General features: G+C 60.7%; 46 protein-coding genes and 1 pseudogene (1 of these 47 cut by a window edge). 14 read left to right on the top strand and 33 right to left on the bottom strand.

The annotated features are described in order from the left end of the window. Both KGA88_RS31720 and KGA88_RS05675 read right to left on the bottom strand, forming a co-directional pair. Positions 1-108 (bottom strand): annotated as a pseudogene (locus KGA88_RS31720) (IS481 family transposase); the annotation flags it as partial. 261 nt (positions 109-369) lie between these two features. After that, positions 370-1425 (bottom strand): haloacid dehalogenase-like hydrolase, encoded by a 1056-nt coding sequence (locus tag KGA88_RS05675; RefSeq protein WP_110660891.1) that lies wholly within the window; start codon positions 1423-1425, stop codon positions 370-372. 241 nt (positions 1426-1666) lie between these two features. On the opposite strand from KGA88_RS05675, the gene KGA88_RS05670 reads away from it, so the two are divergent. Further along, positions 1667-3058, top strand: a complete 1392-nt coding sequence (locus KGA88_RS05670) for an L-cystine transporter (protein WP_223589511.1) — start codon at positions 1667-1669, stop codon at positions 3056-3058. A 104-nt stretch (positions 3059-3162) separates the two neighbouring features. On the opposite strand, the gene KGA88_RS05665 is transcribed toward KGA88_RS05670, so the two are convergent. Next, positions 3163-3675 (bottom strand): dihydrofolate reductase, encoded by a 513-nt coding sequence (locus tag KGA88_RS05665; protein WP_110660889.1) that lies wholly within the window; start codon positions 3673-3675, stop codon positions 3163-3165. A gap of 85 nt (positions 3676-3760) precedes the next feature. On the opposite strand from KGA88_RS05665, the gene KGA88_RS05660 reads away from it, so the two are divergent. Beyond that, positions 3761-5131 carry a DUF2868 domain-containing protein gene (locus tag KGA88_RS05660; protein WP_223589509.1) on the top strand — a complete coding sequence of 457 codons (1371 nt, stop codon included), beginning with the start codon at positions 3761-3763 and terminating at the stop codon, positions 5129-5131. Then, on the top strand, positions 5124-6500 hold the full coding sequence (locus KGA88_RS05655) for a GTPase/DUF3482 domain-containing protein (protein WP_223589507.1): 1377 nt from the start codon (positions 5124-5126) through the stop codon (positions 6498-6500). Before KGA88_RS05660 ends, KGA88_RS05655 begins: the two co-directional genes overlap by 8 nt. Before the next feature lie 129 nt (positions 6501-6629). Here KGA88_RS05655 and KGA88_RS05650 read toward each other — a convergent pair whose 3' ends face one another. From KGA88_RS05650 to KGA88_RS05620, 7 genes are all read right to left on the bottom strand, one after another. Continuing rightward, complete coding sequence (locus KGA88_RS05650; RefSeq protein WP_223589505.1) at positions 6630-7187, bottom strand: phosphonate degradation HD-domain oxygenase; 558 nt, start codon at positions 7185-7187, stop codon at positions 6630-6632. Then, positions 7187-8320 carry a TIGR03364 family FAD-dependent oxidoreductase gene (locus KGA88_RS05645; protein WP_223589503.1) on the bottom strand — a complete coding sequence of 378 codons (1134 nt, stop codon included), beginning with the start codon at positions 8318-8320 and terminating at the stop codon, positions 7187-7189. The genes KGA88_RS05650 and KGA88_RS05645 overlap by 1 nt, the downstream gene beginning before the upstream one ends. 117 nt (positions 8321-8437) lie before the next feature. Then, positions 8438-9463: a putative 2-aminoethylphosphonate ABC transporter substrate-binding protein gene (locus tag KGA88_RS05640; RefSeq protein WP_223589501.1), complete on the bottom strand. Its 1026-nt coding sequence runs from the start codon at positions 9461-9463 to the stop codon at positions 8438-8440. 39 nt (positions 9464-9502) lie between these two features. Then, on the bottom strand, positions 9503-11227 hold the full coding sequence (locus KGA88_RS05635) for a putative 2-aminoethylphosphonate ABC transporter permease subunit (protein WP_223589499.1): 1725 nt from the start codon (positions 11225-11227) through the stop codon (positions 9503-9505). Beyond that, positions 11227-12303 carry a putative 2-aminoethylphosphonate ABC transporter ATP-binding protein gene (locus KGA88_RS05630; protein WP_223589497.1) on the bottom strand — a complete coding sequence of 359 codons (1077 nt, stop codon included), beginning with the start codon at positions 12301-12303 and terminating at the stop codon, positions 11227-11229. The genes KGA88_RS05635 and KGA88_RS05630 overlap by 1 nt, the downstream gene beginning before the upstream one ends. A 226-nt stretch (positions 12304-12529) precedes the next feature. Beyond that, positions 12530-13393: a LysR family transcriptional regulator gene (locus KGA88_RS05625; protein WP_223589494.1), complete on the bottom strand. Its 864-nt coding sequence runs from the start codon at positions 13391-13393 to the stop codon at positions 12530-12532. A 16-nt stretch (positions 13394-13409) separates the two neighbouring features. Continuing rightward, positions 13410-15677 carry a heavy metal translocating P-type ATPase gene (locus KGA88_RS05620; protein WP_223589492.1) on the bottom strand — a complete coding sequence of 756 codons (2268 nt, stop codon included), beginning with the start codon at positions 15675-15677 and terminating at the stop codon, positions 13410-13412. A gap of 93 nt (positions 15678-15770) precedes the next feature. Here KGA88_RS05620 and cadR point away from each other — a divergent pair, with 93 nt between their 5' ends. Then, positions 15771-16220, top strand: coding sequence for a Cd(II)/Pb(II)-responsive transcriptional regulator (cadR, locus tag KGA88_RS05615; protein ID WP_110660215.1), 450 nt, complete (start codon positions 15771-15773; stop codon positions 16218-16220). A 135-nt stretch (positions 16221-16355) separates the two neighbouring features. Here cadR and KGA88_RS05610 read toward each other — a convergent pair whose 3' ends face one another. The 3 genes from KGA88_RS05610 to KGA88_RS05600 all read right to left on the bottom strand — a co-directional run bounded on the left by KGA88_RS05610 (position 16356) and on the right by KGA88_RS05600 (position 19069). Further along, the gene (locus KGA88_RS05610; protein ID WP_223589490.1) at positions 16356-17327 is read right to left on the bottom strand and encodes a thymidylate synthase; all 972 of its coding nucleotides are present in this window, start codon (positions 17325-17327) and stop codon (positions 16356-16358) included. 49 nt (positions 17328-17376) lie between these two features. After that, positions 17377-18189, bottom strand: coding sequence for a prolipoprotein diacylglyceryl transferase (gene lgt / locus KGA88_RS05605; protein WP_110660213.1), 813 nt, complete (start codon positions 18187-18189; stop codon positions 17377-17379). 97 nt (positions 18190-18286) lie between these two features. Then, entirely contained in the window at positions 18287-19069 is a 783-nt protein-coding gene (locus KGA88_RS05600) for a sulfite exporter TauE/SafE family protein (protein WP_110660212.1), read from the bottom strand. Between the two features lie 134 nt (positions 19070-19203). On the opposite strand from KGA88_RS05600, the gene KGA88_RS05595 reads away from it, so the two are divergent. Beyond that, positions 19204-19950 (top strand): NRDE family protein, encoded by a 747-nt coding sequence (locus KGA88_RS05595; protein WP_223589487.1) that lies wholly within the window; start codon positions 19204-19206, stop codon positions 19948-19950. Positions 19951-20054: 104 nt separating this feature from the next. Here the strand turns inward: KGA88_RS05595 and ptsP are convergent, their stop codons facing one another. Together ptsP and KGA88_RS05585 are read right to left on the bottom strand one after the other, a co-directional pair. Further along, positions 20055-22334 carry a phosphoenolpyruvate--protein phosphotransferase gene (ptsP, locus tag KGA88_RS05590; RefSeq protein WP_110661640.1) on the bottom strand — a complete coding sequence of 760 codons (2280 nt, stop codon included), beginning with the start codon at positions 22332-22334 and terminating at the stop codon, positions 20055-20057. 22 nt (positions 22335-22356) lie between these two features. Then, positions 22357-22836 carry an RNA pyrophosphohydrolase gene (locus KGA88_RS05585; RefSeq protein ID WP_003229203.1) on the bottom strand — a complete coding sequence of 160 codons (480 nt, stop codon included), beginning with the start codon at positions 22834-22836 and terminating at the stop codon, positions 22357-22359. A gap of 143 nt (positions 22837-22979) precedes the next feature. On the opposite strand from KGA88_RS05585, the gene KGA88_RS05580 reads away from it, so the two are divergent. Further along, positions 22980-23636, top strand: coding sequence for an HAD family hydrolase (locus KGA88_RS05580; protein ID WP_223589484.1), 657 nt, complete (start codon positions 22980-22982; stop codon positions 23634-23636). Positions 23637-23740: 104 nt separating this feature from the next. Here the strand turns inward: KGA88_RS05580 and KGA88_RS05570 are convergent, their stop codons facing one another. Continuing rightward, positions 23741-24166 carry a DUF2269 domain-containing protein gene (locus tag KGA88_RS05570; protein WP_110661645.1) on the bottom strand — a complete coding sequence of 142 codons (426 nt, stop codon included), beginning with the start codon at positions 24164-24166 and terminating at the stop codon, positions 23741-23743. A 39-nt stretch (positions 24167-24205) separates the two neighbouring features. After that, positions 24206-25720 (bottom strand): threonine ammonia-lyase, biosynthetic, encoded by a 1515-nt coding sequence (ilvA, locus tag KGA88_RS05565; protein WP_007976404.1) that lies wholly within the window; start codon positions 25718-25720, stop codon positions 24206-24208. A 354-nt stretch (positions 25721-26074) separates the two neighbouring features. On the opposite strand from ilvA, the gene rpiA reads away from it, so the two are divergent. Next, a complete protein-coding gene (gene rpiA, locus KGA88_RS05560; RefSeq protein ID WP_223589481.1) occupies positions 26075-26749 on the top strand; it encodes a ribose-5-phosphate isomerase RpiA in 675 nt (224 codons plus the stop codon). 146 nt (positions 26750-26895) lie between these two features. On the opposite strand, the gene KGA88_RS05555 is transcribed toward rpiA, so the two are convergent. The 4 genes from KGA88_RS05555 to KGA88_RS05540 form a co-directional block, all read right to left on the bottom strand. Then, complete coding sequence (locus tag KGA88_RS05555) at positions 26896-27819, bottom strand: SdiA-regulated domain-containing protein (protein ID WP_110659341.1); 924 nt, start codon at positions 27817-27819, stop codon at positions 26896-26898. Positions 27820-27937: 118 nt separating this feature from the next. Next, a complete protein-coding gene (locus tag KGA88_RS05550) occupies positions 27938-28864 on the bottom strand; it encodes an SdiA-regulated domain-containing protein (RefSeq protein WP_110659340.1) in 927 nt (308 codons plus the stop codon). Positions 28865-29098: 234 nt separating this feature from the next. Next, the gene (locus KGA88_RS05545) at positions 29099-29764 is read right to left on the bottom strand and encodes a fumarylacetoacetate hydrolase family protein (protein WP_020797317.1); all 666 of its coding nucleotides are present in this window, start codon (positions 29762-29764) and stop codon (positions 29099-29101) included. A gap of 38 nt (positions 29765-29802) precedes the next feature. Then, positions 29803-31197, bottom strand: coding sequence for an FAD-binding oxidoreductase (locus tag KGA88_RS05540; protein WP_095057342.1), 1395 nt, complete (start codon positions 31195-31197; stop codon positions 29803-29805). Between the two features lie 206 nt (positions 31198-31403). Between KGA88_RS05540 and serA the strand changes: the two genes are divergently transcribed. Continuing rightward, positions 31404-32633 (top strand): phosphoglycerate dehydrogenase, encoded by a 1230-nt coding sequence (gene serA, locus KGA88_RS05535; RefSeq protein ID WP_110659339.1) that lies wholly within the window; start codon positions 31404-31406, stop codon positions 32631-32633. 61 nt (positions 32634-32694) lie between these two features. Here serA and KGA88_RS05530 read toward each other — a convergent pair whose 3' ends face one another. Beyond that, positions 32695-33120, bottom strand: a complete 426-nt coding sequence (locus KGA88_RS05530) for a DUF4399 domain-containing protein (protein WP_110659338.1) — start codon at positions 33118-33120, stop codon at positions 32695-32697. A gap of 135 nt (positions 33121-33255) precedes the next feature. Between KGA88_RS05530 and KGA88_RS05525 the strand changes: the two genes are divergently transcribed. Continuing rightward, positions 33256-33831 (top strand): transporter substrate-binding domain-containing protein, encoded by a 576-nt coding sequence (locus tag KGA88_RS05525; RefSeq protein ID WP_110659337.1) that lies wholly within the window; start codon positions 33256-33258, stop codon positions 33829-33831. Between the two features lie 118 nt (positions 33832-33949). On the opposite strand, the gene KGA88_RS05520 is transcribed toward KGA88_RS05525, so the two are convergent. Together KGA88_RS05520 and KGA88_RS05515 are read right to left on the bottom strand one after the other, a co-directional pair. Next, positions 33950-34435 (bottom strand): DUF523 domain-containing protein, encoded by a 486-nt coding sequence (locus KGA88_RS05520; RefSeq protein WP_110659336.1) that lies wholly within the window; start codon positions 34433-34435, stop codon positions 33950-33952. 2 nt (positions 34436-34437) lie between these two features. Then, the gene (locus KGA88_RS05515) at positions 34438-35070 is read right to left on the bottom strand and encodes a 2OG-Fe(II) oxygenase (protein ID WP_223589479.1); all 633 of its coding nucleotides are present in this window, start codon (positions 35068-35070) and stop codon (positions 34438-34440) included. A 108-nt stretch (positions 35071-35178) separates the two neighbouring features. Here KGA88_RS05515 and KGA88_RS05510 point away from each other — a divergent pair, with 108 nt between their 5' ends. After that, positions 35179-35931: a DUF2059 domain-containing protein gene (locus KGA88_RS05510; protein ID WP_110659334.1), complete on the top strand. Its 753-nt coding sequence runs from the start codon at positions 35179-35181 to the stop codon at positions 35929-35931. Between the two features lie 111 nt (positions 35932-36042). On the opposite strand, the gene KGA88_RS05505 is transcribed toward KGA88_RS05510, so the two are convergent. Beyond that, positions 36043-36990 carry an alpha/beta hydrolase gene (locus KGA88_RS05505; RefSeq protein WP_110659333.1) on the bottom strand — a complete coding sequence of 316 codons (948 nt, stop codon included), beginning with the start codon at positions 36988-36990 and terminating at the stop codon, positions 36043-36045. Between the two features lie 96 nt (positions 36991-37086). Here KGA88_RS05505 and KGA88_RS05500 point away from each other — a divergent pair, with 96 nt between their 5' ends. Next, positions 37087-37668 carry a DUF6436 domain-containing protein gene (locus tag KGA88_RS05500; protein WP_110659332.1) on the top strand — a complete coding sequence of 194 codons (582 nt, stop codon included), beginning with the start codon at positions 37087-37089 and terminating at the stop codon, positions 37666-37668. 103 nt (positions 37669-37771) lie between these two features. After that, positions 37772-40171, top strand: coding sequence for a penicillin acylase family protein (locus tag KGA88_RS05495; RefSeq protein ID WP_223589477.1), 2400 nt, complete (start codon positions 37772-37774; stop codon positions 40169-40171). Between the two features lie 116 nt (positions 40172-40287). On the opposite strand, the gene KGA88_RS05490 is transcribed toward KGA88_RS05495, so the two are convergent. Continuing rightward, positions 40288-41253, bottom strand: coding sequence for a GlxA family transcriptional regulator (locus tag KGA88_RS05490; protein WP_223589475.1), 966 nt, complete (start codon positions 41251-41253; stop codon positions 40288-40290). Between the two features lie 306 nt (positions 41254-41559). Between KGA88_RS05490 and KGA88_RS05485 the strand changes: the two genes are divergently transcribed. Beyond that, positions 41560-42201 carry an HD domain-containing protein gene (locus KGA88_RS05485; protein WP_223589473.1) on the top strand — a complete coding sequence of 214 codons (642 nt, stop codon included), beginning with the start codon at positions 41560-41562 and terminating at the stop codon, positions 42199-42201. A gap of 135 nt (positions 42202-42336) precedes the next feature. On the opposite strand, the gene KGA88_RS05480 is transcribed toward KGA88_RS05485, so the two are convergent. The 7 genes from KGA88_RS05480 to KGA88_RS05450 form a co-directional block, all read right to left on the bottom strand. Then, positions 42337-43227 (bottom strand): ABC transporter permease subunit, encoded by an 891-nt coding sequence (locus KGA88_RS05480; protein ID WP_007993121.1) that lies wholly within the window; start codon positions 43225-43227, stop codon positions 42337-42339. Continuing rightward, positions 43224-44105 (bottom strand): ABC transporter permease subunit, encoded by an 882-nt coding sequence (locus tag KGA88_RS05475; protein WP_240635715.1) that lies wholly within the window; start codon positions 44103-44105, stop codon positions 43224-43226. Before KGA88_RS05475 ends, KGA88_RS05480 begins: the two co-directional genes overlap by 4 nt. 35 nt (positions 44106-44140) lie before the next feature. Continuing rightward, a complete protein-coding gene (locus tag KGA88_RS05470) occupies positions 44141-45283 on the bottom strand; it encodes an ABC transporter ATP-binding protein (protein ID WP_110662159.1) in 1143 nt (380 codons plus the stop codon). 71 nt (positions 45284-45354) lie between these two features. Then, positions 45355-46452, bottom strand: a complete 1098-nt coding sequence (locus KGA88_RS05465; RefSeq protein WP_110662160.1) for a polyamine ABC transporter substrate-binding protein — start codon at positions 46450-46452, stop codon at positions 45355-45357. A gap of 243 nt (positions 46453-46695) precedes the next feature. Next, positions 46696-47808, bottom strand: coding sequence for a polyamine ABC transporter substrate-binding protein (locus tag KGA88_RS05460; RefSeq protein ID WP_103395837.1), 1113 nt, complete (start codon positions 47806-47808; stop codon positions 46696-46698). 187 nt (positions 47809-47995) lie between these two features. After that, positions 47996-49360 (bottom strand): aspartate aminotransferase family protein, encoded by a 1365-nt coding sequence (locus KGA88_RS05455; RefSeq protein WP_223589470.1) that lies wholly within the window; start codon positions 49358-49360, stop codon positions 47996-47998. A 59-nt stretch (positions 49361-49419) separates the two neighbouring features. Next, positions 49420-50778: a glutamine synthetase family protein gene (locus KGA88_RS05450; RefSeq protein WP_110660024.1), complete on the bottom strand. Its 1359-nt coding sequence runs from the start codon at positions 50776-50778 to the stop codon at positions 49420-49422. 667 nt (positions 50779-51445) lie between these two features. Between KGA88_RS05450 and KGA88_RS05445 the strand changes: the two genes are divergently transcribed. After that, on the top strand, positions 51446-52753 hold the 5' portion of the coding sequence (locus KGA88_RS05445; protein ID WP_053163627.1) for a glutamine synthetase family protein. It continues 69 nt past the right edge of the window; the window shows 1308 of its 1377 coding nt (coding positions 1-1308); the start codon lies at positions 51446-51448; the stop codon falls past the right edge of the window.

The following is a 52753-nucleotide window of genomic DNA, read 5'->3' as shown; positions in this document are numbered from 1 at the left end:
GCTGAGCCCGTAGTGACGGGCCAGCTCGCTTTTGGAGGAGCTGCCTTGCAGCCAGTCGCCTATGAGTTTGATTCGTTGATCCATTGGGGACTCTCGATTCCAGGGCATGGTCAGGCACCTCCTGACCATATTTCATACCTGTAAACGATGTCTCCGGTTTAAAACGTAAAGGATGTCTCCGGTTTCTACCCGCGCAAGCCCGCTCCCACAGGGGATCTTCGGTGTTCACACGGTCTGTGTTTCACCCGAGAACTTTGTAGGAGCGAGCTTGCTCGCGATGAACGCAAAGACACCGCGCTAAATCAGAAAGCACGCGCCATCGTTAACGACCATCGCGAGCAAGCTCGCTCCTACAGTAGCTACCCGGTCTTACTGGATTTCTTCAGGCTTGACGATCACCCAGTTCTTGTCGGCAGTCACGGTGAGCCCTTCCTTGGCCTGGGCTGCGGCGTTCTTGGCCATCATGCCCTGGATCTGGGTCATGTACTTGTCCTTGCGGTTGACCCACAGGTGGATGCCGCCCTTGGCCACGTCAACACTGTGGAACAGCATGTAGCCGTCACTGGTCGGGGTATCGCCGCCGACCAGTACCGGTTTTTTCCACTCGTCGATGTAGGTCAGGATCGCCGCTTGTTTGCCGGCCATCCAGGTCGCCGGGGTCCACAGGTACGGGGTCAGTTCCAGGCCGAGGTTGGCCTTCTCGTCATATTTGCCGGCGGTGATCTGCTTGCGCGCGGTGGTCAATTCGCCGGTTTTTTGATCCTTGAGCAGCAGCGACACGCCGATCACGTTCTGCGGTTTGACGTTGTAGCCGTACTTCGGATCGGCCGCGACCATGCGCACCAGTTCTTCGGAGGCGGCGGTCATCACGTAGACCTCGATGCCGTTCTCCATCAGTTTGTTGTACAGCTCTTGCTGGCCGGTGAAGATTTTCGGCGGGTTGACGTCGAGTTTCTTGACCACATCGCCTTCGTAATAAGTGGCCGGTACCGGTTTGCCGGACGCCATCATTTCGTCAACATAGCCCTTGAGTTCCTTGAGCGTAAAGCCAGAGAACACCTGGGCGACCCATGGGTAGCAGACCATGTCGTCGACTTCGCAGAGGCGGTAGTAGTAGCTGAACAGGCTTTCCTTGTGATCGGCAGTGTCTTTGAACGGCATCAGCTTCAGGGAGGGATCGAGCTTGTCGCGGGTGATCAGGCCTTTGTTCTCCATGAACGGCAGCAACGACTCTTCGAGGTCGTAACGATAACTGGTGTTGTCCATGTCGAACACCGCGTAGTTGCCCTTGTTGGCGTTGGCGGCGATCATCGCGTCCAGCGCCTTGGCCTGATCGGCCGGCCAGTGTTTCAGATCCGTTGCGAGAACCTGGCCGGCAAGGCCGAGGCAAATTGCTGCAGCCAGAAATTTCGGTGCGAACTTCATGTGCATATCTCCCTGAATGAAAGACATCGACGCTAACAAATAAGTGTGACAGTCCTCGTCTGTCAGCGACCGCCCACGTCCCTTTCGCGTCAGTTGCATTTCTGACAGCGACACCCGCTTATTCCAAAAACGACAGTCACCATACGTTTTTGATATTAATTCATTAGTTTTCAAGCTGTTAGGCTTGCCGGTTCGCAGCTGCCCCGGAAGGTGGCTGGCACAAGTCTCACTCGGAGTTCTCATGAATCTGCCGCTGATCCTCAATCTGCTGGTGTTCCTCGCCCTGCTCTTCGGCTTGGCGCAAACCCGCCACACCACATGGAGCCTGGCGAAAAAAGTCCTGCTCGCTCTGGTGCTGGGCGTGGCGTTCGGTGTGGCGTTGCACACTGTCTATGGTGCCGGCAACCCGGTATTGAAAGCCTCGATCGGCTGGTTCGATCTGGTGGGCAACGGTTATGTGCAACTGCTGCAAATGATCGTGATCCCGCTGGTATTTGCCTCGATCCTCAGCGCCGTGGCGCGCCTGCATAACGCCTCGTCCTTGGGTAAGATCAGCTTCCTGACCATTGGCACGCTGCTATTCACCACGGCCATCGCGGCGCTGATCGGCATCGGCCTGACCAACCTGTTCGGCCTGACCGCCGAAGGCCTGGTGGCCGGCACCCAGGAAATGGCGCGCCTGCAAACCATCCAGACCGACTACGCCGGCAAGGTCGCCGACCTGAATGTGCCGCAGTTGTTGCTGTCGTTCATTCCGCAAAACCCGTTCGCCGACCTGGCGCGAGCCAAGCCGACGTCGATCATCAGCGTGGTGATTTTCGCCGCGTTCCTGGGTGTCGCCGCGCTGCAACTGCTCAAGGATGATGCCGAGAAAGGTCAGAAAGTGATCAACGCCATCGACACCCTGCAAGCCTGGGTGATGCGTCTGGTACGCCTGGTGATGAAGCTGACCCCGTACGGCGTGCTGGCGCTGATGACCAAAGTGGTTGCCGGTTCGAACCTGCAAGACATCATCAAGCTCGGCAGTTTCGTGGTGGTGTCGTACATCGGCCTCGGTCTGATGTTCGTGGTGCATGGCGTGCTGGTGTCGGCCGCCGGGATCAACCCACTGCGCTTCTTCCGCAAGATCTGGCCGGTGTTGACGTTTGCCTTCACCAGCCGCTCCAGCGCCGCGACGATTCCGTTGAGCATCGAAGCGCAGACCAGTCGCCTGGGCATCCCGCAGTCCATCGCCAGTTTCGCCGCTTCGTTCGGTGCGACCATCGGCCAGAATGGCTGTGCCGGTCTGTACCCGGCGATGCTGGCGGTGATGGTGGCGCCGACCGTGGGCATCAACCCGCTGGACCCGCTGTGGATTGCGACGCTGGTGGCGATTGTCACGCTGAGTTCGGCCGGTGTGGCCGGGGTCGGTGGCGGCGCGACCTTTGCCGCGCTGATCGTGCTGCCGGCGATGGGTTTGCCGGTGTCACTGGTGGCGTTGCTGATTTCGGTCGAGCCGCTGATTGATATGGGGCGTACGGCGTTGAACGTCAGTGGTTCGATGACGGCGGGGGCGATTACCAGTCAGGTGATGCAGCAGACTGATAAGGCGCTGCTGGATTCGGATGAGCATTCGGAGTTGGCTCACGCTTAAGTCTTTCAGCGACTGAGCCGGCCTCTTCGCGAGCAAGCCCGCTCCCACAGGGGATTTGTGTCGATCACAGATCCAATGTGGGAGCGGGCTTGCTCGCGAAGCTTTTAAGCTTTTTCCCAGACTTCGAAGCTGTATGCCGGCTTATCGCCTTCCGCCGGATTCGGAACATTCGAAACCAGTTTCCACTGGTTCAAATCAAACTCCGGAAACCACGCATCCCCTTCCGGGCTCAGCGCCACGCGGGTCAGGTACAAGCGATCGGCCTGCGCCATTCCTTGCGCATACAACTGCGCACCGCCAATCAGCATCAGCTCATCGACGCCCTGTTCCTTCGCCCATTCTTCAGCGCGAATAACGGCAGCTTCCAGCGATGGATAAACCTCCGCGCCTTCGAGCAGCAGATCTGCCTGACGGCTGACCACGATGTTCAAGCGGCCCGGCAACGGCCGACCGAGGGAATCCCAGGTCTTGCGCCCCATGATGATCGGCTTGCCGAGGGTGGTGGCCTTGAAGTATTTGAAGTCCCCCGGCAGGTGCCAGGGCATGCTGTTGTCGACGCCGATCACGCGGTTTTCACCGAGGGCTGCGATCAGGCTGAGGGGGAGTGATTTAGTCATGCCGGCGAGGATAGCAGAGCCGGGCTTTCGCCGATAAGCGCCACAGCGGTTATGCTCACAGCTCAATTAAGCGACGGGATGCCGCGTGACTGAACTCAATACCCTCTGGCTGACAGAAACCATTCGACTGCGCGAAGAACACGCAGGTCCCCTGGAAGACCTTGAAGCCAACCGACTGGCCCGCAGCGCGGGCGGCGATTTGCCGTCGCGCATTCAACGCCGGGCCTTGTGGCTGGCTGAACGCGATGGCCTGGCTGCGGCCCTCAAGCACTGGCTGCAAGGCGCACGCCTGGCACTGATCGTTATGGCGGTGCTGGCCGTGATCAGCGGCGCCGGCCTGGCCTTCGCGGCAATGGGCGATGGCCTGCACCCGGTGAACGTGTTCTGGGCCTTGGGCAGCCTGCTCGGGCTCAATCTGATCCTGCTGCTGAGCTGGGCACTGGGCCTGATGTTTGCCGGTGAACATGGCGCCAGCCTCGGGCGCCTGTGGCTATGGCTCAGTGAAAAGCTCGCCCGGGACGCCAAAGCCGCGCAACTGGCCCCTGCCTTGCTCCTGTTGCTGCAACGCCAGAAACTCAATCGCTGGGCCATCGGCGTGCTGGTCAACGGCTTGTGGTTGCTGGCGATGCTCAGTGCCTTGGTGATTCTGCTGACACTGATGGCGACCCGACGCTACGGCTTCGTCTGGGAAACCACGATCCTCAGTGCCGACACCTTTATTGCCGTCACCCAGGCCCTTGGCGCGCTACCGGCTCTGCTCGGCTTCAGCGTGCCGACCGAGGAGATGATCCGCGCCAGTGGTGATGCTGCACTGAACATTGAAAGCGCCCGGCAGGCCTGGGCCGCGTGGCTGGTGGGGGTGCTGCTGGTCTACGGCGTATTGCCGCGCCTGCTGCTCGCACTGTTTTGCCTGTGGCGCTGGAAAGCGGGGCAAATCGCCCTGCGCCTGGACTTGAACCTGCCCGGTTACGCGCAATTGCGCGAGCGCTTGATGCCTACCAGTGAGCGCCTCGGCGTCAGCGATGCGGCACCGGCGCAATTGCATCGCGTGGAAAGCGGTGTCAGTGAACAGCAAAGCGACGGCGCGCTGTTGGTTGCCATCGAGCTGGATGACCAGCGCCCGTGGCCGCCGCAATTGCCGAAAAACGTCAGCAACGCCGGCATCCTCGACAGTCGCGAATCGCGGCACAAACTCCTCGAACAACTGAGCCGCTTTCCCCCGGCGCGCCTGGCCATCGCCTGCGATCCACAGCGCTCGCCGGATCGCGGCAGCCTGGCCCTGATTGCCGAACTGGCCCGCAGCGCCAGCGCCACCCGCGTGTGGTTGTTGCAGGCACCGCCCGGTGAAGCACTGGACGCCGAGCGCCTGGGCGACTGGCATGTGGCGCTGCAACAGCTTGAGCTACCGTTTGCCGATTGCGCACCGATGAACTGGCTGGAGACGGGCCATGACTGACACCCGCAAGCAGCCTCTGAAACTCGCCGTGGTCGGCCACACCAATGTCGGCAAGACCTCGTTGCTGCGCACCCTGACCCGCGACGTCGGCTTCGGTGAAGTGTCCCATCGCCCCAGCACCACACGGCATGTCGAGGGCGCACGGTTGTCGGTGGACGGCGAGCCGCTGCTCGATCTCTACGACACCCCGGGCCTGGAAGACGCCATCGCCCTGCTCGATTATCTCGAACGTCTGGAACGGCCCGGCGAGCGCCTCGACGGCCCGGCACGGCTGGCGCGTTTCCTCGATGGCAGCGAAGCCCGGCAACGCTTCGAACAGGAGGCCAAGGTGCTGCGCCAGTTGCTGGCATCGGATGCCGGTCTCTATGTGATCGACGCCCGTGAGCCGGTGCTGGCCAAGTATCGCGACGAACTGGAAGTGTTGGCCAGTTGCGGCAAACCCTTGCTGCCAGTGCTGAATTTCGTCAGCAGCGCCAACCACCGCGAACCGGCCTGGCGTGAAGCGCTGGCACGGCTGGGCCTGCATGCCCTGGTGCGCTTCGATAGCGTCGCGCCGCCAGAGGATGGCGAACGCCGACTGTATGAAAGTCTCGCCCTGCTACTGGAAACCGCGCGGCCGCAACTGGAGCGCCTGATCGCCGATCAGCAAGCCCAGCGTCTGGCTCGTCAACAAAGCGCAGAGCGATTGATTGCCGAATTGCTGATCGATTGCGCGGCCTGCCGGCGCAGCGTGGTCAGTGAAGCCGATCAGGAACAACAGTCGATCAGTGAACTGCGCAAAGCCGTGCGCCAGCGTGAGCAGCGTTGCGTCGAGGCCCTGCTCAAGCTCTACGCCTTCCGCCCACAGGATGCCGCGGCCAGTGATTTGCCGCTGCTCGACGGTCGTTGGGGCGATGACCTGTTCAACCCGGAAACCCTCAAGCAACTGGGCGTGCGCGTCGGTGGCGGAATCGCTGCCGGCGCGGCGGCCGGGGCCGGGGTCGATTTGCTGGTGGGTGGCATTACCCTCGGCGCCGCCGCACTGGCCGGCGCCATCGCTGGCGGCGCCCTGCAAACCGCACGCAGTTATGGCAGCCGTTTGCTGGGCAAGATCAGGGGCCAGCGCGAACTGACGGTGGATGACAATGTGCTGCGCCTGTTGGCGCTGCGCCAACGGCAATTGCTGCAAGCGCTCAATGCCCGTGGGCACGCGGCGATGGACAGCATTCAGGTGGCCACGCCCCAGGACAAGAGCTGGCGCGAAGGCAAACTTCCCGAGGCTTTGCACAAGGCTCGGGCGCATCCGCAATGGTCGTCGCTCAATCCTCATCCAAAGTTGAATCAGGCGGAGCGGCAGGAGCAGGTTGAGGTGTTGGCGCAGCAGCTTTAGTCCTTGGCAATGGTGTTGAGGCGACCGGCCTCTTCGCGAGAAAGCCCGCTCCCACAGGGGATTTGTGTCAATCACAGATCCAATGTGGGAGCGGGCTTGCTCGCGAAGGCAGCGCCTCGGTTCAAAGGTTTACGCAGCCAACAGGCGCCACGCCTTGTCCTTCAACACCGCCAGATCAATCACCGGCACATGCATCTCTTTCGCCAGTTCATCCCACTGACGCATGCGCAGACTCACGGCACACAAAGGATCCTGCTCGAACGCCTCAGCCTCTTCAGCCGTCATCACCCCACCCTGATACTCCAGGGTTCGGCGACTGGCTTCACTCAAGCGCTCGTAGTACCCCGGCTCTTTCAGCGTCAGATAACGCTTGGCCTGCACGTGGTATTCAACCAGCCGCGCCATGCGCTCGCTGAAGCCGGCGCGACGCAGGTAGTCGGCGCCGAGGCGTTCATGGCTGACCACGCCGAAGCCGCCCATGTTCTCCGCGCTTTCGGCGCAAATATGCCCGATGTCGTGGAAAAACGCCGCAAGCACCACTTCATCGTCGAAGCCTTCGGCCATGGCCAATTGCGCCGCCTGGGACATGTGCTCGATCTGCGACACCGGCTCGCCGATGTAGTCGCTATCGCCAAAGCGCTCGTACAAACCGAACACCTCGGCAATCACTTGCTCTTCACGCTGCATCAGATTTCCTCCAATACGGTGGCAACGTTGCGCTCAGCCATCGCCGGCCCGACGCTCATGCCGACACCGGTGTGCATCAACGCCACGCTCAGGCCTTCTGCCGGGCGCAGGAACGAGAACGGTCCCGGCCCCCGTGAACCATAGACGCCCTGCCAGCGTTCGACCACTTGCACCTTGCAGCCCAAGGTCTGCTCGGCCAGCTCGATCATCCAGTCGTCGACCTGCTCGGCATTGAAGGGCGAAGGATCGCTGCCGTAGTGGTGGGAATCGCCAATGATCAACTCGCCATGGGGCGTCGGGCTGATCAGCAAGTGGATGCCGTTTTCATGCAGGTGTGGCGCGTCCCGCAGAATCTCGGCCTGTACCGCTGCAGCTTCCGGCAAATCAGCGAAGGCGCCGTAGTGCACGCAACTCAATCCGGTGAGCAAGGCATGTTGCAGGTTCAGATTGATCTGCGGTCGCGCACGGAGCATTTGCAGGCGGCAGATTTGCGGATCGAGTTCGGCGATCTGCTCGGCCAGCAAGGTCTGATAATCGTGGCCGGAACAGACGATGATCTGCTCGGCATTGAAGCTGCCGGCGGTGCTGTGCAGGCGGCCCGGCTCGATATCGCGGACCAGGGTAGAGAAGTGAAACTTGACGCCCAGGTCGCGGCGCAGGAAGTCGATCAACGCCGGAATCGCTTCGCGCGAATACAGCTGCTGGTCGTCCATGCCGTGCAATGCCGCGCGGTGATGGCGGAACTGCCCGCCGTACAAATCGCGCAAGGCGGCACCGCGCAACAGGTCGACGCGATAACCGTGCTCCACCGCGCGGCCGTCGCAGAAAGCTTCGAGCAGGTGCTCTTGCGCTTCGGTGCGGGCGAACAGGTACGAGCCATTGCGCTTGAGTTGCAGGCCGGCAAGCTGCGCCCAATCGCCCCAGATTCCGCGACTGGCACGGGCCAGTTCCAGCATCGGTCCCGGTGGTTGGCCGGTGACCAGTGCCTGGCCGAAGTTGCGCACCGAAGCGCCGACAGGTGTTGCGCTGCGCTCGAAAACCGTGACCTTGAGACCGCGTTTGGCGGCTGCATACGCGTGGGACAGGCCCAGGATGCCGGCGCCGACGATCAGCATGTCGTTGTGTTGTGTCATGGAGTCTTGTCCTGAATGTGGAACTGCCTTCGCGAGCAAGCCCGCTCCCACAGGGGAATGCGTTCCAATGTGGGAGCGGGCTTGCTCGCGAAGAGGCCCTCTCAGTCGATATAGATTTTACTTGGCGACGACTTTCTCGGACTTGCCGTCATAGCGCTTGCGCCATTCGGTCAGGATCTCGTCGCGGTTCTTCGAAGCCCAGGCGAAGTCGTTCTTGATCAGGCGCTGTTCGTAGTCGGCCGGCAATTCGGTTTGCGGCTTGGCGATGCCAGGCTGGGCGAGTACGGCGAAGTTTTCTTTGTACAGTTCCATCGCCTCAGGGCTGGCGGAGAAATCAGCCAGTTTCTTCGCCGCTTCTTCGTGGGCAGTGCCCTTGATCACGGCGGTCGCTTCGATCTCCCAACCCAGGCCTTCCTTCGGCAGGATGATGTCCAGCGGTGCGCCCTGGCGTTTCAGCTGAACGGCCGGGTATTCGAAGGAAATACCGATCGGGAATTCGCCAGCCGCCGCCAGTTTGCAAGGCTTGGAGCCGGAGTGAACGTACTGGCCGATGTTCTGGTGCAGGCCGTCCATGTACGCCCAGCCCTGCTTCTCGCCGAAGGTCTGCAACCAGGCGCTGACGTCGAGGAAACCGGTGCCGGACGAGGCCGGGTTGGGCATGACGATCTTGCCTTTGTACTCAGGCTTGGTCAGGTCTTGCCAACTCACCGGCTTGGTCAGGCCCTGCTTCTCGGCTTCGACGGTGTTGAAGCAGATGGTCGCGGCCCAGACGTCCATGCCGACCCAGGCTGGCGGGTTGGCGGCGTCGCGGTAGTTACCGCCGATCTTGCCCAGGTCCTTCGGCGCGTAGCTTTGCAGCATGCCTTGCTGATCGAGGATCGCCAGGCTGGAAGCCGCCAGGCCCCACACGGCATCAGCCTGCGGGCGTTCTTTTTCGGCCAGCAGTTTGGCGGTGATGATGCCGGTGGAATCGCGTACCCACTTGATTTCGACGTCCGGGTTGGCCTTCTCGAAAGCCTCTTTGTAGGTCTTCAGTTGCTCGGCTTCGAGGGCGGTGTACACCGTCAACTCGGTTTTCGCCGCAAAGGCGTTCAGGCTGAAAGCGGTGAGGACAGCAGCGGCCAGGGCCATAGGCTTGAACATGATCTTTTCCTGTTTTTTGAGTTGAGGGGTTGTGCAGATTCAATGACCGGGCGCGGTCTGCCGCCAGGCTTGTGAGCGGCGCAGCAAACCGCGCGAAGCCCAGGCCAGCAGCAGGGAAACGCCCGCCGAGGTAATCAGGATCAGGGTCGACATCGCTGCCGCACCGCCGACGTTGCCGGCGTCGTCCATGTTCAGCACCGCCACCGCCGCGAGGATGGTGTCGGGGCTGTAGAGGAAGATCGCCGCCGAGACGGTGGTCATGGCCGAGACGAACAGGTAGCGCACGATGTCCAGCAGCGCCGGCAGGCAGATCGGCACGGTGACGCGCAGGTAATGGCGGTACAGCGGCGCCTTGAGCGACAGCGCGGCGGCTTCGAACTCGGCATCGAGTTGGCGCAGCGCGGTGGTGGCGGTCATTTGCGCGGTGGTCAGATAGTGCGCAATGGTGCAGACGATCAGCAGCGTCATGGTGCCGTAGAGCACATGCAGCGGGTTGCCGGTGAGGTTGAAGAAGAAGACGTAACCCAACCCCAGCACCAGGCCCGGCACCGCCATCGGCACGAAGCTGAGCATGCGCAAGGTCAGGTTCAAGCCGCGCTGGCCTTGGGTTTTTTCCATCAGGTAGGCGCCGGTGAAGATCAGCAGGCTGCCGATCAACGCCGTGCCCAAGGCCATCTTCAGGCTGTTGCCATAGGCCAGCCAGCCACCGCCGGCGGTTTCGTTGAACTGGTAATGATTGAGCGACAGCGACAGGTTGTACGGCCAGAACTTCACCAGGGACGAGAACACCGCCATGCCGAACACCAGCAGCAACGCGGCGCTGATCAACAGAACGATGACCAGGTAGCAACCGTCGCGCAGCTTCGAGGGTGCAGGCTTGAATACCTGGGCGCGGCCGCTCATGGAGTCACCATGACGTCGACGCAACCAGGCATCGACACCGAAGCTGAACAGCGCGGGTAACAGCAACACCATGCCGATCAACGCACCGCGACCAAATTGCTGCTGACCCACCACAGCCTTGTAGGCCTCGAGCGCCAGCACTTGATAGTCGCCACCGACCACCACCGGCACACCAAAGTCGGTGATGGTCAGGGTGAACACCAGGCAGAACGCAGCGAACACCGCCTGACGGGTCGCCGGCCAGGTGATGCTGCGGAAGGCTTTCGCCGGGCTGGCGCCCATGCTGGAAGCAGCGTCGAACAGCCGCGCATCGGCCAGGGACAAGGCTGACAGCAGGATCATCAGGGCATGCGGAAAGGTGTAGATGACCTCGCCGAGCACAATGCCCCAGAAGCCGTAGATGTTGTCCGAGAGCAGGCCACGCAACATGCCCTGGTTGCCGAACAGGTAAACCAGTGCGATGCCGGGCAGCATCGACGGCGCCATCAACGGCAGTAACGAGATGCCACGCCAGATGCCTTTAGCCGGAATCAAGGTGCGCTGCAGGGCGTAGGCAAACAGATAGGCCAGCGGTACGACGATGGCCGCGACGCTGAGGGAAACCTTCAAGCTATTACCCAGCAACCAGTGAAAGTTTTCGCTGGTTACCAATTCCTTCGCGGCGAGCCAACCACCGCCCTGCCCGGCCTCGGCGCTGAAACCACGCCAGAAGATCGCCAGCAACGGCATCAACACGGCGACGCCGAGCAACACCAGCAGCAGGACCTTGCCGCCGACCACGAACAGCCGGTCACCGATCTCGGCACGGGATATCTGCCGAACCTGCTTTTGCGGCAGTGGCAGCGCGATGTTCGCGCTCATCAGGCAAACACCTGCAGGCTGCGCGGCGGCAAGGCGACCATGATCTGCTGGGCGCCAAGGCGCGGCATGGCTTCCGGCGCCAGTTCCGCCAACAGTGCGTGGCCCGGCAATTGATCGAGTTCAAAACTCATGCGGCAGCGGTTGCCGAGGAAGGTGATCTCGCGAACCTTGGCCGGGAACAGGTTTTCCTCGTGCACCAGTGGGTTGACGTTGATCGCTTCCGGACGGCAGAACAAACGGCCGGAAGCTGTCTTGGCACTTCCATCGGCCAGACGCATGTTCATCCCGCCGACCTGGGCGTGACTGTCGCTGCTGCGCTGGAACGGTAGCCAGTTACCCTGGCCGACGAACTCAGCCACGAATGGCGTGGCCGGGCGGTTGTAGATTTCCTGCGGGGTGGCGTATTGCTCGACCTTGCCGTTGTTCATCACGGCAATGCGGTCGGCCATCAGCATGGCCTCGTCCTGATTGTGGGTAACCATCAGAGTGGTGATGCCAAGGTTGCGCTGCAGTTGGCGCAACTCGGTGCACAGATGCTCGCGTACCCGGGCATCGAGGGCCGACATCGGCTCGTCGAGCAGCAACAACGAAGGCGCCGGGGCCAGGGCGCGAGCCAGGGCGACGCGCTGTTGCTGGCCGCCGGACAACTGGCCGGGGTATTTTTTCTCGCTGCCGCTCAGGCCGACCAGTTCCAGCATCTGACCGACACGTTGGCGAATCTGGTCGCGGCCATTGCCGGCGAGGCCGTAGGCAATGTTCGCTTCGACGGTGAGGTTGGGAAACAACGCGTAGGACTGGAACAGAATGCCGTAGTCCCGCGCCTGGGGCGCCAGGTGGGAAACGTTGCGATCACCGAGGTATAACTCGCCGCTGTCCTGCTTCTCCAGGCCGGCAATGCAGCGCAGCAAGGTGGTTTTGCCACAGCCCGACGGGCCGAGCAGACACACCAGCTCACCGGCAGCAACATCGAGGGAAACGTTGTCCAGCGCCGTGAAGGCGCCAAAACGCTTCTGTACGCCGCGCACCTTCATCGGTGCGCCGGGGTTGGTCAGGGCAGTTGCGATCGAGTTGTTCATGGACGGACCTCATCTAGCAGATGGGGCCATCCTAGAGTTGTAATGAGTCCGTCATGTGGCAGTAAGGCAAAAACTGCCGATAGTGGTATTCGGGATTTTTGGTTAAGCCTTCAAGCCCTGTGTTGTTTGATCTGGCGCCTTCGCGAGCAAGCCCGCTCCCACAATTGATCGCGGTCCCCTGTGGGAGCGGGCTTGCGCGAAGAGGCCAGGACAGGCACCACAAATCTCAAGCCGGGGCCATTTCCTGCGCCAACCCCAAAAACGCCGCCGGCAGTCGCGCGCCTTTGCGCTCCTTGAGGCAGTACAGGTACTCGGGAATCTGTGGCGCATTCTCGATAGTCAGTACCCGCAGCTGCGGATCATGAGGCACTTCCTGACGGGCAATGATGCTGATGCCGATGTTGCGCAGCACGGCTTCGCGGATCGATTCACGACTGCCGATCTCCAGCAGCGGTCCGAAACCCACTCCGGCGCTGGCCAGCAACTCTTCGGTCAAGCGCCGGGTGGTCGAGCCCGGTTCGCGCATCAGCAGGGTATGTCCGGCCAAGGCGTCGAGCGGCACGTGATCGCGCACCGCCAGCGGATGATTGCGATGCACCGCCAGCACCAGCGGATCGCTGCCGAGTACCCGGCGAATCAGCCGCGCGTCGTCGAGCAGTTGCGACGATGCGGCGACATCGACCCGGTAATCCTCCAGCGCTTCGAGCACCTGCTGGGAGTTGCCGATTTCCACCGAAACCTCAACCTGCGGCAGTCGCTCGCGGAAAGTCTTCACCAGGTCGAGGATGTAATACGGCGCCGTGGCGGCAATGCGCAATGTGCCCTGGACCTGGCCGCAGTTACGCAGGAAAAACTCGATGTCGGCTTCCTGTTGCATCAGCGCCTTGACCATCGGCAACAGCCGCGCGCCCTCCTCGCTGACACTGAGACGCCTGCCGCCACGGTAGAACAGCTCAACCGAATACTGACTTTCGAGGTTGCGAATCTGCGTCGTCACCGTCGGTTGGCTCAGGCCGAGCTTTTTTGCAGCCTGGGTAATACTGCCCAGGCGGGCCACCATGTAAAACGCCTTCAGCTCGGCACTCAGCACAACCGTCCCTCATCCTTTATTTGCGCAGCAGGCGCAAACCGTTGAACACCACCAGCAGACTCACGCCCATGTCGGCGAACACTGCCATCCACATGGTAGCGACCCCGGCGAAGGTTACCCCAAGAAAGATCGCCTTGATGATCAATGCCAGGGCAATGTTCTGCTTGAGGATGCTCGATGTCTGCCGCGACAGGCGAATAAATGCCGGAATCTTGCGCAGATCGTCGTCCATCAAGGCGACATCGGCGGTCTCGATGGCAGTATCGGTGCCGGCGGCGGCCATGGCGAAACCGATCTCGGAACGCGCCAGGGCCGGGGCGTCGTTGATGCCGTCACCGACCATGCCGACCCGGCGCCCTTGGGCATAAAGGGCCTCGATAGCCTGCAATTTGTCACTCGGCAACAGGTCGCCCCTGGCCTCGTCGATGCCGACCTGCTCAGCAATGGCTTGCGCGGTGTGGACGTTATCGCCGGTGAGCATCAAGGTTTTGATGCCAAGCTCATGCAGTTGCCGGATGGCTTCACGGCTGGACTCTTTTACCGTATCGGCGACGGCGAACAGCGCCAACGGGCCGGACGAATCAAGCAGCAGCACCACCGACTTGCCCTGTTTTTCCAGGGCGAACAGTTTCTCTTCCAGCGCTGGCGAGCACAGCCCCAGATCCTCCACCAGACGATGGTTACCCAGATGATAGAGCTGGCCGTTGATCTCGCCGCGCACACCACGCCCACCCAGCGCTTCAAAGTTATCCACAACCAGTGGCTCGATTTGCTTATCCACAGCCGCTTTGGCGATGGCCAGGGAAACCGGGTGATCCGAGCGCCCGGCCAGCGCGGCGGCAATGGCCGGTGCCAACTCGTCGGCGGTCGGGTCCAGCGACAGGTAATCGGTCTGCACCGGTTTGCCATGGGTGATGGTGCCGGTCTTGTCCAGGGCCAGGGCGTCAAGCTTGTAACCGCCCTCCAGATAGACGCCACCCTTGACCAGAATGCCTTTGCGCGCTGCTGCCGCGAGGCCGCTGACGATGGTCACCGGCGTGGAAATCACCAGTGCACATGGGCAGGCCACCACCAGCAGCACCAGCGCCCGGTAGATCCAGTCGAACCACAACGCGCCCATGAACAACGGTGGAATCACCGCCACGGCCAGGGCCAGGACGAACACCGCCGGGGTGTAGATTTTCGAGAAGCTGTCGACAAAACGCTGGGTCGGCGCCCGCGCTCCCTGGGCCTGCTCGACGGCGTGGATGATGCGCGCCAGGGTCGAGTTATCCGCCGCCGCAGTCACCGCGTACTCCAGTGAGCCGGCCTGATTGATGGTGCCGGCGAAGACTTTGTCGCCAACGGTTTTCTCCACCGGCAGGCTTTCACCGGTGATGGGCGCCTGATCGATGGTCGAGCGACCGGACAGCACTTCGCCGTCCAGGCCGATGCGCTCACCGGGACGGATCCGTACCCGCGCGCCGAGCCCAATGGTTTTGACATCCTGCTCAAGCCAGCTCCCGTCAGCCTGCAACACCGTTGCCGTGTCCGGGGTCATCTGCATCAGGCCGCCGATGGCATTGCGCGCGCGGTCCAGGGACCGGGCTTCGATCAACTCGGCCACGGTGAACAGGAACATCACCATGGCCGCTTCCGGCCACTGGCCGATCAGCACCGCGCCGGTCACGGCAATGCTCATCAGCGCATTGATGTTCAGGTTGCGGTTTTTAAGGGCGATCCAGCCTTTTTTGTAAGTGCCGAGACCACCGCTGAGAATCGAGACCAGCGCAATGACCGCCACCACCCAGTTCGGCGCGGAACCGGTGAAGTGGATAACTTCTGCCAGCAATGCACCAATGCCGGACACCGCCAGGGGCCACCATGGCTTTTTCCGGGGCTCCGGCTTCGACGCCGGCGTTTTCGCGCCCTGATCCAGCGGCTCGGCATGCATGCCCAAGGACTGTATGGCCTCGACGATCGGCTCGATACCGGGCAAATCGTGGGTCACGCCGAGTACCCGATTAATCAGATTGAACTCAAGCTGCTGCACACCGGTCATCTTGCTTAGCTTATTCTGGATCAGCGTCTGCTCGGTCGGGCAGTCCATCGCTTCAATGCGAAAGTTGCTCAGTCTGGCCCCGTTCGTCGGCGCTTCGCTCAGCATTACTATCGCTGGCGCCGTCGCACTGGATGAACAGCAGGAATCGCCGTGACCGCCGTGGCCATGCTTTTGCACGGGTTTGAGCTTGTGGCTGTGCTCGTGTTCAGCCCCGGGTTTGTGGGAATGCAGGGAATCGCTCATTGGTTGCGTCCATAAGAGTGCCTGTTGCCAAGTAAAGACCCTGTAGCCACTATAGGGTCAAGCACCCATTTTGGAGATTTGGAGATTGTCGTCATGAAGATTGGAGAGTTGGCGAAGCTCACGGACTGTGCCGTGGAAACGATCCGCTACTACGAGCGCGAGAACCTTCTGCCGGAACCAGCCCGCAGTGACGGCAATTACCGCGTCTACACCCAGGCCCACGCCGAGCGCCTGACCTTCATCCGCAACTGTCGCACCCTGGACATGACGCTCGAGGAAATCCGCAGCCTGCTGGCGTTTCGCGACAGTCCGCAGGACCAGTGCGAAAGCGTCAACGCACTGATCGACGAGCACATCCACCATGTAAAGGCGCGGATCGACGGCTTGCTGGCCTTGCAGGCACAACTGCTCGACCTGCGCCAACGCTGTGGCGAAGGGCCGGGAGTCGATCAATGCGGGATTTTGCAGCGGTTGGAAGTGAGTGGCGGGGTTGTGGCGCCGGAGGTGGAGCATTCACATGTGGGCCGTAGTCACGGCCACTAAAAACACCACCGACCCTCTGTAGGAGCGAGCTTGCTCGCGATGAACTCAAGGACGATGCATTTTTTCAGACTATACGCGTCATCGTTCACGTCCATCGCGAGCAAGCTCGCTCCTACAGGGGGGCAGCGTGAGGCTTCAGACCGCCATCGGCGCGGTCATCGGTGCGTGGTGCTCGTAGCCTTCCAGGGAGAAATCGCCCGGCTCCACCAGCTCCAGCCATTCCGGCTGATACACGCCAGTCTTGGCAAACTCCGGCACACGCTCGGAAATCACCAGTTTCGGCATCGGGAACGGCTCGCGCTTGAGCTGTTCGTTGAGCATGTCCAGGTGGTTTTCGTAGACGTGGGCATCACCGATGAAATAGGTGAACCAGCGCGGCGTGTAGCCGGTCAGGCGTCCGATCAGGCTCAGCAGCGCCGCGCCTTCGGTGAGGTTGAACGGCGTGCCCAGGCCCAGGTCGTTGGAGCGGATGTAGAGGGTCAGAGAGATCTCCTTGGTCTCGACATTCGGGTGGAACTGGTACAGCAGGTGGCACGGCGGCAGGGCCATTTCATCGAGCTGGGCGCAGTTCCAGCCGTGGAACAGGATGCGCCGGCTGCCCGGGTCCTTGATGATGGTATCGACGCACTGGCGGACCTGGTCGATGGCCTTGTACAGCACCACGTAGGCCTGACCATCCTCCTCGCCTTCGGCGATCTGGCGATAGCCTTGCTTCAGGGTCTGCTCGATAGCAGCCGGGTTGCTCAGCGGGATCTGCTTGTACGCCGGCCATTTGCGCCATTGCACGCCGTAGATTTCGCCGAGGTCGTCTTCGCCCTGGCGGAACGGGTTGGCCAGCCACTGGGCGTTTTCGTTGGCGTTCTGGTCCCAGACCTTGCAGCCCAGGGCGCGGAATTCGGCAGCGTTGTTCACGCCACGCAGGAATCCGCACATTTCGCCGATGGCCGACTTGAACGCCATCTTGCGCGTGGTGATCGCCGGGAAACCTTCCTTCAGGTCATAACGCAGCATCGCACCGGGAAAGCTGATGGTGTTCACGCCGGTACGGTTGGCCTGTTTGGTGCCGTTCTTGATGACGTGGGCGACCAGTTCGAGATATTGCTTCATGAATTACCTGTGTCCTTGAACCCGCAGCCATCGCTGCGGGGTTCGAATTTTATACAGCTGCCGCTGGAGCCGCCGGAGCGCGGTGATACGCCAGCCAGATCAGGAACAGACCGCCGAGGATCATCGGCACGCACAGCACCTGGCCCATGGTCAGCCAGTTCCAGGCCAGATAGCCCAGTTGCGCGTCCGGTACGCGGACGAATTCCACGATGAAACGGAAGATGCCGTAGAACAGCGCGAACATCCCCGAGACCGCCATGGTCGGCCGCGGCTTGCGCGAGAACAGCCAGAGGATCAGGAACAGCGCCACGCCTTCGAGGGCGAACTGGTAGAGCTGCGACGGGTGACGCGGCAACTGCGCCGGGTCGCTGAACGGCGGGAAGATCATCGCCCACGGTACGTCGGTCGGCTTGCCCCACAGCTCGGCGTTGATGAAGTTGCCGATACGCCCGGCACCCAGGCCAATCGGCACCATCGGCGCAACGAAGTCCATCAGCTGGAAGAACGACTTGTTGTTCTTTTTACCGAACCACAACGCCGCCAGCATCACGCCGATGAAACCACCGTGGAACGACATGCCGCCCTTCCACACTTCGAAAATCAGCGTCGGGTTGGCCAGATAAGCACTCAGATCGTAGAACAGCACATAACCCAGTCGCCCGCCGACGATCACCCCCATCGACATCCAGAACACCATGTCGGAGAGTTTCTCCTTGGTCCAGGTCGGGTCGAAACGGTTCAACCGGCGGGACGCCAGCAGCCAGGCGCCGCCGATGCCGATCAGGTACATCAGGCCGTACCAGTGGATTTTCAGCGGACCGATGGCCAGGGCCACCGGGTCGATCTGCGGGTAAGGCAGCATTGCGACTCCTCGTTAGAGTTCAAATCTTAAAAATTCCCGGGCGACGCTGCCACCTCAGGATTAAGCCAGGATTGCGCTGCCCGTCAGAGCAGATGCTTCAGACTAGAAAGTTCAGACCGACGCAGAACAGCAAAGCGGCAAACAGCCGTTTCAGCAACTTCGGCGACAACCTGTGGGCCAATCGCGCACCCAAACGGGCGAAAACCATGCTGGTCAGGGCAATGCCCAGCAACGCCGGCAAATAAATGAAGCCGAGACTATGGGCCGGGAGCAACGGATCGTGCCAGCCCAGAATCATGAAACTTAATGCGCTGGCCAGGGCAATCGGCAGACCGCAGGCCGATGAAGTGGCCACCGCTTGCTGCATCGGCACGCTGCGCCAGGTCAGGAATGGCACGGTCAACGAACCGCCGCCAATGCCGAAAATCGCCGAAGCCCAGCCAATCACGCTGCCGGCCACGGTCAGACCGAGTTTGCCCGGCACGGTTCGGCTGGCCTTGGGCTTGACCTCCAGCGCCAGCTGCGCGGCGATCACCAGGGCGAACACACCAATGAGCTTCTGCAGGTTGGGGCCGGAAATCGCTTCTGCCGTCAGCGCGCCGAACCCGGCACCGATCAGAATGCCGACGGTCATCCACATGAAGATCGGCCAACGCACGGCGCCACGGCGGTGATGCTCACGTACCGCGTTGACCGAGGTAAAGATGATCGTCGCCAGGGACGTTCCCACTGCCAGGTGCGTGAGAATCGACGGATCGAACCCTTGGGCCTTGAAGCTGAACACCAGCACCGGGACGATGATGATCCCGCCACCCACGCCAAACAGCCCGGCGAGCACACCTGCAAAGGCGCCGAGCGCCAGATAGAGCAGAAATTCCATGGTTATCCCGCCCGCATCCCCAAAACCGGAGCGGCATGGTAACGGATGCATGGCCTCAAGCTCCACTGTGCAAGGCGATGGATCGATGAGCGATGTCTGCGTAGAGTGGGCAAAAAACACACAAGGACAGCCTTATGTGCCTGATTGTTTTTGCCTGGCGCCCGGGTCATGCCCGGCCGCTGGTCGTGGCGGCCAATCGCGATGAGTTCTACGCCCGCCCCAGCCTGCCTCTGGCACCATGGCCCGAAGCGCCCCACGTCCATGCGGGGCGCGACCTCGAGGCGGGTGGCACCTGGCTCGGTGTCGGTGCCAACGGCCGTTTTGCGGCGCTGACCAACATCCGCGATCCCCATCGCCCGCCAGGGCGCAAGTCTCGAGGGGATCTGGTCGCGCGGTTTCTCACCGGGGAAATTCCAATAGACGACTATTTAGCCGACGTTGTCACCCGATCGATGGAATATGGCGGCTTTAATCTGCTGGTCGGCAATGCCAATGAGCTCTGGCACTTCAATCAACGGGAATCGGAAGCGGTGATGCTGGCCCCGGGGGTCTATGGATTATCCAACGCCGGGCTGGACACGCCGTGGCCGAAATTGCTCAAGGCCAAGGCTGCATTGAACGAGGTGCTGGATGAGCCGCGGCCTCAGGCGCTGTTGGCGTTATTGAGCGATGCGCAGACCGCGCCGTTTGCCGAGTTGCCGGATACCGGAGTGGGGCTGGCCACCGAGACGTTGTTGTCGAGTGTGTTCATTGCCAGCCAGAGTTATGGAACGCGGGCGAGTACGGCGTTGATTGTGCAGGCGGATGGGGCGCGGCATATGGTCGAAAGGAGCTTCGGGCCGTTTGGTGGGCATCTTGGGGAAGTGGAGATCAGGCTTTAGTTTTGCGTTGTCTATGCGAGCCCTTTCGCGAGCAAGCCCGCTCCCACGGGAGAATGCATTCCAAATGTGGGAGCGGGCTTGCTCGCGAAGAGGCCGGTACAGACTCAGAGCGTCTTGACCGAAGCCGGATTGATCATCCGAGCCAGCCCGAGGTTCTTCAGCGCCAATTGCAGCGAGCTGTGAATAACCTGCGGATTGTCGATGGTCATCAGCTCGGCCAGCAACTCCTTGGCCTTGCTCAGGTTGATCTGGCGCAGCATCCACTTCACTTTCGGCAGGTTGGTGGCGTTCATCGACAGGCTGTCAAAACCCATCGCCATCAACAGCACCGCCGCCGCCGGGTCACCGGCCATTTCGCCGCAGATGCTCACCGGCTTGCCTTCGGCATGGGCATCGCGCACCACATTCTGCAGGGCTTGCAGCACCGCTGGGTGCAGGTAGTCGTAAAGATCGGCCACCCGTGGGTTGTTGCGATCCACGGCCAACAGGTACTGGGTCAGGTCGTTGGAGCCGACCGACAGGAAATCGACCTGCCGCGCCAGTTCCTTGGTTTGATACACCGCCGCCGGAATCTCGATCATCACGCCAACCGGCGGCATCGGTACGTCGCAGCCCTCGTCACGCACTTCGCCCCAGGCACGGTGGATCAGGTGCAGGGCTTCCTCCAGCTCGTGGGTGCCGGAAATCATCGGCAGCAGGATGCGCAGGTTGTTCAGGCCTTCGCTGGCCTTGAGCATGGCGCGGGTCTGCACCAGGAAAATTTCCGGGTGATCAAGGGTGACGCGAATGCCGCGCCAGCCGAGGAATGGGTTGTCTTCCTTGATCGGGAAGTACGACAGCGATTTGTCGCCCCCGATGTCCAGGGTTCGCATGGTCACCGGTTGCGGGTGGAATGCGGACAGTTGCTCGCGGTAGATCGCCAGCTGTTCCTTTTCACTCGGGAAACGCTGGTTGATCATGAACGGCACTTCGGTGCGGTACAGGCCAACGCCTTCGGCACCGCGCTTCTGCGCCCGCGCCACATCCGCCAGCAGGCCGGTGTTGACCCAAAGCGGCATGCGGTGGCCATCGACCGTCACGCACGGCAGATCGCGCAGCGCATCCAGCCCGAGGGCCAGTTGTTTCTCTTCCTCGACCACCTCGGCGAACTGCTTGCGCAGCACGTCGCTCGGGTTGGTGTAGACCTCGCCGTGGTAGCCGTCGACGATCATCTGGATGCCGTCGACCTTGGAGTACGGCAGGTCGACCAGGCCCATCACCGTCGGGATGCCCATGGCGCGGGCAAGGATGGCGACGTGGGAGTTGCCGGAGCCGAGTACCGATACCAGGCCGGCCAGCTTGCCTTCCGGCACCTCGCCGAGCATCGCCGGCGTCAGTTCTTCGCTGACCAGAATGGTGTTGTCGGGGTAGACCAGGGTTTGCTGACGCTCTTCCTGCAAGTAAGCCAGCAGGCGTCGACCGAGGTCCTTGACGTCCGAGGCACGCTCGCGCAGGTAGGCGTCGTCCATCAATTCGAAACGGTTGACGTGATCGGTGACCACCTGGCGCAACGCGCCCTGGGCCCACTGGCCGGTCTTGATCACGGTGGTGACTTCGCTGCCCAGCGCGGCATCGTCGAGCATCATCAGGTAGACGTCGAACAGGGCCCGTTCTTCCGGGCGCAACTGCGTGGCGAGCTTGGCAGACAACGCGCGCATGTCGGCGCGTACGCCTTCGATGGCGGTCTTGAACAGCTTGAGCTCGGCGTCGATGTCAGCAATGGCCTTGTCCGGCACCACGTCCAGATCGGCCGGGGGCAGCATGACCACCGCCGTACCGACTGCCGCACCCGGCGAACCCGGCACGCCGACGAACTTGGCTTCCTGGATGCCTTTGCCCTGGCGACCGAGGCCACGGATCGAACCGGTGGCTTCGGCGTGGGCGATAACACCGGCGAGCTGCGCGCTCATGGTCACGAGGAAGGCTTCTTCACCTTCATCGAACTGGCGACGTTCTTTTTGCTGGATGACCAACACGCCGACAACGCGGCGGTGGTGAATGATCGGCGCCCCGAGGAACGAGGCGAAGCGTTCTTCACCGGTCTCGGCGAAGTAGCGGTAGCGCGGGTGGTCCGCAGCGTTTTCGAGGTTCAGGGGTTCTTCGCGCGTACCGACCAGGCCAACCAGACCTTCGTTGGGTGCCATGCTGACCTTGCCGATCGAGCGCTTGTTCAAGCCCTCGGTGGCCATCAGCACGAAACGGTTGGTCTCCGGATCAAGCAGGTAGACCGAGCAGACCTGGCTGCCCATGGCCTCTTTGACGCGCAACACAATAATCCCCAACGCCGCCTTGAGATCCTTGGCGGAGTTAACTTCCTGGACGATCTTGCGCAGCGTATTGAGCATGGCTCGGGGTCGAACTCCGTCGTCAGTCGCGCGCTAAAAGGCGCGGGGCAAGCTCTTTGAGAGCGCGTCGATACACCTCGCGCTTGAATGTCACCACCTGGCCCAACGGATACCAATAGCTGACCCAGCGCCAGCCATCGAATTCCGGTTTACCGGTCAAATCCATCCGCACCCGCTGCTCGTTGGAGATCAGGCGCAGGAGAAACCATTTCTGTTTCTGGCCGATGCACAGCGGTTGGCTGTGGGTACGTACCAGACGTTGCGGCAAACGATAGCGCAACCAGCCCCGGGTGCAGGCGAGAATTTCAACATCTTCGCGCTCCAGGCCCACTTCCTCGTTCAGCTCGCGGTACAAGGCGTCTTCCGGCGTCTCTTCGGGGTTGATTCCCCCCTGCGGAAACTGCCAGGCATCTTGATTGATTCGGCGAGCCCATAGCACCTGGCCGGCGTCATTCGTCAGAATGATCCCGACATTGGGGCGAAAACCATCGGGGTCGATCACGGCTACAACCTCGCAAACGCATGTCGTCGCATTGTTCCACAAAGGTTGTGAAGGCGGCAACGAAGCTTCCTACCTTATGTGCACTCTTGTGAAAAGACCGTATTCTTGTCGCCTTTTTACTGACTTTTCAGCGGGTAACTGCAATGCGCCTGGCTTTATTCGATTTGGACAACACCCTTCTGGGCGGTGACAGCGATCACGCCTGGGGCGATTACCTGTGCGAGCGCGGCTTCCTCGACGCCGTCGCCTACAAGGCTCGCAACGATGCGTTCTACCAGGATTACCTGGCCGGCAAGCTGGATAACGCTGCTTACCTGAACTTCTGCCTGGAAGTCCTCGGCCGCACCGAAATGGCCACGCTGGATCAGTGGCACAGCGACTACATGCGCGACTGCATCGAACCGATCATGCTGCCCAAGGCCATCGAGTTGCTGGCCAAGCACCGCGCCGCCGGCGACAAACTGGTGATCATCACCGCCACCAACCGATTCGTCACCGGGCCGATTGCCGAGCGCCTGGGCGTCGAAACCCTGATCGCCACCGAATGCGAAATGCTCGACGGCCGCTACACCGGGCGCAGCACCGATGTGCCGTGCTTCCGCGAAGGCAAGGTGACGCGCCTGAATCGCTGGCTGGAAGAAACCGGGTTTACGCTGGAAGACAGCTACTTCTATAGCGACTCGATGAATGATTTGCCGCTGCTGGAGCAGGTGACCAACCCGGTGGCTGTTGATCCGGACCCGAACCTGCGGGCCGAGGCCGAGAAGCGGGGTTGGCCGGTAATCAGTCTGCGCGACTGATTACACAACTGTAGGAGCGAGCTTGCTCGCGAAAAACTCAAGGGCACTGCGGGAAGTCAGGTGCCCCGCGTTTTCGTTAACGTCCATCGCGAGCAAGCTCGCTCCTACACAGGTTTGGCGCCCATCAACCCGGCAATGGCGATAAAGCAGGCAAAACTGAACAACGCCAAGGCAAAGGTGAATTTCCCCACGCCGCCCGGCGTCTTGCGCAGCTTGTTCAGCCGCACCAGCAACCAGAACCATGCCAGCGCCGCCACGGTGTACAGCACGCTGGAAGCCAGCAACCAGGTCTGCCCCAGCGGCCAGCCCACCAGGTGCACCATCCACCAGCCGGTGAACGGCATACTCAGTAGCGCCAGCCCCATCAACAGCCAGACAAATACACGCGGCCGTTGCAAGGTAAGGCTTCCCGCCGTCGCGTCCCCCTTGCGCCGCGCAAGCAAAACCCAGACTCCCAGCCCCAGCGCACAAGCCAGCAGTACAACCGTTGCCACCATGTGCGCCGCTTTCAGGGCAGTTAACGTTTCCATTGTCAGATTTCCTTATTACCTGCCCATCAGCGTAGCCCCTCAGCCAAGAAACAGCTGATAGGCCGGGTTATCGCTTTCGTCCCAGTACGGGTAGCCGATTTCTTCCAGCGCCGCCGGCACCAGGTGGCGCTCATCGTGAGGCACTTGCAGGCCCGCGACGACACGGCCATCGGCGGCGCCATGGTTGCGGTAGTGGAACATCGAGATGTTCCAGCGCCCGCCGAGCTTGTTGAGGAAGTTGAACAGCGCGCCCGGACGTTCCGGGAACTCGAAACGCAGGATCACTTCATCGACCACATGCGCCGCGCGACCGCCGACCATGTGACGAATGTGCAGCTTGGCCAGTTCGTTGTCGGTCAGGTCCAGCACCGGGAACCCTTGCTCGCTCAGGCTGGCAATCAGTGCGCTGCGCGGGTCGTTTTCCGGGTGCGTCTGCACGCCGACAAAGATGTGCGCTTCGCTTCCGGTGTTGTAGCGGTAGTTGAATTCGGTGATCTGGCGCTTGCCGATGGCTTCGCAGAACGCCTTGAAGCTGCCCGGCTTCTCGGGAATGGTCACGGCGATGATGGCTTCGCGGCCCTCGCCCAGCTCCGCGCGCTCGGCGACGTGACGCAGGCGATCGAAGTTGACGTTGGCCCCGGAGTCGATGGCGACGAAAGTCTGGCCGCTGACGCCGCGCTGCTCGACATACTTCTTGATCCCGGCCACGCCCAAGGCACCGGCAGGTTCGGTGATCGAGCGGGTATCGTCGTAGATATCCTTGATGGCAGCGCAGATTTCGTCGGTGCTGACGGTGATCACTTCATCGACATGGTCTTTGCAGATGTCAAAGGTGTGCTGACCGATCTGCGCGACCGCGACGCCGTCGGCGAAGATGCCCACGGTCGGCAAGACCACGCGCTCGCCTGCGGCCATGGCCGCTTGCAGGCAGTTGGAATCATCCGGTTCTACACCGATGATCTTGATGTCCGGACGCAGGTACTTAACGTACGCCGCAATACCGGCGATCAGGCCGCCGCCGCCCACAGGGACGAAAATCGCGTCCAATGGCTGCGGGTGCTGGCGCAGAATCTCCATCGCCACGGTGCCCTGCCCGGCAATGGTGTGGGGATCGTCGTAGGGGTGAATGTAGACGTAGCCTTTTTCGTCGACCAGTTTCAGCGAGTACGCCAGCGCTTCCGGGAACGAATCGCCATGCAGCACCACTTTACCGCCGCGGGAGCGCACGCCTTCGACCTTGATCTCGGGGGTGGTCTTGGGCATGACGATGGTCGCTTTCACACCCAGTACCTTGGCCGCCAGGGCCAGGCCTTGGGCATGGTTGCCCGCCGACGCGGTGACCACGCCGCGAGCGCGTTCTTCGTCGCTCAACTGGGTCAGCTTGTTGTAGGCGCCGCGAATCTTGAACGAGAACACCGGCTGCAAGTCTTCGCGCTTGAGCCAAATGCTGTTGCCCAGCCGCTCGGAGAGCTGGCGGGCAGACTGCAACGGGGTTTCTACGGCAACGTCATAAACGCGCGAGGTGAGGATCTTTTTGACGTACTGTTCAAGCATCGGAAAGCATCACTGAGCGGGTTGGGCAGGACCATGGAGTCTAACCCGGCTTTCAGCCACACGACCACACTAAACCGGTGGTTTTAGGCCTGACATACATCCTGTGGCGAGGGGGCTTGCCCCCGTTCGGTTGCGAAGCAGCCGTAAAGTCTGTTGATTGGGAGTGTCTGAAAGTATGCAGGGGAGCGCTTCGCACTCCAACGGGGGCAAGCCCCCTCGCCACAGTCCTCCCTCGCTACAAAAAACCTGTTCAGCCTGACATACCGTCGCACCCGCCAATCGGGCAATGACCTTCCCGGCCTCGAAGCCTATAATGCCGGCCTTTGTTCCCCTCCTCGGCACCCCGGAGCCCGCATGAACCAGGATCAACTCAAACAGGCAGTGGCTCAGGCCGCCGTCGACTTCATCCTTCCGAAACTCGACGACAAGAGCATCGTCGGGGTCGGCACCGGCTCCACCGCCAACTGCTTCATCGACGCGCTGGCCAAGCACAAGGGCGCATTCGATGGCGCCGTCGCCAGTTCCGAAGCCACCGCCGCGCGCCTCAAGGGCCACGGGATTCCGGTGTATGAACTGAACACCGTCAGCGACCTGGAGTTCTATGTCGACGGCGCCGATGAAAGCGACAAGCACCTGAACCTGATCAAGGGCGGCGGCGCGGCCCTAACCCGCGAGAAGATTGTCGCGGCCGTGGCCAAGACGTTCATCTGCATCGCCGACGCCAGCAAACTGGTGCCGGTGCTCGGTGCTTTCCCGCTGCCGGTGGAAGTGATCCCGATGGCCCGCAGCCACGTGGCCCGCGAGCTGGTGAAGCTCGGCGGCGACCCGGTTTACCGCGAGGGCGTGCTGACCGACAACGGCAATATCATCCTCGACGTGTTCAACCTGCAGATCACCAATCCAGTGGAACTGGAGACGCAGATCAACGCGATCGTCGGCGTGGTCACCAATGGTTTGTTCGCGGCGCGTCCGGCGGATCTGTTGCTGCTGGGTACCAGCGAAGGCGTGAAGACACTGCGGGCCGAGTGAACCCGACTGCCCACCTTTTTGTGGGTGGACGAATAACCTGTGGGAGCGGGCTTGCTCGCGAAGGGGCCGTATCAGTCGATAGAGATGTCAACTGACAGGTTTCCTTCGCGGGCAAGCCCGCTCCCACATTGGGTTAGTGGTGTTGCTCAGGGTTGCGCCGGCTTCTTGAACACGTAGAACAGGTTCGGCTCACTGACGAGGTACAGCGTACCGTCATCATCCACGGCGATCCCCTCGGCTTGCGGCACGGTTTTTTGCAGGCCCTGGCGCCCCTTGTGCAATGACATCGTGCTCAGCGGACGCCCGTCCACATCCAGCTCCAGAATCAATCGCGACTCATCCGACAGCGCCAGCAAATGCCCGCTGCGCTCGTCGTATTGCAGGCTCGACAGATCCCGCACGAACATTCCCGCATCCCGCTTGGGGTCATTGATCACGTGCACCGAGTAGGACTCTTCGGGGTTGAAGCGCGGAAAACCGTGCACCTCGTAGATCAGCATCGGGTTGCGCTCCTTGGCGACGAACAGGCGCTTGCCCACTGAATCGTAGGCCAGGCCCTCGAAACCCTTGTTGCCGCCCTTATCCATGTGCACGCCCAGGGTCATTTGCTCGGCGTCTGCCGCATCAAGGAAGGTAGTGTCAGGTTCCAGACGAACCTTGATCAGCCGCTGTTGGCTCTCTTCAGCAATCACGTAAGTGTCGGCATTAATGAATTCAACCGCTTCCGGATCACCGAAGCCGACCAGCGCCACACGACGCAAAATCCTGCCGTCGAGGGACAACTCGATCAACTCGCTTCGTTTATTGGTGACGGTGAACAGGCTTTTGCGCACCGGGTCGTAGGTCAATGCTGAAACGTTGTCAGGCAGGCCATCGATCACCTGAGCTTCGGTCACGACCCGATACTGGTCCAGCGCCATGGACTGGGAACTCGCCGTCTGCCACAGCGTATGCAGATTGAACCAGGCACGTTCGAACAGGCGCAGGTATTGGCCGAGCGCAATCAATACGATCAGCGAGAGCACCGACAGGATCAGGATCAGGGATTTGGGGCGGGCAAATCGACGCATTCGGGCAGGCTCAGGGTCAAAACAGGCGGATGAAATATCACGCCTGTCTGAACCGAAGCTTAATGGCCACTGGCCCGTTCCTACAACCGAGCGCAAGAAATCCTACAAACCGTAAACGTCAGCGCTGCTTTTCGAAGCGATAGAACAGGTTCGGCTCACTCACCATGTACAGCGTCCCCGCTTCGTCCATGGTCACGCCCTCGGCGCGGGGAATGGTGTTTTTCAGGCCGTTGAAGCCGCGCAGCAGGGCGATGAAACTGACTTGCTCGCCCTTCTTGTCCAGCTCCAGCAACAGGTGCGAGTCGGCGGACAGCACCAGCATGTGGCCGGTGCGCGGGTCGATGGCCAGGGCAGACAGGTTGCGCATGTCCAGCGCATGACTGGCCAGTTTCAGCTTGTCGCCGGTAAGGACCTTGCCGTCACCGCTCCAGGTAAACAATGCCGGCGGGCGCTCTTCGCCCAGCACCAGTTGCTGATTGTTCGGATCCCAGGTGACACCTTCGAAGGCCTTGTTCTGGTCTTTGGAAGGGCCGAGGTCGTATTTGGGGAAATCGGCGATGTTCAGTTCGCGGGTATCGGCATCGACCTTGACGATAACGATCAGATGCTCGCGCTCATCGACAATGGCCAGTCGGCCGTCGCCCAGCACAGTGACGCCTTCAGGGTTGCTCCAACCCACCAGCGGCATTTTGCGCAGCACATCGCCCTGCAAGCTCAATTCGACCAGGAACGGGTTCTTGCCCATGACCGAAAACAGGGTTTTGGTCTGAGGGTCATAGGCCACGTCCGACGCTTCGTCCTTCTCCATGCCCGGCAACGGCTTGGCATCGATCACCGCCCGATAGTCCGGAAGCCAGATGCTCGCCTGGCGCTCGGCCGGGCTTTTGAATTGCTCTTTCACCCAGAGCACGGCCCGCGCATCCCAGTGCATGGCAAATGCAACGCCGTAGGCGACAGCGGCCACCAGCAGTAGCCAGATGTACCAACGCAGGGCGAAGCGTGAGCGGCGGGCAGGGTCAAGCGTGGAAAGCGGAGCAGTGGCCATTGGGGAATGCGTTCCAGAAATTCAGGCTAGGGGTAATAGCACAATTTTGGGCCGGCTCAGAGGCCGAAAGCCTGAAATTATCCAGACCGGATGTGAAAAAAACGGGAAATGACAGGATCGGCGTTTGTGGGAGCGGGCTTGCTCGCGAAAGCGGTGTGTCAGGCAACACTTATGTCGACTGTCACACCCTCTTCGCGAGCAAGCCCGCTCCCACAGGGTTTAGCGATGTCTGGACTAGCGAACGCTGCTGGTGAAGCTGCTGGCGCCCGGCAGTTCCAGGACGATCTCGTCACCGACATTCAGCGGACCAACGCCCACTGGTGTACCGGTGAGGATCACATCACCGGCCTGCAGCGAGAAGCAACCGGCCATGTGCTGGATCATCGGCACGATCGGGTTGAGCATCGCGCTGCTGTTGCCGTCCTGGCGAACTTCGCCGTTGATGGTCAGGCGGATGCCGATGTCGGTCAGGTCGGCAAAGGTGCTGCCGGACACGAACGGAGCAATCACCGCCGCACCGTCGAAGGACTTGGCGATTTCCCACGGCAGGCCCTTGGATTTCAGCTCGGCCTGTTTGTCGCGCAGGGTCAGGTCCAGGGCTGGGGCAAAACCGGAAATGGCGTCGAGCACTTCTTCAACGCTCGGCTTGGTCGACAACGGTTTGCCGATCAACACCGCGATTTCCGCTTCGTAATGCACCGAACCGCGCTCGGTCGGAATGCTGAAACCACCTTCCAGCGGCACTACGCAACTGCCCGGCTTGATGAACAGCAGCGGCTCGGTCGGCACCGGATTATCCAGTTCCTTGGCGTGTTCGGCGTAGTTGCGGCCGATGCACACCACTTTCCCCAGCGGGAAGTGAATGCGCGTACCGTCGACATACTGGTGCTGATAGCTCATTACCGACTCCTGCTTCGTTGGCTCTTAAAGTTCGAAAATCAAACAGCGAAAATCTTGCCCGGGTTCATGATCCCGTTCGGGTCGAACACCGCCTTGACCGCCTTCATGTACTCGATCTCGACCGGGGAACGGCTGTAGGTCAAGTAATCACGCTTGGTCATGCCCACGCCGTGTTCGGCGGAGATCGAGCCGTTGTACTTCTCGACGGTTTCGAACACCCACTTGTTGACGGTGGCGCACTTGGCGAAGAACTCGTCCTTGCTCAGGTTATCCGGCTTGAGGATGTTCAAGTGCAGGTTGCCGTCGCCGATGTGGCCGAACCAGACGATTTCGAAATCCGGGTAGTGTTCGCCGACGATCGCATCGATTTCCTTCAGGAACGCCGGGACTTTCGACACAGTGACCGAAATGTCGTTCTTGTACGGCGTCCAGTGGGAGATGGTTTCGGAGATGTATTCGCGCAGTTTCCACAGGTTCTGCAGCTGGGTTTCGCTCTGGCTCATCACGCCGTCCAGCACCCAGCCCTGCTCGACGCAGTGCTCGAAGGTTTCCAGGGCGTGATTGGCCACTTCTTCGGTGGTCGCTTCGAATTCCAGCAGTGCGTAGAACGGGCAGTCGGTTTCGAACGGCGCCGGCACATCGCCGCGCCCCATGACCTTGGCCAGGGCCTTGTCGGAGAAGAATTCGAAGGCGGTCAGGTCAAGCTTGCTCTGGAAGGCGTGCAGCACCGGCATGATCGAGTCGAAATCAGCGGTGCCGAGTACCATTGCGGTGAGGTTTTTCGGCGCGCGGTCCAGGCGCATGGTCGCTTCGACCACGAAACCGAGGGTGCCTTCGGCGCCGATGAACAGCTGGCGCATGTCGTAGCCGGTGGCGTTCTTGATCAGGTCGCGGTTCAGCTCCAGCACGTCGCCCTTGCCGGTGACGACTTTCATGCCGGCCACCCAGTTACGGGTCATGCCGTAGCGAATGACTTTGATCCCGCCGGCATTGGTGCCGATATTGCCGCCAATCTGGCTCGAACCGGAGGATGCGAAGTCCACCGGGTAGTACAAGCCTTTTTCTTCAGCGACGTTCTGCAATTGCTTGGTGACCACGCCCGGCTGACAAACGGCAGTACGGTCGGTGAGGTTCACGTCGAGGATCTGGTTCATGTAGTCGAACGACACGACCACTTCGCCATTGGCGGCCACGGCAGCGGCGGACAAACCGGTGCGACCGCCGGACGGCACCAGCGCCACCTTGTGTTTATTGGCCCACAGGACAATGGCCTGGACCTGCTCGGTGGTCTTGGGGAACACGATGGCGGTCGGGGCCGGGGCGAAATGCTTGGTCCAATCCTTTCCGTAAGCATTCAGGGAGTCGGCATCGGTCAGCACCTTGCCAGGCTCAACCAGGGTCTTCAGCTCATCAATCAGGGCAGGATTGGTCATCGACAGAACTCTCGAACAATTCATGGTCATCCTGAGAACGCTTCACGTCGCAGGAATGAGTGTTTAGCGGGGTGCATATGCTAGCATACCGACCCCGCAGGATAGTGCCCAAGGGCTGTTCTGCGGTGACGGCTTTCTTGCCGTGCGGGTCAGCTCCGGGCTGCTCCCTTTCCTGCCATTTTTCTCCGGGATACAGGTTTACGCAGATGAGCAAGACTTCTCTCGATAAGAGCAAGATCAAGTTCCTTCTTCTCGAAGGCGTCCACCAATCGGCTGTCGACGTCCTCAAGGCGGCGGGCTACACCAGCATCGAGTACCTGACAGGTTCTCTGCCGGAAGCCCAGCTCAAGGAAAAGATCGCTGATGCTCACTTCATCGGCATTCGCTCCCGCACTCAACTGACCGAAGAGATCTTCGATCACGCGAAGAAGCTGGTCGCGGTCGGCTGTTTCTGCATCGGCACCAACCAGGTCGACCTGAGTGCTGCTCGCGAGCGCGGTATCGCCGTGTTCAACGCGCCGTACTCCAACACCCGCTCCGTAGCGGAACTGGTGCTGGCCGAAGCGATCCTGCTGCTGCGTGGCATCCCTGAGAAGAACGCTTCCTGCCACCGTGGCGGCTGGATCAAGAGCGCGGCCAACTCCTTCGAGATCCGTGGCAAGAAGCTGGGCATCGTCGGTTACGGCTCGATCGGTACTCAACTGTCGGTCCTGGCGGAAGGCTTAGGGATGCAGGTGTACTTCTACGACACCATCACCAAGCTGCCATTGGGCAACGCCACCCAGGTAGGCAACCTGCACGAGCTGCTGGCGATGTCCGACATCGTTTCGCTGCACGTTCCGGAAACCGCCGCCACCCAGTGGATGATGGGCGAGAAGGAGATCCGCGCTATCAAGAAAGGCGGCATCCTGATCAACGCCGCCCGCGGCACCGTGGTCGAACTGGACCACCTGGCTGCAGCCATCAAGGACAAGCACCTGATCGGCGCGGCCATCGACGTCTTCCCGGTGGAGCCACGCTCCAACGATGAAGAGTTCGAAAGCCCGCTGCGTGGCCTGGACAACGTGATCCTGACCCCGCACATCGGTGGTTCTACCGCTGAAGCCCAGGCCAACATCGGTCTGGAAGTCGCGGAAAAACTGGTCAAGTACAGCGACAACGGTACTTCGGTATCGTCCGTGAACTTCCCGGAAGTGGCCCTGCCGGCTCACCCTGGCAAGCACCGCCTGCTGCACATCCACGAAAACATTCCGGGCGTGCTCAGCGAGATCAACAAGGTCTTCGCCGAAAACGGCATCAACATCTCCGGTCAGTTCCTGCAGACCAACGAGAAGGTCGGCTACGTGGTAATCGACGTCGACGCCGAGTACTCGGACCTGGCGCAAGAGAAGCTGCAACACGTCAACGGCACCATCCGTAGCCGTGTGTTGTTCTGATCACGACCTGAGCGACAAAAAAGGGAGCCTACGGGCTCCCTTTTTCATTCACGCCACAACGTTACTTGACGTTGACGGTGATCTTCTTGGAAACGATCGGCGGATCGAACGGCATGTGGTTGCTATCGCCCAGTTCGAGCTGCAAGGTGTGCTTGCCCGGCGTGAGCGTTATTTCAGCCTGGGTCTGCGCACCGCCGAAATGCAGGTGGTTGGCATCCTTGGGGATCGGCGCACCGGCGGCTGGCAGTTCATCGACGTCAATCAGCACGTGGTGATGACCGGTGTTCTTGGTGGGATCGCCCGCCGGAGCCAGGGCAATGTTCTCGACCGCGAACTTGACGACGACAGTCTGTGGAATCGTCGCACCGTCCTCGGGAGAAACAATGGACACTTCGGCGCCCTTCGGAGCCGGCGTTGCCGCACTGGCCAGCACTGAAACACCCATCAACAGGCCAGCCAAAGCAGCACGTGACATAAAGGTTTTCATTCTCTTCTCCAGTTTTTCCGTAAAATCCGCGTGACCATGACAACTTCATGGCCAATTGTTGTCGAAGGCACTCGACAACCATAGCAAAGCGAGCCTGAATCAGAGGGTCGCGATAATAAATTCAAAGGAGTGACCATGCGCTTTCTGCCTGGCCTGATCTGCCTGCTACCCCTTTTGAGCCCGTTGGCTCACGCCGAACTGATTGATGACATCAACGACCGGGGTGAATTGCGCATTGCCGTTGAAGCCAATACCCCCCCGTTCAACTTCAAGGATGACGACAAGCTCACCGGCTTCGAAGTCGAACTGGGCCAACTGCTGGCAAGTGAGCTCGATGTCCGGGCCGACTTTGTCGTCACCGACGGCAGCGACCTGCTGACCGGCGTCGAAAGCGGCAAATACGACATCGCCATCAACCACATAGCAGTGACCCCGGATCTCAGGGATCGTTTCGACTTCAGCGAACCTTACGTTCAAACCCATGCGCAATTGATCGCGCAGAAAGAAGAGCCACGCTCCATTCTGCTGGTGCAGTCGCTGACAGAAGAGAAGCCCAAAACCAACCCGGCCGTGAGCCTGGCGATTCCGTTTCAGAAAGGTAATCCGGCGTTCCATGCCAGCCTGGAAAACGCCCTGCAGCGGATCAAGGATGACGGGAGATTGCACGCGCTGGAGCAGAAGTGGTTGGGGAAGGAAGCGGACCTGAAGTGAAAGCAAAACCTGTGGGAGCGGGCTTGCTCGCGAAAGCGTTGTGTCAGTCAACATATGTTGCAACTGACAGGGCCCCTTCGCGAGCAAGCCCGCTCCCACATGGGTTACAGGTTGGTGGCTAGACCAGCGCAGCCAATGCCTGCGCCGCTTGCGCCAACTCCAACTCACTGAACACCTGCACCCCATGGCGCTTGAGCAGCGCCGCCGTCACGCCCTCGCCGCGGACCTTCACGCCGCTGAACGTCCCGTCATAGGTCAGCAGATTGCCGCACGACGGGCTATTGGCCTTGAGGATGGCGATGCGGATGCCATGTTTTTGCACCAGTTCCAGTGCCTGATACGCCCCCGACAGAAACTGCGCACTGACGTCCTCGCCTTCGGTAGTGATCACCAACGCCTGGCCATCGAGGACTTGCGCGCCCTGCCCGCCTGGAATCTCCGCTGCCGCCCGAGGCGTCGGCAATCCACCGGCGACCTCCGGGCACAACGGCACGATCCGGCCCTCATCAAGCCACTGCTGAAGCTGATCGAACGGCCCGCTGGCCCCGCCGTCGTAACGAACCCGGTGGCCCAAAAGGCAACGGCTGACGAGAATTTTCCGCATGATCAGAACGGCTCGTTGCCGCGCCGACGAAACCAGCCGGTCAGCGACAGGCGATCGCGGGTCGCGGGCAAAACTTCGTGGGGGACTTCGCCGGAGAGAAACACCACCAGGCAGCCGCCGGTAGGCTGCACGTCGTGGACACGATCGTTATCGAGGTACATGCGCAACTGACCACCGTGTTCGGGAAGCCAGCCGTCATTGAGGTAAACCACCGCCGAAACCATGCGCCGGTCGTCATCGCGAAAGCGGTCGACATGCCTCAGGTAGAACGCCCCTGGCGGGTACATCGCAAAATGGCTTTCGAAATCCTCGAGGCCGAGAAACAGACCGCGATTGATTGCCTCGCGCAGGCTGTCCATCAGACTCAGGTAGCTGTCGCACGCCTCGGCCTGGCCGGGGTCGATCCACTGGATATGGTCGCCACGAATCCCTTCGCGGATCTCCGATGACGGCCCACGGCCCACTGCGGCCGGAGCCAGTTCACCCTCGGCAGCACGTTTGCGACACTCGGCCGCCAGCGCCCGGGTCAGATCCAGCGGCAGGAAAATATTCTGCTGCGACCAGCCGTGTTCGGCCAGGTCGTCGACGATTCGTAACAGCAGCGGGTGATCAGAGGATATTTGCATGGCGCGCATAGTATTCCTGTGCCCGGAAATCCGACAGAGCCGCGCAGCGGGTTGATACGAATTCTCGACAAGTACCGATACCCCACGGAGAATAGTCGCCTGCTGAGTGGAGTCCCTATGCGCCGTTTGCTTTTATCACTGCTGATGTTCTGCGTTTTGCCCGCCTGGGCAGACGGCCACGACCAGTTGTACAAGGTCGCCGGCTGGCCGGAACAACGCGCGCATTTCAGCGACGCCCTCTCGGCTGCTCAACAACGCTACCAGGGCAGCCTGCCTCCGGCGGTGTTTCAGGCACTGGTCAGCAATAGCAATCAGCGTTTTGCCGCCCAGGCCGTGGACCAGCGCGCCGAAGCGCAATTGCGCAAAAATCTCGCCGATCCCAAACCCGCGCTGACGTTTTTCCAGTCGCCCCTGGGCAAGAAAATTGTCGCCGCCGAGCTGCTGGCGACCCGCCGCGACCAACTGGCCAAAAACGCCAAGGGTCTGCCGAAGATGCAGGCCAGCGACAGCCGCCTGCTGATCATCGGCCATTTGGCACAAGCGCTGCCCGCACGCGAGGCCGGCGCGGAAGTCAGCCTGGCGATTGCCGGCGTTGCCGCCGACAGTTTGAGTTCGATGATCCCGGGGTTGCTGGGTGCCGGTCAGGCTCAGGGCATGCTCAACGGCCAGCGCCAGCGCCTGATGGACCAGATCGGCAGCGACCTGAACAACACGCTGCTGTATGTCTATCGCGAGCTGTCGGATGAAGAGCTGGAGGAGTTCGCGACCTTTGCCGAATCGACGCAAGGCCAGGCTTATTATCAAGCGGCGCTGGCGGCGATTCGGGCGGGGTTGGCGGTGGGGCAGAGCAATTCAAACCTGACCCAGTGAACTTCGCTGTCAGATAGATCGCCTTCGCGAGCAAGCCCGCTCCCACAGTGGATCTGAGTACGCCGGCCCATTGTGGGAGCGGGCTTGCCCGCGAAAGGGCCGGAACAGGCGCTAGAGATTCCGCCCCTTGATCCGCTTGGTCAAAAACCCGAAATACTCCGTTCGCATCACCAACGTCTCATTCGCCAGATGATGCCGCGCCTCGGGCAGCATCAACACCTGCGGCCGATCAAACTTGCTCCGCAACACCTCCAGGTTGTGCTCCCAATCCACCGTCATGTCGGCCTGCCCCTGCACGATCAGCGGCCGACGGCTACTCATGGGCGCTGCCTCGATGCGTTTGATCCAGCGCGCCAACGCCCCCACCCAGGCGGTCGGCAGACGCAGCGGCTGCAACGGATCGGCTTGCAGGAACGGCAAAAATGCCGGGTCGTTGGAGTTCTCGCTGAAGCGCCGGGCGATGGCTTTGACGAAAGGCTTGAGCACGTAGTAACTCAGCTGCGACCAACCCCACGCCCGCGGCCGCACCAGCGGCGACAACAGAATCACCTGCCCCTGGGCCGGGCTGCTCGCCCCCGCATTCAACACATGATCGATCACGATTGCCCCACCGGTACTCTGCCCACACAGGTGCCACGGTTGCGGCAGGTCAAGGGATTGCGCCTCACTGAACAAGCCTTGCAAGGTGTCCTGGTACTCGGCGAAATCCTTGATGCTGGCCCGCTCGCCACTGGACAGCCCATGCCCCGGCAAGTCGCAGGCAATCACCGCGAAGCCCTGGTCCAGCGCCCACTCGATCACATGCCGGTAGAGCCCGGTGTGGTCGTAGAAACCGTGGATGACAAATAGCGTCGCCTTGGCTCGCTCGGGCCACCAGAACTGGCTGACCAGTTCATATCCATCGACCTCGAATCGCCCAAGGCCACTGCGCACCTGACGCGGCGCGAAATCCAGCCCGTAGAATCGCTGGTAGGCCTGCGCCTGCGCCGACAACGGCTGCCCGGCCGCCAATGGCAGCAGACTTGCACGTAGAAGATCAGGGTCGAAAGTAGCCGGCATGGACGATTCCAGAACGTGAAACAGACTTTATAGGCCTGCGATATTCTTCTGTCGCGGCAAGCATGGCAAGCTAGCCGACCTTCGAGGATCGAACCGATGCGCCCGCCCTTTCGCGCCACATTGTTTGCCAGCCTGCTCGCCGTGGTGTGTGCCGGCGTCTTGTGGGCGGCGTACGACTGGTTCCAGGGGCGTTACCTGCGGGCGTTCAGCGAGCACACGGCGATGTTTTCCGGCGATCCGCTGCGCCTTCCCGAAGCTCTCGCCGGCCCTGGCGCCATCCGCCTGGTGCATTTCTGGGACCCGGCCTGCCCGTGCAATGTCGGCAATCAACAACACCTGACCGAACTGGTCGAGCGCTATGTCCCCCATGGCGTGGAATTCTATGCCGTGCAGAAACCCGGCAGCCACGGCCAGTTGCCGAGCACCTTGAGCAGCCTCAAATCCATCGACATCCTGCCCGGTTCCGAACAGATCCCCGCCAGCCCGGCCGTGGCGATCTGGGACCGCAGCGGCAAACTGGCGTACTTCGGCCCCTACAGCGAAGGCCTGACCTGCAACTCCAGCAACAGTTTTATCGAGCCCATCCTGCAAGCGCTGGATGAGGGGCGTGCAGTGAGTGCAACCCACACACTGGCGGTGGGTTGTTACTGCCCGTGGCCTGTCGATCCAGCGAAATAGGCAAAGAGGCGCCCATACGAATCCCTCCTACGGGCGATGCGCCAGATTGGTGCTGCGTGTTACACAGTGCCCTCAGGAATCACAATAACAACAAGGAGTCGCCATGAAACGCAGCCTGACCGCTCTCGCTCTGTTGATCGTCGTGCTGGCCGCCGGGGCCGGCTGGTATCTCTACAGCAAGCAGCCGTCACGCCAGGGCATGGTCGAACTGCAACACCTGCAAGGTTCCGTCAGCGTGCGCTACGACGAGCGTGGTGTTCCGCACATTCGCGCCGAGAACGAAACCGACCTGTACCACGCGCTCGGCTACGTGCATGCCCAGGACCGCCTGTTCCAGATGGAAGTCCTGCGGCGCCTGGCCCGTGGCGAACTGGCCGAAGTGCTCGGACCGAAGCTGCTCGACACCGACAAACTGATGCGCAGCCTGCGCATTCGCGAACGCGCCGAAACCTATTTCGCGAACCTCGACAAACAGTCGCCCTCCTTCATCGCCATGCAGGCCTATCTGGACGGCATCAACCAGTATCAGGACAGCCACGCCAAACCTGTGGAGTTCGATGTGCTGGGCATTCCAAAACGCCCGTTCACCGCTCAGGACACCATCAGCATCGCCGGCTACATGGCCTACAGTTTTGCCGCGGCCTTTCGTACCGAACCCTTGCTGACATTCGTGCGCGATCAACTGGGCGCCGAATACCTGAACATCTTCGATCTCGACTGGCAGCCCAAGGGCGTGCTCAACGGGACCGGTACCCCCTTGGCCAGCGCCGATTGGAAAGACCTCAATGCCCTCGCCCGCCTGAGCGAACAGGCCTTGGCCGACAACGGCCTGCCACAGTTCGAGGGCAGCAACGCCTGGGCCGTCGCGGGCAGCCGGACACAAAGCGGCAAGCCGTTGCTGGCGGGCGATCCGCATATCCGTTTTTCCGCGCCGTCGGTGTGGTACGAAGCGCACCTCTCGGCGCCGGGATTCGAACTCTACGGCCACTATCAGGCCCTGATGCCGTTCGCCTCCCTGGGCGTGAACCGCGACTTCGGCTGGAGCATCACCATGTTCCAGAACGACGACCTCGATCTGATCGCCGAGAAGGTCAACCCGGACAACCCCAATCAGGTCTGGTATCGCGGCAAGTGGGTAGACATGACGACCAGCGAGCAACAGATCGCGGTCAAGGGCCAGGCACCGGTAACGCTGGTGCTGCGCCAGTCGCCCCACGGCCCGATCGTCAACGATGCCTTGGGCAGCGGCGTTGGGAAAACACCGATTGCCATGTGGTGGGCGTTTCTCGAAAGCCAGAACCCGATCCTGGAAGGCTTCTACCAGCTCAATCGCGCCGATACCCTGGCCAAGGCCCGGGGCGCCGCGGCAAAGATCCAGGCCCCGGGCCTGAACGTTGTCTGGGCCAATGCCAAGGGCGACATCGGCTGGTGGGCGGCGGCACAATTGCCTAAACGTCCGGCGGGGGTACGCCCGTGGTTCATCCTCGACGGCAGCACTGCCGAGTCGGACAAGGATGGTTTCTACCCGTTCAGTGCCAACCCCCAGGAAGAAAACCCGGCGCGGGGCTACATCGTCTCGGCCAACTTCCAGCCGGTGTCACCGACCGGCATGGAGATTCCCGGCTATTACAACCTCGCCGATCGTGGCCAGCAGCTCAATCGCCAGCTCAGCGACAAAGCGGTCAAATGGGACCTGGAAAACAGCCAGAAGCTGCAACTGGGTACCACCACAGCCTACGGCCCGCGCCTGTTGGCACCGCTGCTGCCAGTGTTGCGCGAAGTGGTGAGCGATCCCGCCGAACTCGAAATGGTGGAGCAACTGGCCCAGTGGAAAGGCGATTACCCGCTCGACTCCACCAGCGCCACGCTGTTCAACCAGTTCCTGTTCAACCTGGCTGACGCGACGATGCGCGACGAACTGGGTAACGACTTCTTCGAAACGCTGCTTTCGACCCGGGTGATCGACGCCGCGCTCCCCCGCCTGGCCGCCACTGCCGATTCGCCGTGGTGGGACAACCGCAACACCCTCGGCAAGGAAACCCGCGCCGATACGATCAAGGCTGCATGGCAGGCCTCCATTGCCCACCTCAAGACCACGCTCGGTCCGGACTTTACGCAATGGCAGTGGGGCAAGGCGCACACCCTGACCCATGGCCATCCGTTGGGGCAACAGAAGCCGCTGGACCTGGTCTTCAATGTCGGCCCCTTCGCCGCACCCGGCACCCACGAAGTGCCGAACAACCTCTCGGCGAAGATCGGCCCGGCTCCCTGGCCTGTCACCTACGGCCCTTCGACCCGACGCCTGATCGACTTCGCCGACCCGGCCCACAGCCTGACCGTCAACCCGGTGGGCCAGAGCGGCGTACTGTTCGACAGTCACTATGATGATCAGGCCGAGGCTTACATCGAGGGGATGTATTTCCAGGCGCACCTCAATGATGAGGAAGTCACGGCCAATACCCGCAGTACGTTGAAGCTATTGCCGGCGCGGGCTGCACCCTAGATTTGTTGCTGGCTGGACCGGCCCCTTCGCGAGCAAGCCCGCTCCCACAGTTGAAATGCATTCCCCTGTGGGAGCGGGCTTGCTCGCGAAGAGGCCCGAAAGAACGACACAAGGCTTCAAACCATCGCCGCAAAATTCAACCTGAACTGCTGCGGCGTCACCCCCAGCCTGCGATTGAACACACTGCGCATGTGCTGGGCATCGCGAAAACCGCATTGATAGGCCACGGTCTTGAGCGGCGCACGCGTGCTTTCGAGCATCACCCGCGCTGCATCGACCCGTGCACGCTCGACGAACTCGGCCGGGGTGATTTTCGCTTCCTTGGCAAACACCCGGGAAAAATTGCGCGCACTCATGTTGGCGGCGTTGGCCAGGTCGGCAATGGCCAAGTCACCGGTCAGGTTGGCCAGCACATAATGCTGGACCATCGCCACCGCCGAAGTCGCTTCGGCGTGCGGCGTGAGGAACGGGCTGAACTGCGATTGCCCGCCCGAACGCTGGGTGAACACCACCAGCCGCTTGGCGACATTCAGCGCCACTTCCGGCCCGTGATCCCGGCCCAATAGATACAAGGACAGATCGATACCCGCAGTGACCCCCGCCGAGGTGAACAGCTCGCCGTCCTCAACATACAGTCGATCCGCTTCCACCCGGGACGAGGGACACAGCGCCGCCAGATCCGCTGCGTCCTGCCAATGCGTGGTGACCGTGCGCCCCTCCAGCAACCCGGCCCGGGCGAGCACGAAGGCGCCATTGCAAATCGAACCAAAGCGCTGCGCCCGCCCGCAGGCATCGCGCAGCCAGGTGTCGAATGCCACACCGAAACTCATGAACGGCAACTGCGGCCCGCCGGCCACCAGTAGCAAGTCGTACGCCTCCAGCGCTTCGCTGAAATGTCGATGGGCGTTGAGTGAAAGGCCGTTGGAGCACGCCATCATCCCGCGTTCGACGCCGATCACCTCCAGACGATAGTGGTCCTGTGGGGCAAGAAAGCGATTGGCCTCGGCAAACACATCCATGGGGCCGGTGACGTCCAGTGACTGGACGCCAGCGAACACCACGATGGCTACGGTTTTACTCATGGTTCGGAACGCCTCTGATGGCATTGAATTGCAATGCATACCTGTAGGAGCGAGCTTGCTCGCGATGGTCGTCAACGATAACGATGGGTGCCTGACACCCCGCGGCGCTCTCAGGTTCATCGCGAGCAGGCTCGCTCCTACAGGGTCTGCATGCACCCTAGCCAATCGGCATCCAACAAGCGAGGTTGGCGCGATATGCACGCTCATTGGCCGGGATCGCAGCCATTGATCGATTGTCCGGTTTCGGGGGTCGGAACAGACTTGAACCCTCAGCGCCGCCGCGGCGCTCTCCCTGAGGAAACGCCCATGAGCACCAGCATCGCCGGTATCAAGATCCCCGACAGCACTTTGGCGCGGGCCGCCACCGACTACATCCGCGACATCGAATCCGACCTGCTTTACCACCACTCGCGCCGGGTATTCCTGTTCGGTGCATTGAGCGGCGAACGCAAGCAACTGGCCTACAACCCCGAGCTGCTGTACATCGGCGCGATGTTCCATGATGTCGGCCTGGTGCAAGGTCATCGCAGCGACAACGAGCGCTTCGAAGTCGATGGCGCCAATGCGGCAGCGGCGTTTCTCAAGCCTTACGGGCTGAGCGACGACGATATCGAACAGGTCTGGCTATCGATTGCCCTGCACACCACACCGGGCGTGCCCCGGCACTTGCGACCCACCGTGGCGCTGGTCACGGCAGGGGTCGAGATGGACGTACTGGGCATGGACTACGCAGCGTTTTCCACCGTGCAGCGTGAAGCGGTGGTGCATGCGCATCCACGGGGCGAGGGGTTCAAGGAGTGCATCATCTGTGCGTTTGCCGATGGCTTGCGTCATCGCCCGCAGACCACGTTCGGCAATGTGAAGACCGATGTGCTGATGGATCAGGAGCCGGGGTTCAAGCCGATGAACTTTGTCGAAGTCATTCGCAAATCCCCTTGGGTTGCATAAGCCCCCTGTAGGAGCCGGCTTGCTGGCGATGGTGTGTCAGTCGAAATCAATGTGACTGACACACCATCGCCAGCAAGCTGGCTCCTACAGTGGATTCGGGTTGATCACAAGATCGTGGTCAACCCGATTTCAGGCTTATGCCGCTTCCGGTGCCTGGGCGCGACGCACGTCCGGTTGCTTCCACGAATCGGCTGCCGCTTCTTCGATCGCTTGCTGGATCGCACGCTTGCGGCTTTCTTCGGCGCGACGGCTGAAGAACCAGACCAGGAAGGTCACGATAGACACCGCCAGCAGGATCAGGCTGGCCACGGCGTTGATCTCGGGTTTAACCCCCAGGCGAACCGCCGAGAACACTTCCATCGGCAAGGTCGTGGAACCCGGGCCGGACACGAAGCTCGCCAGCACCAGGTCATCGAGGGAGAGCGCGAAGGACATCATGCCGCCCGCTGCCAGCGACGGCGCGATCATCGGGATGGTGATCAGGAAGAACACCTTCCACGGTTTCGCACCGAGGTCCATGGCCGCTTCTTCGATGGACAGGTCCAGCTCACGCAAGCGCGCCGACACTACCACCGCCACATAGGCCGCACAGAACGTGGTGTGGGCGATCCAGATGGTGACGATACCGCGTTCCTGCGGCCAGCCAATCATCTGCGCCATGGCCACGAACAGCAGCAACAGCGACAGACCGGTGATCACCTCAGGCATTACCAGCGGCGCGGTGACCAGGCCACCGAACAGCGTACGGCCCTTGAAGCGGGTAATACGGGTCAGCACGAATGCCGCCAGCGTACCCAATGCCACCGCCGCCACCGCCGTGTAGCAGGCGATTTCCAGCGAGCGCACCACCGAGCCCATCAGTTGCGAGTTGTCGAGCAGGCCGACGTACCACTTGATCGACCAGCCACCCCACACCGTTACCAGCTTGGAGGCGTTGAACGAGTAGATCACCAGGATCAGCATCGGCAGGTAGATGAACAACAGACCCAGTACCAGCATCAGGCTGGAGAAACGGAAGCGCTTCATTCTTTACCCTCCATTTCCTTGGCCTGACTGCGGTTGAACAGAATGATCGGCACAATCAGGATCGCCAGCATCACCACCGCCAGGGCAGACGCCACCGGCCAGTCACGGTTGTTGAAGAACTCTTGCCAGAGCACTTTACCGATCATCAGGGTTTCCGGACCGCCGAGCAGTTCCGGGATCACGAACTCGCCCACCACCGGGATGAACACCAGCATGCAGCCGGCGATGATGCCGTTTTTCGACAGCGGCACGGTGATTTTCCAGAAGCTGTTGAAGGTGCTCGAACCCAGGTCCGATGCAGCTTCCAGCAGGCTCTGGTCATGCTTCACCAAGTTGGCGTACAGCGGCAGGATCATGAACGGCAGGTAGGAATAGACCACGCCGATGTAGACCGCCAGGTTGGTGTTGAGGATCTGCAGCGGTTCGTTGATCCAGCCCATGCTCATCAGGAAACCGTTGAGCAGGCCGTTGTTGCTGAGGATGCCCATCCACGCATAAACGCGGATCAGGATCGCGGTCCAGGTCGGCATCATGATCAGCAGCACCAGCACCGTTTGCATTTCCTTGCGTGCAACGGAGATGCCGTAGGCCATCGGGTAGCCGATCAGCAGGCAGAGGATGGTGCTGAACAACGCCATCTTCAACGAGCCGAGGTAAGCGGCGATGTACAGCTCATCACCGCCGAGCATCACGTAGTTGCCCAGGTTAAGCAGCAGCTGCAGCTTCTGTTCGGCGTAGCTGTAGATTTCGGTGTACGGCGGAATGGCCACGTCTGCTTCGGCGAAGCTGATCTTCAGAACGATGAAGAACGGCAGCATGAAGAACAGGAACAGCCAGATGAATGGAATGCCGATGACCACCTGACGGCCACCGGGAATTATTCGATTGAGACGGCGTTTGAATTTGCGCATGTTCATGAGCGAAGTACCACGCCGCTGTCGTCTTCCCAGTACACGTAGACCTGATCACCCCAGGTCGGACGCTGCCCGCGACGCTCGGCGTTGGCCACGAACGACTGCACCAGCTTGCCGCTTGGCAGTTCGACGTAGAACACCGAGTGGCCGCCGAGGTAGGCGATGTCATGCACCTTGCCGCTGGACCAGTTGTACTGGCAGGTCGGCATGTCGGCGGTGACCAGCAGTTTTTCCGGACGGATCGCGTAGGTGACCGACTTGTCCTGCACCGAAGTGCTGATGCCGTGACCGACGTAGATCTGGCGGTCCAGGTCTTTGCAGGTGATGGTTGCGTGGCCTTCGGCGTCGTCGATCACTTCGCCTTCGAAGATGTTTACGTTACCGATGAATTCGCAGACCAGGCGGCTGGTCGGGGTTTCGTAGATGTCGATCGGGCTACCGATCTGGGCGATCCAGCCCAGGTGCATGATCGCGATGCGCTCGGCCATGGTCATGGCCTCTTCCTGGTCGTGGGTCACCATGACGCAAGTCACGCCGACGCGCTCGATGATCTCGACCAGCTCCAGCTGCATTTGCGAACGCAGCTTCTTGTCCAGTGCGCCCATCGGTTCGTCGAGCAGCAGCAGTTTCGGACGCTTGGCCAGCGAACGGGCCAGGGCCACACGCTGACGCTGACCACCGGACAATTGATGCGGCTTGCGCTTGGCGTACTGGCTCATCTGTACCAGCTTGAGCATTTCGGCCACGCGGGCGTCGACTTCAGCGGCCGGGATCTTGTCCTGCTTGAGACCGAAGGCGATGTTCTGCGCCACGGTCATGTGCGGGAACAAAGCGTAGGACTGGAACATCATGTTGATCGGCCGCTCGTAGGGCGGCATGTCGGTGATGTCTACGCCATCGAGGAAGATCCGCCCCTCCGTAGGCCGTTCGAAACCTGCGAGCATGCGCAGCAAAGTGGACTTGCCCGATCCCGAACCGCCGAGCAGGGCGAAGATCTCGCCTTTCTTGATTTCCAGGGACACATCGTCCACCGCAATCGTCTCGTCGAACTTCTTCGTGACCCGGTCGATTTTGACCAGCACCTGTTTAGGTTGCTGGTCGCCCTCGAGGGCTTTCTTATAGGCGCCGGAGGCAACTGCCATTTACGAAACTCCCAGAAAAAAGAGTGCAGTTCGCTCAAGGTGAGCCAACCTGGATAATTTGAGCCTTGAAACTATTTACCCGTCTTGACCGTGGTCCAGCTGCGGGTCATCAAGCGTTGAACATTCGGCGGTAGCTCGATGGACACATAGGTCTTGTCGAGAACCTCTTGCGGTGGATAAACCGCTTCGTCGGTGCGAATGGACTGTTCCATCAGTTTGTCCGACCCCGGGTTAGGGTTGGCATAGCCGACGTAATCACTGACCTGGGCAATCACCTCAGGCTTCAGCAAATAGTTGATGAAGGCATGGGCCTCTTTGACGTTTTTCGAGTCCTTTGGAATCGCCAGCATGTCGAACCAGAGCGCGCCGCCCTCTTTTGGAATCGAGTAGGCGATGTTTACGCCCTTCTTGGCTTCTTCAGCACGGTGCTTGGCCTGGAAGATGTCGCCGGAGAAACCGATCGCCACGCAGATATCGCCGTTGGCCAGATCCGCGATGTACTTGGAGGAATGGAAGTAAGTCACGTAAGGGCGCACAGCGAGTAACTTGTCAGTGGCCTTTTTGTAATCGTCAGGGTTGGTGCTGTTGGCATTCAGGCCCATGTAATTGAGCACGGTCGGCATCATTTCATCGGCGGAGTCGAGGAACGCGACGCCACAGCTATGCAGCTTCTTGATGTTTTCCGGCTCGAACAACACACCCCAGGAGTCGATCTTGTCGATGCCCAGTACGGCCTTGACCTTGTCAACGTTGTAACCGATGCCGTTGGTGCCCCACAGGTACGGCACGGCGTACAGGTTGCCCGGATCGTTCTGCTCCAGGCGCTTGAGCAGCACCGGGTCGAGGTTCGAATAGTTCGGCAACTGCGATTTGTCGAGCTTCTGGAATGCCCCGGCCTTGATCTGTTTGCCAAGGAAGTGGTTCGACGGCACGACCACGTCGTAGCCGGTACGCCCGGCCAGCAGCTTGCCTTCCAGGGTTTCGTTGGAGTCGAAAACATCATAAACCGGCTTGATTCCGGTCTCTTTCTGGAAGTCGGCCAGAGTGGTCTCGCCGATGTAGTCCGACCAGTTATAAATATGCACGGTACCGGCTGCCTGGACACTGACAGCAATCGTCAGCCCGGCGCCAACCAGCATGGCATTGCGCAACAAAGAAAAAATAGGCACGTGGAGGTCCTCTAAAATTAGTTGGGCCAAAGTTGCCCCGCGTTACATGACAACCGTGGTTGCCCAGTAACAAAACCGGCGCGCAACTTACCCTCGAAAAACCGTTCCAGCAAAACTTTTATACAGTTACACCTGTGGGAGCGAGCCTGCTCGCGATGGTCGTCAACGATAACGATGGGTGCCTGACACCCCGCGGCGCTCTCAGGTTCATCGCGAGCAGGCTCGCTCCTACAGGTTAATTACTTATTTACCCGATTTGATCTTGGTCCAGCTGCGGGTCATGATCCGCTGGGTCGCGGCCGGCAAATCGGCAATCGCGTACAGCTTGGCCAGCACGTCCGCCGGCGGGTAAACGCCCGGATCGCTGGTGATGTCTTTGTCCACCAGTGGCGTGGCAGCCGCGTTACCGTTCGGGAAACGCACGGCGTTGGTGATTTCAGCCATGATTTCCGGCTTCTGCAGGAAGGTCATGAACTTGTAGGCGCCTTCGACGTTTTCGGCATCTTTAGGGATGGCGACCATGTCGTAGAAGCTGCCTGCACCTTCTTTCGGAATGTTGTAGCTGACTTTCACCTTGTCACCGGCTTCGGCGGCGCGGGACTTGGCCTGGTAGATGTCACCCGAGTAACCCACGGCCACGCAGATGTTGCCGTTGGCGAGGTCGGAGATGTACTTGGACGAGTGGAAGTAGGCGATCGAAGGCCGGACCTTCATGATCAGCGCTTCAGCCTTGTCGATGTCTTCTTTCTTCTGGCTGTCGGTTGGCAGGCCCAGGTAGTGCAGCGCCACCGGAATCATCTCGGTTGGCGAGTCCAGCAGGCTGATACCGCACGATTTCAACTTGGCGGCGTTTTCCGGCTTGAAGATCAGGTCCCAGGAATCGACCGGTGCGTCGGCACCCAGTGCTGCCTTGACCTTCTCGGCGTTGAAGCCGATACCGATCGAACCCCACATGTACGGGAAGGCGTGTTCGTTACCCGGGTCGCTCACCGAAACGGCCTTGAGCAGGTCGGTGTTCAGGTTTTTCCAGTTAGGCAGCTTGGACTTGTCCAGCTTCTGGTAAACGCCGGCCTTGATCTGCTTGGCCAGGAAGTTGTTCGACGGTACAACGATGTCGTAACCGGACTTGCCTGCCAGCAGTTTGGCTTCCAGGGTTTCGTTGCTGTCGAAGACGTCGTAGACAACCTTGATGCCCGACTCGTCTTCAAACTTCTTGATGGTGTCCGGTGCAATGTAGTCGGACCAGTTGTACACGTGCAGTACTTTGTCATCGGCCTGAACCGCGCCCGCCATCAACCCCATCAGCGACATGGCAAGGAGAGTCTTGCCAGCGAGCTTTTTACCTAGTGCCTTCATGCGTAATGCTCCAAATTTTTCTTTTTTGAACCACTTGTTCAGCGACCGAACCCGGGCAACTGGAACCGCGGCTAGTCTGGCAAGATCCACATCGGTCTTTCAAGGAACGGCCACGCTTTCTGACAGCGCTGAGCGAAAGTAGCTGTTTTGATACAAACCCCAGCAACTCACGCTCAGAGCCTAGCACTTAGCCCTGCAGTGCACTCAGGGTCAGGTCAAGACACTTGCGAGCTTTGGTTACCAGCTCATCGATTTCCGCCGGTGTGATCACCAGTGGCGGAGCGATGATCATGGTGTCGCCGACCGCGCGCATGATCAGGCCGTTGTCGAAGCAGAACTGACGGCAGATCATGCCGACGCCCTTGCCTTCGTAACGCTTGCGCGTGGCCTTGTCCTGAACCAGTTCGATGGCCCCCAACAGACCCACCCCACGAACTTCACCCACCAGCGGGTGATCGTTCAGTTCCCGCAGACGCTTTTGCAAATACGGTGCCGTTTCTGCATGAACGCGTTCGATAATCTTCTCGTCGCGCATGATGCGGATGTTTTCCAGCGCCACCGCAGCGGCGACCGGGTGACCGGAGTAGGTAAAGCCGTGGTTGAAGTCGCCGCCCTCGTTGAGCACATCCACCACTTCGTCACGCACGATCAGGCCACCCATCGGGATGTAGCCCGAGGTCAGGCCCTTGGCGATAGTCATCATGTCGGGCTTGAGGTCGTAGAAATCGGCACCGAACCACTCGCCGGTACGACCGAAACCGCAAATCACTTCGTCAGCCACGAACAGGATGTCGTACTTGGCAAGGATTTCCTTGATGCGCGGCCAGTAGGTGTCTGGCGGAATGATCACGCCGCCAGCACCCTGGATCGGCTCGGCAATAAAGGCACCGACGTTGTCGACGCCGACTTCCAGAATCTTTTCTTCCAGCTGGTTGGCCGCCCATACACCGAACTCTTCCGGGGTCATGTCGCCGCCTTCGGCGAACCAGTACGGCTGGGAAATGTGGACGATACCCGGGATCGGCAAGTCGCCCTGTTCGTGCATGTAGGTCATGCCGCCCAGGCTCGCGCCGGCCACGGTGGAACCGTGATAGCCGTTCTTGCGGCTGATGATGACTTTCTTGTTCGGCTGGCCCTTGATCGCCCAGTAGTGACGAACCATGCGCAGCATGGTGTCGTTGCCTTCGGAACCGGAACCGGTGAAGAACACGTGGTTCATGCCTTCAGGTGCGATGTCGGCGATGGCCTTGGCCAACTCCAGTACCGGTGGATGCGCGGTCTGGAAGAACAGGTTGTAGTAAGGCAACTCGCGCATCTGTTTGCTGGCGGCATCGGCCAGTTCATCGCGACCATAACCAATCGCGACACACCACAAGCCGGCCATACCGTCGAGGATCTTGTTGCCTTCGCTGTCCCAGAGGTAAACACCCTTGGCGCTGGTGATGATCCGCGGGCCTTTCTCTTTCAGCTGTTTGAAGTCGCTGAACGGAGCCAGGTGGTGATCATTGCTCAAGGTTTGCCATTCACGGGTTTGCGGATTGTTGCTGGTCATACGAATCTCCTAAAAAAATCAGGTGAAAGCACCGCCAGGCAGCGGCGGTGCCCGGCGCATCAGACGGCAAAGAGCAGGAATTCCCTTTCCCACGAACTGATGACGCGCTTGAAGTTTTCATGCTCGGCCCGCTTGACCGCGACGTAGCCAGTGATGAAATTCTTGCCGAGGTAACGCTCGATGGTCGCGCTGTTTTCCATGCGTTCCAGCGCGTCCTCGATAGTCAGCGGCAGGCGCAGGTTGCGGCGTTCATAACCACGCCCCACCACCGGCGCACTCGGGTTCAGGCCTTCGACCATGCCGATGTAACCGCAGAGCAGGCTCGCGGCAATCGCCAGGTACGGGTTGGCGTCTGCGCCCGGCAGGCGGTTTTCCACCCGACGGTTCTGCGGCCCCGCATCGGGTACCCGCAGGCCCACGGTGCGGTTCTCTTCGCCCCACTCCACGTTCACCGGCGCCGAAGTGTCCGGCAGGAAGCGGCGGAACGAGTTCACGTTCGGAGCGAACAGCGGCAACAGCTCGGGAATGAGTTTCTGCAGGCCACCGATGTGGTGCAGGAACAACTGGCTCATGGTCCCGTCTTCATTGGAGAAGATGTTCCTGCCGGTCTCGATGTCGATGATGCTCTGGTGCAAGTGCATGGCACTGCCCGGCTCGCCGGTCATCGGCTTGGCCATGAAGGTCGCAGCGACGTTGTGCTTGAGCGCGGCCTCGCGCATGGTGCGCTTGAACACCAGGATCTGGTCGGCCAGGGACAGGGCATCGCCGTGACGGAAGTTGATTTCCATCTGCGCGGTGCCGTCCTCGTGGATCAGCGTATCGAGGTCAAGGTCCTGCAGTTCACACCAGTCGTAGACGTCTTCGAACAGCGGATCGAATTCGTTCGCCGCTTCGATGGAGAACGACTGGCGACCGGTTTCCGGGCGACCGGAGCGGCCGATCGGCGGCTGCAACGGGTAGTCAGGGTCGTCACTGCGTTTGGTCAGGTAAAACTCCATTTCCGGCGCCACGATCGGCTGCCAGCCTTTGTCGGAATAGAGTTTCAGGACTTTCTTGAGCACGTTACGCGGCGACAACTCGATCGGGTTGCCTTGCTTGTCGTAGGAATCGTGGATGACGATGGCGGTCGGCTCGATGGCCCACGGCACCAGGTACACCGCGCTCTGGTCGGGGCGGCAGATCATGTCGATGTCGGCCGGGTCGAGCAGTTCGTAATAGATGTCGTCTTCGACGTAATCGCCGGTCACGGTCTGCAACAGCACGCTTTCTGGCAGGCGCATGCCTTTTTCGGCGATGAATTTGTTGGTCGGCGAAATCTTGCCCCGGGTAATCCCGGTCAAGTCGGCGATCATGCATTCGACTTCTGTGATCTTGTGGTTTTTCAACCAATCGGTGAGCTGGTCGAGGTTGTTACTCATAAATGCCTCTAGGCTTGAGTTGTCTGACCCTTTTAAGGTCAGGCGTTGTTTGACGCGTCGGCGTCGCGTTGTAGAGCGTTTCAGCAGCAGGTTAGCGTGTTTGCCGACACGGCTGCAGACGCCGGGCGTGCAGAATCGCGAGCGGTGCCCTGAACAAAGGTCAGGCCGCTATTGTGAATCGGTTCTATATTGAATGGAGTAACCGTAATGGGGGTGCCATCGCGACCGTCCAGAATATCGGACGGGGACGGTCGAACCGTCAGGGACGGAAGGATCACCGACGCCGCTGAGGCCACGGAGCGGACGGACGTGTCATCACTGATGTGATAAACATGCCGACCGACCTGTCTTGAGCAGTCGATGATGCCGATTATCGGCAGGCGAGACATGAAGCACCCCGGTATTATTGCTGTTATGGGTTTGATTCGAGCTTAGCCTTGTTCATTTTTTTACACAACACCCCCGTAAAAAATACAACACGGCCCGCTCAAGCCTGCGGGCGCCATAGAGGCCAAGGGCATAAAAACGCCCCAAAGTGCCTCAAAAAAGCCACACGGGCGCTTTTTTAGGGCAAAAAAGGCCTCGCTTGACTTCGGCATGCCGTTCGGGTTGACTGAAACCAGAAAAGATCAATGATTGATATTTTTAACAACAAAGGTGTTGCATCATGTCGGTACCCCCGCGTGCCGTTCAGCTTAACGAAGCGAACGCGTTCCTTAAGGAACATCCTGAGGTTCTGTACGTTGACCTTCTGATTGCGGATATGAATGGTGTGGTGCGCGGCAAGCGCATCGAACGCACCAGCCTCCACAAGGTTTACGAGAAAGGCATCAACCTGCCGGCCTCTCTATTTGCTCTGGATATCAACGGCTCGACGGTGGAAAGCACCGGCCTGGGCCTGGACATCGGTGATGCTGACCGAATCTGCTATCCAATTCCCGATACCCTATGCAACGAGCCATGGCAGAAGCGCCCGACCGCGCAACTGTTGATGACCATGCACGAACTCGAAGGCGAGCCATTCTTCGCCGACCCGCGTGAAGTGCTGGCCAACGTGGTACGCAAGTTCGACGAAATGGGCCTGACTATCTGCGCCGCGTTCGAACTGGAGTTCTACCTGATCGACCAGGAGAACGTGAACGGTCGTCCGCAACCACCTCGCTCGCCGGTTTCCGGCAAACGTCCGCACTCGACTCAGGTCTACCTGATCGACGACCTCGACGAATACGTCGACTGCCTCCAGGACATTCTGGAAGGTGCCAAAGAGCAAGGCATTCCGGCCGACGCCATCGTCAAGGAAAGTGCCCCGGCGCAGTTCGAAGTGAACCTGCACCACGTGGCTGACCCGATCAAGGCCTGCGACTATGCGGTCCTGCTCAAGCGCCTGATCAAGAACATCGCCTACGACCATGAAATGGACACCACCTTCATGGCCAAGCCTTATCCAGGCCAGGCGGGCAATGGTCTGCATGTCCATATCTCGATTCTCGATAAAGATGGCAAAAACATTTTTGCCAGTGAGGATCCCGAGCAGAACGCCGCACTGCGTCACGCGATCGGCGGTGTGCTCGAGACCCTACCGGCGCAGATGGCTTTCCTCTGCCCGAACGTCAACTCCTACCGTCGTTTCGGCGCACAGTTCTACGTGCCGAACTCGCCGTGCTGGGGCCTGGACAACCGTACCGTAGCGATTCGCGTGCCTACCGGCTCTGCCGATGCCGTGCGCATCGAACACCGCGTGGCCGGCGCCGATGCCAACCCGTACCTGCTGATGGCTTCGGTATTGGCCGGCGTGCACCACGGGCTGACCAACAAGATCGAGCCTGGCGCTCCGGTCGAAGGCAACAGCTACGAACAAAACGAGCAGAGCCTGCCGAACAACCTGCGCGATGCACTGCGTGAGTTGGACGACAGCGAAGTCATGGCCAAGTACATCGATCCGAAATACATCGATATCTTCGTGGCCTGTAAAGAG

Origin of the sequence: Pseudomonas sp. A-R-19 (genome assembly GCF_019956575.1) — a bacterium.
GTDB lineage: Bacteria > Pseudomonadota > Gammaproteobacteria > Pseudomonadales > Pseudomonadaceae > Aquipseudomonas.
This window is presented reverse-complemented; position numbering and strand designations above follow the sequence as displayed.

What these genes read in the sequence shown, in the direction of transcription:
- KGA88_RS05640 (WP_223589501.1), bottom strand. Translation starts at nt 9,463, where the DNA reads ATGTTCAAGCCTATGGCCCTGGCCGCTGCTGTCCTCACCGCTTTCAGC.
- KGA88_RS05570 (WP_110661645.1), bottom strand. Translation starts at nt 24,166, where the DNA reads ATGGAAACGTTAACTGCCCTGAAAGCGGCGCACATGGTGGCAACGGTT.
- ptsP (WP_110661640.1), bottom strand. Translation starts at nt 22,334, where the DNA reads ATGCTCAATACGCTGCGCAAGATCGTCCAGGAAGTTAACTCCGCCAAG.
- KGA88_RS05450 (WP_110660024.1), bottom strand. Translation starts at nt 50,778, where the DNA reads ATGAGTAACAACCTCGACCAGCTCACCGATTGGTTGAAAAACCACAAG.
- KGA88_RS05480 (WP_007993121.1), bottom strand. Translation starts at nt 43,227, where the DNA reads ATGAAGCGCTTCCGTTTCTCCAGCCTGATGCTGGTACTGGGTCTGTTG.
- KGA88_RS05610 (WP_223589490.1), bottom strand. Translation starts at nt 17,327, where the DNA reads ATGAAGCAATATCTCGAACTGGTCGCCCACGTCATCAAGAACGGCACC.
- KGA88_RS05455 (WP_223589470.1), bottom strand. Translation starts at nt 49,360, where the DNA reads ATGACCAGCAACAATCCGCAAACCCGTGAATGGCAAACCTTGAGCAAT.
- KGA88_RS05520 (WP_110659336.1), bottom strand. Translation starts at nt 34,435, where the DNA reads ATGCGGAAAATTCTCGTCAGCCGTTGCCTTTTGGGCCACCGGGTTCGT.
- KGA88_RS05460 (WP_103395837.1), bottom strand. Translation starts at nt 47,808, where the DNA reads ATGAAGGCACTAGGTAAAAAGCTCGCTGGCAAGACTCTCCTTGCCATG.
- KGA88_RS05555 (WP_110659341.1), bottom strand. Translation starts at nt 27,819, where the DNA reads ATGCGTCGATTTGCCCGCCCCAAATCCCTGATCCTGATCCTGTCGGTG.
- KGA88_RS05515 (WP_223589479.1), bottom strand. Translation starts at nt 35,070, where the DNA reads ATGCGCGCCATGCAAATATCCTCTGATCACCCGCTGCTGTTACGAATC.
- KGA88_RS05550 (WP_110659340.1), bottom strand. Translation starts at nt 28,864, where the DNA reads ATGGCCACTGCTCCGCTTTCCACGCTTGACCCTGCCCGCCGCTCACGC.
- KGA88_RS05665 (WP_110660889.1), bottom strand. Translation starts at nt 3,675, where the DNA reads ATGACTAAATCACTCCCCCTCAGCCTGATCGCAGCCCTCGGTGAAAAC.
- KGA88_RS05505 (WP_110659333.1), bottom strand. Translation starts at nt 36,990, where the DNA reads ATGCCGGCTACTTTCGACCCTGATCTTCTACGTGCAAGTCTGCTGCCA.
- KGA88_RS05645 (WP_223589503.1), bottom strand. Translation starts at nt 8,320, where the DNA reads ATGACACAACACAACGACATGCTGATCGTCGGCGCCGGCATCCTGGGC.
- KGA88_RS05655 (WP_223589507.1), top strand. Translation starts at nt 5,124, where the DNA reads ATGACTGACACCCGCAAGCAGCCTCTGAAACTCGCCGTGGTCGGCCAC.
- KGA88_RS05470 (WP_110662159.1), bottom strand. Translation starts at nt 45,283, where the DNA reads ATGGCAGTTGCCTCCGGCGCCTATAAGAAAGCCCTCGAGGGCGACCAG.
- KGA88_RS05490 (WP_223589475.1), bottom strand. Translation starts at nt 41,253, where the DNA reads ATGAGTAAAACCGTAGCCATCGTGGTGTTCGCTGGCGTCCAGTCACTG.
- KGA88_RS05495 (WP_223589477.1), top strand. Translation starts at nt 37,772, where the DNA reads ATGAAACGCAGCCTGACCGCTCTCGCTCTGTTGATCGTCGTGCTGGCC.
- KGA88_RS05670 (WP_223589511.1), top strand. Translation starts at nt 1,667, where the DNA reads ATGAATCTGCCGCTGATCCTCAATCTGCTGGTGTTCCTCGCCCTGCTC.
- KGA88_RS05600 (WP_110660212.1), bottom strand. Translation starts at nt 19,069, where the DNA reads ATGGAATTTCTGCTCTATCTGGCGCTCGGCGCCTTTGCAGGTGTGCTC.
- KGA88_RS05530 (WP_110659338.1), bottom strand. Translation starts at nt 33,120, where the DNA reads ATGAAAACCTTTATGTCACGTGCTGCTTTGGCTGGCCTGTTGATGGGT.
- KGA88_RS05580 (WP_223589484.1), top strand. Translation starts at nt 22,980, where the DNA reads ATGCGCCTGGCTTTATTCGATTTGGACAACACCCTTCTGGGCGGTGAC.
- lgt (WP_110660213.1), bottom strand. Translation starts at nt 18,189, where the DNA reads ATGCTGCCTTACCCGCAGATCGACCCGGTGGCCCTGGCCATCGGTCCG.
- KGA88_RS05630 (WP_223589497.1), bottom strand. Translation starts at nt 12,303, where the DNA reads ATGAACAACTCGATCGCAACTGCCCTGACCAACCCCGGCGCACCGATG.
- ilvA (WP_007976404.1), bottom strand. Translation starts at nt 25,720, where the DNA reads ATGCTTGAACAGTACGTCAAAAAGATCCTCACCTCGCGCGTTTATGAC.
- KGA88_RS05620 (WP_223589492.1), bottom strand. Translation starts at nt 15,677, where the DNA reads ATGAGCGATTCCCTGCATTCCCACAAACCCGGGGCTGAACACGAGCAC.
- serA (WP_110659339.1), top strand. Translation starts at nt 31,404, where the DNA reads ATGAGCAAGACTTCTCTCGATAAGAGCAAGATCAAGTTCCTTCTTCTC.
- KGA88_RS05510 (WP_110659334.1), top strand. Translation starts at nt 35,179, where the DNA reads ATGCGCCGTTTGCTTTTATCACTGCTGATGTTCTGCGTTTTGCCCGCC.
- KGA88_RS05595 (WP_223589487.1), top strand. Translation starts at nt 19,204, where the DNA reads ATGTGCCTGATTGTTTTTGCCTGGCGCCCGGGTCATGCCCGGCCGCTG.
- KGA88_RS05650 (WP_223589505.1), bottom strand. Translation starts at nt 7,187, where the DNA reads ATGCAGCGTGAAGAGCAAGTGATTGCCGAGGTGTTCGGTTTGTACGAG.
- KGA88_RS05540 (WP_095057342.1), bottom strand. Translation starts at nt 31,197, where the DNA reads ATGACCAATCCTGCCCTGATTGATGAGCTGAAGACCCTGGTTGAGCCT.
- KGA88_RS05525 (WP_110659337.1), top strand. Translation starts at nt 33,256, where the DNA reads ATGCGCTTTCTGCCTGGCCTGATCTGCCTGCTACCCCTTTTGAGCCCG.
- KGA88_RS05485 (WP_223589473.1), top strand. Translation starts at nt 41,560, where the DNA reads ATGAGCACCAGCATCGCCGGTATCAAGATCCCCGACAGCACTTTGGCG.
- KGA88_RS05635 (WP_223589499.1), bottom strand. Translation starts at nt 11,227, where the DNA reads ATGAGCGCGAACATCGCGCTGCCACTGCCGCAAAAGCAGGTTCGGCAG.
- rpiA (WP_223589481.1), top strand. Translation starts at nt 26,075, where the DNA reads ATGAACCAGGATCAACTCAAACAGGCAGTGGCTCAGGCCGCCGTCGAC.
- cadR (WP_110660215.1), top strand. Translation starts at nt 15,771, where the DNA reads ATGAAGATTGGAGAGTTGGCGAAGCTCACGGACTGTGCCGTGGAAACG.
- KGA88_RS05675 (WP_110660891.1), bottom strand. Translation starts at nt 1,425, where the DNA reads ATGAAGTTCGCACCGAAATTTCTGGCTGCAGCAATTTGCCTCGGCCTT.
- KGA88_RS05545 (WP_020797317.1), bottom strand. Translation starts at nt 29,764, where the DNA reads ATGAGCTATCAGCACCAGTATGTCGACGGTACGCGCATTCACTTCCCG.
- KGA88_RS05500 (WP_110659332.1), top strand. Translation starts at nt 37,087, where the DNA reads ATGCGCCCGCCCTTTCGCGCCACATTGTTTGCCAGCCTGCTCGCCGTG.